We start from the raw sequence: 43,529 nt of genomic DNA, 5'->3' as shown, positions 1-43,529 counted from the left end.
GCATAGGGGTGCGTCGCGTCGATCAGCAGGTCGATAGGCTCTTTCCGCAAATAATCGGCCAGCCCATCGGCACCGCCAAAGCCCCCCGTTCGCACCGGCACGCCTTGCGCGACCGGGCTTTCAGTGCGGCCAGCCAGCGACAGCGTGACCGAGGCGCGCGCCGCCAGTTTTCCGGCCAGTTGCCGGGCTTCGGTGGTGCCGCCGAGGATCAGAATACGGTGGGTCATCATGCCTGCTGAAGGTCCGCGCGGTGCCAAGCTCACCCCAAAATGGCTCACCATCGTCGGCATCGGCGAGGACGGTTTAGCGGGTCTCGGCGACGAGGCCAAGCAGCGGATTGCCGAGGCGGAGATCATCTTCGGCGGCAAGCGGCACCTGGCGCTGGTCGCTTCCTTCGCCAAGGGCGAGGCGCGCGCCTGGCCGGTTCCTTTCGATGCCGAGATGGCTGACGTGCTGGCGCTTGCCGACAGGCGCGTCTGCGTGCTCGCTTCAGGCGATCCGTTCTTCCACGGCGTCGGCGCCACCCTCGCGCGCAAGGTCAAGCAACAGGAGATGCATGTCATCCCCGCACCGTCGGCCGTTTCGCTGGCGGCCGCGCGCCTTGGCTGGGCGCTGCAGGACATCGAGACCGTCTCGCTGCACGGCCGGCCGCTCGACCTGATCCGGCCGCTGCTGCAGCCACGCGCGCGCATTTTGGCACTGACCTCGGATGCCGAAGCCCCCGCTGCAATAGCGCGCCTGCTCACCGAACTCGACTTCGGCGCATCGCGGCTGACGATCCTGGAGGCGTTGGGTGGGCCAAGCGAGGACCACCGCACGATCCGCGCCGATGCCTTCGATCTCGAAAACATCAATCCACTCAACGTTCTGGCGATCGAAATTGAATCCGGTCCGGACGCGCGCGTCCTGCCGCTCACATCAGGCCTTGCCGATCATCTGTTCGACCATGACGGCCAGATCACCAAGCGCGAAGTCCGCGCCATCACACTGTCGGCGCTGGCGCCGCGGCGCGGCGAATTGCTGTGGGACATCGGCGCCGGTTCCGGTTCCATCGGCATCGAATGGATGCTGGCCCACCCTTCCATGCGCACCATTGCCATCGAGGCCGATCCGATCCGCGCCGCCCGCATTGGCCGCAACGCGGCCGTCTGCGGCGTTCCCGGCCTTGTCGTGGTGGAAGGCAGCGCCCCCAAGGCACTTGCCAGGCTGGACACGCCGGACGCGATCTTCATCGGCGGCGGCGGCAGCGATGCCGGCGTCTTGAACGCCGCCATCAAGTCCCTGCGCCCCGGTGGCCGCCTCGTCGCCAATGCGGTGACGCTGGAGATGGAAACCTTGCTTCTCGCCCGCCATGTCTCGCTTGGCGGCGATCTCACCCGCATCGCCATCTCTCGCGCATCGCCGGTCGGCGCGATGCAGGCCTGGCGGCCGGCCATGCCAGTGACCCAATGGAGCTGGGTGAAGCCATGACGGTCGCGGGCATCGGCAGCCGAAAAGGCGTGAGCGTCGAAGACGTGCTTGCCGCGATCGAAACCGCGCTGGAGACTCATGGCCTGACGATGACGGCGCTTTCGGCACTGGCGACTGCCGAGTTCAAGAAGGATGAAGAAGCGATCGCCGCCGCTGGCCGCGTGCTGAGTCTTCCGGTGATCGTCGTCGATGACGCCACGCTTCAGGCCGCCTCGTCGGACACGCTCAGCCATTCCGACCTCTCGCAGGATGTTGCCGGAACCCCATCGGTTTCCGAGGCATCCGCCCTTGCCGTCGTCGGCAAAGGCGCCAGACTGCTTGGCCCGCGCACGGTGCTCGGCCCGGTCACCTGCGCCATCGCCATCAGTGGAGATGCGCCATGACCGTCCATTTCATCGGCGCCGGTCCTGGTGCCGCCGACCTCATCACGCTGCGCGGCGCGAGGCTGCTGGCAAGCTGCCCGGTCTGCCTGCATGCCGGCTCGATCGTCGCGCCCGAATTGCTGCAGCACTGCGCGCCGGGGACAAAGCTGATCGACACCGCGCCGATGTCGCTCGACGAGATCGAGGCCGAGTATGTCGCGGCCCACAAATCGGGCCATGATGTCGCCCGCCTGCATTCCGGCGACCTGTCGGTGTGGAGCGCCGTCGCCGAGCAGATCCGCCGGCTGGAAAAGCATGGCATTCCCTACACGCTGACGCCGGGCGTCCCCTCCTTCGCCGCTGCCGCCGCAGCATTGCGCCGCGAGCTGACCATTCCTGAAGTCGCGCAAAGCCTGGTGCTGACCCGCATCTCAGGGCGCGCGTCAAAAATGCCGCCCGGCGAAACGCTGGCCGGCTTCGGCCGCACCGGCGCCACGCTGGCCATTCATCTGGCCATCCACGCCATCGACCGCGTCGTTGCCGAGCTGACGCCGCACTATGGCGGCGATTGCCCGGTGGCGGTCGTCTTCCGCGCCTCCTGGCCGGACGAGCGTGTGCTGACCGGTACACTGGCGACCATCGAGGCGCTGCTCGCCGCCGATCCGATGGAGCGCACGGCGATCATCTTCGTCGGCCGCTCGCTGGCAGCCGAAGGTTTTGGCGAGAGTTCATTGTACGACGCCCACTACCAGCGGCGTTTTCGCGGACGGGACGGATTGTGAGCGGCAGCACCAAAAACACTACGCTCGAAAAGGCGTTGTCCCAGCTGAATTTCAAGCCGCGCCGGCTTGAGCCGGGTCATGTCTGGCTGGCCGGCGCCGGCCCCAGCGACCCCGGTTGCCTGACCCTCGAAGTGCTGGCGGCTTTGGCCGAGGCGGATGCGCTGGTCTACGACGCGCTGGTCTCATCGGATGTCGTCGCCGTTGCCGAAAATGCCGAGCTTTTCTTTGCCGGCAAGCGCGGCGGCAAACCGTCGATGAAACAGGATGACATCACCGCCCTTTTGGTGCGGCTGGCGCGCGACGGCCGCCGCGTCGTCAGGCTGAAGGGCGGCGATCCCTATATTTTCGGCCGCGGCGGCGAAGAAGCCCTGGCGCTGTCGCATGAAAACATCCCGTTCCGCGTGCTGCCAGGCCTGACCTCGGGCCTCAGCGCTCTGGCCGCGACCGGCATCCCGGCCACCATGCGCGGCATCAACAAGGCGGTGATCCTGGCCACCGGCCACGCCGCCGGCACAGATGACGATCTCGATTGGGCGGCAATCGCCCGCACCGGCCAGCCTGTCGTCGTCTATATGGGCATGGCCAACCTGCCTTTGATCGCGGCGGCACTGCTCGACGGCGGGCTGGCGCCGTCGACACCGGCGGCAGTGATCGTCGCGGCGACCACGCCGCAGGAACGAACCGTCGTCGCCACGCTCGCCACCATTGCCGAGGAAGCCGCGGCCGCCGGTCTTGCCTCGCCGGCGCTGATCGTCGTTGGCGGCATCGTTGCCATGCGCGCGGCACTGGCGGGACAAGCATGACGGCCCGCGCCATCATCGTCGGCGCGCCGCGCTCCGGCTCCGGCAAGACCAGCGTCACCATCGGCATTTTACGCGCGCTCACCCGGCGTGGGCTGAAGGTGCGCGGCGCCAAATCCGGCCCCGACTATATCGACCCCGGCTTCCACACCGCCGCCACGGGACTGTCCGGCGTCAATCTGGACAGCTGGGCGATGCCGCCATCGCTGCTCAACGCACTCGCCGCGCAAGCCGCCGACGACACCGATTTCGTCATCCTCGAAAGCGCCATGGGCCTGTTCGACGGCATTCCGGCCTCGCCGGGGCGCACCGGGTCAGCCGCAGACTTGGCTCGGCTCTACGGCCTGCCGGTATTGCTGGTGCTCGACGTCTCCGGCCAGTCGACCACCGCGGCCGCCGTCGCCAAGGGCTTTGCCACCTACGATCCGGATGTGCGCATGGCCGGTGTAGTGCTCAACCGGTTGGGCAGCGAGCGGCACCGCCGGCTGTCGGGCGACGCCATCGAGGCGATCGGCCTGCCGGTCGTCGGCGCCATCCTGCGCGATCCCACTCTGAACCTGCCCGAACGCCATCTCGGCCTCGTCCAGGCCGGCGAATATGACGACCTGATGGCGCATCTCGACCGGCTGGCCGACATGGCGGAGAAATCGCTCGACCTCGATGCGATCATGGCCCTGGCGACACCCTTCACCCCGGCGTCTGGCGGCTTCACCGACGCACTGGCGCCGCCCGGCCAGCGGATCGCGTTGGCCGAGGATGCCGCCTTCACCTTCCTCTATCCGCATGTCGCCGCCTACTGGCGCAAGGCGGGTGCCGAAATCGTCCCGTTCTCGCCGCTCGCCGATGAAGCGCCCGACGAGGCTTGCGATGTCTGCTGGCTGCCCGGCGGCTATCCCGAGCTACACGCCGGCAAGCTCGCCGCCGCCGCGAATTTCCGCGCCGGGATGGCGCGTTTTGCCACGACAAAGCCCATCCATGGCGAGTGCGGTGGCTTCATGGTGCTGGGCGAAGCGCTGGAGGACGCATCGGGCGACACGCATGCGATGCTCGGCCTGCTCGGCCATTCCACCAGCTTCGCCAAACGCAAGATGAATCTCGGCTACCGCGAGGCGCGGTTGCGCGCCGACTGCCCGCTGGGCTCACAAGGTGCGCTGATCCGAGGCCACGAATTCCACTATGCGCAGATGACGGCCACCGGCAATGACGAGCCGCTCGCCGACCTTGCCGATGGCCAGGGCAATCCGATAGGCGCCTCGGGCTACCGGCGCGGCCATGTCAGCGGCACCTTCTTCCATGCGATTGCGAGGGGCTAGAGCATGAAGTTCAGGAATCTGGCCCTTTCCCCGCGGCAGGTCGTCGACGACATCGCGCTATGCCTGGTCTTCTTCACCCGTCTGCCGCTGCCCGTCTTCGATTTTCGCGGCCGCAGCCTTGCCGCCGCAATCTGGGCAGCCCCCATCGCCGGACTTGTCGTCGGCCTGATCGGCGCTATCGTCTTTGCCACGGCCGAACGGTTTGGCCTGGCCATGGGGCCAGCGGCGGCCCTTGCGCTCGTGGCAACCGTGCTCACCACCGGCTGCCTGCATGAGGACGGGCTATCCGACGTCGCCGACGGCTTTGGCGGCGGCAAATCGCGCGGCCGCAAACTCGAGATCATGCGCGACAGCCGCATCGGCGCCTATGGTGCCATGGCGCTGGGCCTGTCGCTGCTGATCCGCTGGAGCGCGCTGTCGGAGTTCGTCGATCCCACACAGGCCCTGTTTGCCCTCCTGGCTGCACACGCGGCCTCGCGCGGCCTGCTTGGCGCCTTCATGCATCTCTTGCCTCCAGCGCGCGTCGATGGCCTCTCGGCCGATGCCGGCACCGTCTCGCAGGAAACCGCCATGGCCGGAGCCGTGCTCGGCGCGATCCCGCTGCTCCTGCTCGGGCTCGGCGGCGCCGTCTTCGCGCTGATCCTGCTCGGCCTGCTGTTTGCCGCGTTCCGCGCCCTTTGCCTCAACCAGATCGATGGCCAGACCGGCGACACGATCGGAGCCTTGCAGCAGGCAAGCGAGATCGCGGTGCTGCTCGTCGCGTCCGTAGCGCTTTCCTGATCCCTTGGCCTGATTCTCTTGGCCTGATTCCTTTTCGGAGACTTTGCCCCCATGCCCTTCAAATCCCTCAGTGAATTGCGCGCCGCCTGCCTCGACCTGCCGGCCGGCAGCGATGCCGCGGCCAATGCGGTCGCCCGCCGCCAGGACACGCTGACCAAGCCGCAAGGCAGCCTTGGCCGGCTGGAGACGATCGCCGCCTGGCTGGCGCGCTGGCAGGGCCGCGACATGCCAAAACTCGACCGCGTCAAGGTTTTCGTCTTCGCCGGCAACCATGGCGTCACCGCGCAAGGCGTGTCGGCCTATCCTTCCGAGGTCACCGTGCAGATGGTGGCGAATTTCGCCGGCGGCGGTGCCGCCATCAACCAGCTTGCCCGCATGGCCGGCGCCGAACTCGACGTCATCCCGCTCGATCTCGACCATCCGACCGGCGACTTCACACAAGGGCCGGCAATGGACGAAGCGGCCTTTCTGGCGGCGGTCTCGGCCGGCTATGATGCGGTGACGAAGGATCTCGACCTGATCTGCTTCGGCGAAATGGGCATCGGCAACACGACGCCGGCGGCTGCCATCTCAGCAGCCCTGTTCGGCGGTGGTGCGGAAAAATGGACCGGGCGCGGCACCGGCGTCGACGATGCCGGCCTCAAGCGCAAGGTGGTCGCCATCGAAGCCGGCCTGAACAGCGCCATGCCGCCGCCCTTGCCGATCCGCTTGCTATCGCTGCCGCACTCGGCGGCCGCGAACTCGCCGCCATCTTCGGGGCGACGCTGGCCGCCCGGCATCTCGGCATACCCGTACTGCTCGACGGCTTCGTCTGCACCGCCGCCGCGGCCCCGCTGGCAAAGCTGCACCCAACCGGCCTCGCGCACACCATAGCAGCCCATGTCTCGGCGGAATCGGGCCACCGTGGCCTGCTCGAAGCCCTCGGCCTGCCGCCGCTGCTCGATCTCGGCATGCGGCTCGGCGAAGGCTCCGGCGCCTGCCTGGCCGTCAACATCGTCCGCTCGGCGCTGGAGTGCCATGCAAGGATGGCGAGCTTTGCAGAGGCTGGCGTTTCGGAGAAGTAGTTATTCATTCCCCGTATCGGGCCGACAAAGATGCCGTTGTCACGACAAAGGACGCATCTTCCCGTAACGGCGATTCTCAAATAGATTTTTGCAGATGAAGAAATTTCATCCTGCCGCGGCTGCGGTGTTATCGCCGGGGCGGTCGCTGTTGTGTTCCGTCACAGCAGCTATTCAAGTCATGGCCCGATCGACACCGGCATTTTCGTTGTCTTCCTGGTCTTCTTCTGGTGGCTCATCAGCGATTTCTCCGGGGGAAAAGACGGAATTGGCGCCAGCGATGCTGCAGCCGGGGAAAAGAGCCATGCTTTTCGATTCGGCCGGTTTCTGAGCCGCATTTTCCAACGCGGCTGAATCGCCACGGGATCCGGATAGCGCGGTTAAAGAATCACAGTCAGACAGCCTGCCCGAGACGCGCCAAACGCGTCTCGCTTTCAGGGTCTTTCCACCAACTCTTCTAGGAATTTGGTGGGTGCGCACAGGATTGAACTGTGGACCCGCTGATTAAGAGTCAGCTGCTCTACCAACTGAGCTACGCACCCACTCGGCCGGCAAAAACCGGCGTTGGCGGGCATATAGCCGCCACCACCGGTCCTGTCCAGCCCTGCCGGAATCATTTCCCGACAAATCGACCGAGCATGCGTTCGATCAGATGAACAGCTTGCCCTCCGCCACCTTGATCGCGTTGCCGCCAATGCGCGCCGAGGCCAGTTTTCCGCCTTGCACGGTCAGTTCGAGGCGGATGCGCGATGGCCGGCCCATCTCCAGCCCCTGCTCGATCCACAGCTGCGAAATGCCGTCGGTCGGCGCGTCGAAATGCATGATGGCGCCGGCAAAGGCCGCAGCCGCCGAGCCGGTCGCCGGATCCTCATAGGAAGGCGTGCCGGGCACGATCATGCGCACATGGAAGGCGCTTTCGTGGTTCACCGTCTCGCGGCAGTAGACATAGGGGCTGGCGAAGGCCCACTCGCTCTTGCGCGGCGCCAGTTCCGACCAGGCCTGGTTGTCCAGCCTGATCCGGCCCGCCGCTTCGAGATTGGCAACCGGAATGGTGACGTAGGGCACGCCCGCCGACCAGAACGCGACGCGGTGATTCTCGAAGCCGATCTCATGCGGCGTCAGCCCAAGCGCGGCACCGATCGCCTCCGGATGGGCCTCGAGCTTCAGCGGCTCCGGCAGCTTGGCCAGGTCGAACGCGGCAAAAGTGTTGCCGTCATGCTTGCTGACGGCGCACCGCACCGGGCCGATGTTTTCCTCCAGCACGAAGATGCCGGCGCCGCCCTCCTCAGCGAGTTCGGCCAGCGCGATCGCGGCGCCAACGGTCGGATGGCCGGCGAACGGCATTTCATAGTCGGGGGTGAAGATGCGGATGCGGTTTTTGTGCTTGGGATTGTCCGGCGGCAGCACGAACACCGATTCCGACAGGTTGAACTCACGCGCGATGGCCTGCATCGCGGCCGTGTCCAGTCCCTTGCTGTCCAGCACGACGGCCAAAGGATTGCCGGCCAATCGCTCGGTCGTAAACACATCGTAGAGCAAGTAATTCCGGGTTTTCATTCCTGCCTCAATCCCAACATGGGCGAAATTTAATTTGATATTTGAACCAGTAAGCCTGATCTGTGCACAGATAGGGACATTGCGCATTATAGGGGTCCAGCGTGGACCAGATTGTCAATCTGCCAAAGACGGAATCGGATTCCGCCATCGAGACGGCGCTCGGGCTCGACAGAACGGGTCGGCGCAATTCGCGCCGGCGCGGCTGGCTCTATGCGCTGCTGGCGTTGATCGTGCTCGCTGCCGCGCTCGGCGTCTATCAGTGGTATGCAGGCTCGCCGGCCAGGATCGATTACACCACCGTGCCTGCCGCCAAGGCCGACCTCACCGTCGCGGTATCCGCAACCGGCACGCTGCAGCCCCTCACCCAGGTCGACATTTCAAGCGAACTGTCCGGCATCATCCGCTCGGTCTCGGCCGAGGAGAATCAGCAGGTCAAGAAGGGTGACGTGCTGGCGACACTCGACACGGTGAAACTCGAAGTCCAGATCGAGCGCGCCGAAGCTTCGGCCAAGGCCGCTGCCGCCAATGTCGAGGACGCCACGGTTACGCTGGCCGAAAACGAGAAGGCGCTTGTGCGCGGCGCCGAACTGACCAGGCGCGGCATGGCGACCGACCAGTCGCTCGAAGCGGCAACCGCCACGCGCGACCGTTCCAAGGCAGCGCTCGACAGCGCGCAGGCCAACCTCGCCATCGCCCAGGCCGACCTCAAGGCGCAGCAGACCGACCTTGCCAAGAGCACCATCTATGCGCCGATCGACGGCATCGTGCTGACGCGATCGGTCGATCCCGGCCAGACGGTCGCCTCCTCCCTGCAGGCGCCGGTGCTGTTCATCATCGCTGCCGATCTCAGGAACATGGAACTGGTGGCGGCTGTCGACGAGGCCGATATCGGCACCGTCAAGTCAGGCCAGCATGCCCGCTTCACCGTGGATGCCTTCCCCGAGCGGCCGTTCGATGCCGAGATCCGCGACATCTCCTATGCCTCGGTCACCACCGACGGCGTCGTCACCTACAATGCGCGGCTCGAGGTCGACAACAACGAGCTGTTGCTGCGGCCCGGCATGACCGCCACCGTTTCGGTCGTCACAAAACAGGCCAAGGGCGTGCTCACCGTACCCGCCACCGCCTTCCGCTATCGCCCGGCGCAGCAGGCCGCCCGCGGCTGGAGCCTGAGCGACCTGTTCACCGGCCGCATGGGGCGCCCCGGCGGCAATCGCCAGCGCCAGGCCGCCACAGTCCCCACCGACGGCTCGCGCACGCTCTACGTGCTGGAGAACGGGCGTCCGCACCCGGTCAATGTCAAGATCGGCTCCACCGACGGCGAACTGACCGAGATCATCTCTGGCCTGGACGAAGGCGCTCAAATCATCACCGCGTCGCAGCAGCGGAGCTGATGCCGTGGCTGCGGGCGCGACCCTCATTACCTTCGACAAGGTCTGGAAGAGCTATGGCCAGGGCGAGGCCAAGGTGCATGCGCTGGCCGGCGTCGATCTTGCCATCCGGCGTGGCGAATTCGTCGCCATCATGGGTCCGTCCGGCTCCGGCAAGTCGACGGCGATGAACATCATCGGCTGCCTCGACACGCCGACGGCCGGAACCTATTCCTTCATGGGCCTCGACGCCGGCCGGCTCGACCGCAACCGCCGCGCCATGCTGCGCAACCTTTATGTCGGCTTCGTCTTCCAGGGCTACAATCTGCTGGCCCGCACCACGGCAGCCGAAAATGTCGAACTGCCGCTGATCTATCGAGGTGTTGCCGCGCGAGAGCGCCGAGACCTTGCCATGCAGGCGCTGGCGGAGGTCGGCCTTGTCGGCCGCGAGCACCACACGCCGGCCGAGCTGTCCGGCGGCCAGCAGCAGCGCGTGGCGATCGCGCGCGCCATCGTCACGCGTCCGACACTCCTCGTCGCCGACGAGCCGACCGGCAATCTCGACACCGCCCGCACGCACGAGATCATGGAGTTGCTCACCCGGCTCAACACCGAGCTTGACCTGACCATCGCCATGGTCACGCATGAGGCCGACGTCGCCGACTATGCCGAACGCACCATCCGCTTCCTCGACGGCCATGTCGCTTCGGATTCCAGGAAGCTGGGGATCGCACAGCCATGATCTGGGAAACCGTCCGCCTCTCGCTGCGCTCGATCCGCCGCAACGTGCTGCGCTCGTTCCTGACCTTGCTCGGCATCGTCATCGGCGTTGCCGCCGTCATTGCCATGCTCACCATCGGCTCGGGCACCACAGCAAAGGTCAAGGCCGACATCTCCAAGCTCGGCAGCAATCTGCTGGTCGTCCGCTCCGGCCGCCCGGCCGGCCCCGGCGGACCGGGCGGGCTCGACCAGGTGGTGCGTCCGCTGGCGGAAAAGGAACTAGCCGCACTTGTGGCGCATCTCAGCGGTGCCCGCGCGATTTCGCCGGCCTCGCAAAAACAGGTCCGTGTCATCTTCGGCACCGAGAGCCTGACCTCGGGCGTCACCGGCACCGACAGCGCCTATCTCGATGCGCGCGACTGGAAGCTGGTGTCGGGCCGCCCGTTCAGCGATTCCGAAACTCGCTCGGGCACAGGCGTGTGCCTGATCGGCGAGACCGTGCGCCAGCAGTTCTTCGGCGCCGGCGATCCCGAGGGCGAGATCATCCGCGTCAACCGCACCTCCTGCAAGATCATCGGCCTGCTCGAGCCCAAGGGATATACCGGCTTCGGCCAGGACCAGGACAATGTCGTGCTGATGCCGCTGCATGCCTACCAGCGCCGCATCGCCGGCAACCGCGACATCGACAACATCTACATCGCCGCCGACGACCGCACGCCGACCAGCGAACTGCAGCCGCGCGTCGAGGACATCTTGCGCGACGCGCGCCGCATCACGCCCGACCGGGAGAGCGATTTCGCCATCCGCGACATGACCCAGATCGCCGACGCCATGGCCAGCGCCACAACCACCATGACCGGCATGCTGGGCGCCGTCGCTGGCGTCAGCCTGCTGGTCGGCGGCATCGGCATCATGAACATCATGCTGGTGTCGGTCACCGAACGCACCCGCGAGATCGGCATAAGGCTCGCCATCGGCGCGCATGAAAAGCACATCCTCATCCAGTTCCTGGTCGAGGCGACGGTGCTGTCGCTGCTCGGCGGCATTATCGGCATCCTGATCGGGCTGGCGCTGGCCGGCCTCGCCGCGGTGACGCTGACCATCCCGTTCGCGCCGAGCCCGGCGGTGATCCTGCTCGCCGTCGGCTTTTCGGCGCTGATCGGCATGGTGTTCGGCTTCTTCCCGGCGCTGCGCGGCGCCAGGCTCGATCCGATCGACGCGCTAAGGCACGAATAGGGCAACCCGGTCGGAAATGCGGCCAGCGCTCCAACCGGTTTTGCACAGTCTTCGGTGTTTCCACCCTGCCCGCCACTGTCGCCGCGCCGTTCGCGATGCTAGGGCAATTCACCTGGGTGGAGGAATGCGGGATGAGCAAGAAGGCGCGACTGGTCCTGGCGATGGTGGTCATCGAGGCAGGTCTTGCAGGCATCTGGTGGTATCTCGCCCGCTTCGGCATGGCCAATCCCGATCGCGTCACCGCTGACTTCCAGGCAGTCCTCGGCCAGACCATGGGTATGGCGATGGGCGGCTTGCTCGGCATCGGCTTCATCCTGTTCCTCGTCGCCGCCCGCAACGATCGCAACGCGGCGCAGAACAAGACGCGCCCTTAATTCCCGTTTGCGAAATGCCACTCGATCAGCGGCTTCATGTGCGGTGACAGCCCATCCGGCAGGTCGGCGGCATGGCGGATGATCACCGGTCCCTCGATCTCCGGCTCGGTCTCGGTGGCGACGAAGGCTGAGATGCGCCTGGCGATCTCGTCGGCAGGCGCCGCCGCGTGGTAGCGGCGAAAGATCACCGTGCCGCTGCTGGTCGACATGGCATGGTAACGCTTGCCGCGTTCCGCACCTGACAGGTCGAGCCCGGTTTCTTCGCGCACCTCACGGATCATGTTGAAATCGACGTCGACCAGCCCATCGCGAAAATCGATCGGCTCGAACGAGCCGGCGGCGAAATAGACGCGGCCGGCGTTGACTGTGTGAGGACCCATGCGGATCGCCACCAGCGCATTGTCGCCGGCCACCAGCATGGCATGGGCATAGGCATGCTCGGCGCCCGAATTCTCGCGCCGCTTCCGCCACAGCATGAACGTCGAGTAATTGACCGCGTGGCAGCGGCCGACGAGACGGCTGTCGCGGTAGGCAAGTTGCGACAGCAGCACCACCATGCCGTCGAACAGCGCCGGATTGGCGGCGATTTCGTGCTGCCAGTTCTCGGCGATCGCCTCTGCATTGTCCCTTGCGAAAGGGTGCGGACCGGGATCGAGCCGGACGTCGATGTCGTCGACCGGCAGGATGACGTTGCGCGGAAGGTCGAAACTCATGCGTCAGGTCATGTCCAGCGTGATCGCCACTGGGCAATGGTCCGATGCCTTCGGCCGGTCCCAGCCGGCGCGCGGAAACCGGTCGACCTCCTGCCCCGGCGGAAAGATGGTGCGCCAGGGCTGGCCGTTGCGGATGATGTCGGGAACGGCCGTTGCGTTGCTGGCGGCGAGCCCCTTCGACAACAGGATGTAGTCGAGCTGGCACAGATGCCGCTCTTCGGGTCCTCGCGTATGGTAGAAACTCCAGCGGTTCATCTCCGGCCGCCTCTCGACGACATTTTCGCAAAAGCCGCCTGCCGTCAGCACGTTGATGCAGGACAGGGCTTCGTCGACCACCTCGAAGCGGTAGCCGTCGATCGCATCGCCGGCCACCTTCACGCGCTGGCGATAATCATTCATGTCGCCGCATATCGCCCAGCTCTTGTCGGCGGCATAGTCCTTGCCGAAGCGCTCCTCGATGATCCGCCGCACGGCCTGCGCCTCCGCGATGCGCACCGGCATCGTCGCCTCGCGCCCGTCGAGCCCGTTGCGCGGCGAGCCCATCGACTTGAAATGCACGAGATAGAGCGTCAGCGGCACGCCGCCCACGGTGATGTCGATCTCCAGGCAGTCGCGCCGGAAAATGCGCTCATTGGCCTGATTGCCTAGTGCCTCGAGTTCCGGCGTGTGCAGCCCGAACTGCTCGTAGGTGACATAGGCGTGGCTGGTCATGCGCACGAATTCGATCGGCTGGCCCTGCGCGGTTTCGTTGCGCATCATTACGGCCACGTCGATGCCGCGCGAATCATTGCCCGATGTGGTGTATTTCTGCCGGTAGCCCTGCCCCACCATTTTGAACAAATAGCCGTATTCGAACGCCTTTAACGCCTCGATATTGTCGACTTCCTGCATGCAGATGATGTCGGCGCGGGTGGCAGCGATCGCCAGCGCCGTCAGTTGGCGCGTGTCGTCGGACTGGGCGATGGCGCGGGCCTGCTCCAGGATCCTGTATTCCGCCTCGCTCTGGATATCGAACAGCGCCAGTGTTCGATCCTCGTTGAGCTGGTTGCGATAGCCGGAAAAATCGAACCTGTTCATCAGGTTCTCGACATTGAAGGTGGCAAGGCGCAGCGACATGCCATGACCTTTGCCCGCAAGTGCTTCGGAAAACAAGCGCGCAGGACCACCATCTGAGATCGATTGGTCCTGGGTGCGCTCGCGTCATGGTTGACGGAACCTTTCCGTTCATCCGCCGTTCAGATGCAAACATCCATTGTTGCCCCATTCCTCGGGTGGGCGTGGGGCCTGTAACTCTTGGAGAGTGCAATGAGTTCGCTCTTTTCTTCCACGGTCAAATCGGGGCTGATAGCCCTCGGTATCCTTTCCGGCGTCACGGCACCGTCCGCCGCCGGACCGATCATGCAGCCGGATCTGTCGATACCCACCAGCACGGCGGCGCCGAATGTCACGCCTGTCCGCGACAGCTGGGCGGGCGGCAACAACCGTCAGTTCAACAACGACGATTGGAGATGGCGCCGGTCGGGCAACTGGAACGGCGGCCGTCGACACTGGCAGGGCGGCGGCGGTCACTGGAATGGCGGAGACAACTGGCGTTGGCGCCATGGTCGCCATCACTATCGCGGCGGCCGTTATTACGATGATGGCGCGAGTGCCGCGATCCTGGGCCTTGGCCTGGGGCTCGGCCTCGGCAGCATGTACAACAATTACGACTACTACGATCGGCCGGCGCCGCGCCGCTACTACCGCGCGGGACGGCTTTCGAGCGCCCATGTCCAATGGTGCTACAACCGCTACCGGTCGTACCGGGCCTACGACAACACCTTCCAGCCCTACAACGGCCCGCGCCAGCAGTGCTACTCACCCTATTGAGCTGACCTGTAGCTGAGCTGACCGACAGAATGAAAAACGGCGCCACTTGGCGCCGTTTTTGTTCATGGAAGCCGCTGTTTTCGAGCGCTTGTGGATTTCGCTCAGTTCTTGGCCTTGTCGACCAGCTTGTTCTTGGAAATCCAGGGCATCATCGCGCGCAGCTTGGCGCCGACTTCCTCGATCTGGTGGCTGTCATTGTTGCGGCGGATGCCTTTGAAGCGGGACATGCCGGCGCGGTATTCCTGCATCCATTCCGAGGTGAATTTTCCCGTCTGGATGTCCTTCAGCACGCGCTTCATCTCGGCCTTGGTCTCGGCGGTGATGATGCGCGGACCCGAGACATATTCGCCCCATTCGGCGGTGTTCGAGATCGAGTAGTTCATGTTGGCGATGCCGCCTTCATAGATCAGGTCGACGATCAGCTTGACCTCGTGCAGGCACTCGAAATAGGCCATCTCAGGCGCGTAGCCGGCTTCCACCAGCGTCTCGAAACCGGCCCGGATCAGCTCGACCAGGCCGCCGCACAGCACGACCTGCTCGCCGAACAGGTCGGTCTCGCATTCCTCGCGGAAATTGGTCTCGATGATGCCCGAACGGCCGCCGCCGACGCCGCAGGCGTAGGACAGGGCCAGGTCGAGCGCATTGCCCGAGGCGTCCTGGTTGACGGCGACCAGGCACGGCACGCCGCCGCCCTTCTGGTATTCGCCGCGCACCGTGTGGCCGGGACCCTTCGGCGCGATCATGACGACGTCGACCGTCGACTTCGGCTCGATCAGGCCGAAATGCACGTTGAGGCCGTGCGCGAAGGCGATAGCGGCACCATCTCGGATGTTCGGCGCGATCTCGTTCTTGTAGATGTCGGCCTGCAGCTCGTCCGGCGTTGCCATCATCATCAGGTCGGCCCATTTGGCGGCGTCGGCCACGCTCATCACCTTGAGCCCGTCGGCCTCGACCTTGTTGGCGGTCGCCGAGCCGGCCTTGAGACCGATGGCGATTTCCTTGGCGCCGGAATCCTTGAGGTTGAGCGCGTGCGCCCTGCCTTGGCTGCCATAGCCGATGATGGCGACCTTCTTGCCCTTGATCAGATTGAGATCGGCATCACGATCGTAATAGACGCGCATTTTGTCTTCCTTCCCGTTTTATGAATCAGCCTTGCGGCCGGTTGTTGCTCCATGTAGAGCGAGAAACTGCTGCGTCGCGCGCGCGGCATCGCCGCCGATCGCCGCCTCAGTCAATTCCAGCCGGTCGCCAAGCAGCAGACGGATCTGCACGTCGCGGGCGACCAGCCCGAAAAAGGTGCGGAACGCCGTCTCGGCATCCGCGAAATCCAAAAGCCCGGTCCGTCGGCCGGCCTCAAGCACCGGCTTCAACCGTTTGGCCAATGCGAAGCGGCCGTTCTCCAGCACCACGGCGCCGAGATTGTCCTTACCCGAACCGGCATGGCTGACCGCAACCCGGTTGAGCGCGATCGAGGTGTCGCTGGAGATCACCTTAAGCCAGTCCGAGGCAAAGCGTTCGAGGCTTGCGGTCAGCGAGGCAAGATCGAGCCCCTTGCCGTCAACCGGCGCCACCCGCACTTTGGAGGCCTGCCACTGCACCGTCGCCGTCAGCAGCCCGTCACGGTCGCCGAACCATTTGTAGAGCGTTTCCTTGGAGCAGCTGGCGCGGCGCGCCACGGCGGTCATGGTCAGTTGATCGCCCTCTTCGACCAGCAGCCGCAACGCTGCGTCGAGCACGGCCTTCTGTCGCTCTGTCAGCGCTTCGCTGGTGTCGATCTCGGGCACGCTGTGCAACACGCTCTTCTCTCGAAAGGTCGGGCCACCGGTCATTCCGATATGCCGTACCGTACGTTACGGTTCGGCATATTGCGCAATCCGAGGCTGCGCGCAAGAGGGCGGGCGCAAAATATCTGCAAAGCTAATGGGCGTTGGCGCGACAGGCCTTGCTTAGTCGCCGGCTGGCGGATGGCGCAGCCGACCAAGCAGTGTCGAGACCATGGTCAGCTCATCCGCCGACAATTTGGCGCCAACCAGTTCGGCGATCGAGCGTCCGTAGACAGCCCACATCTGGCGGCGTGTCTCTCGCCCCTTGGCCGCGATGCGGATGGTCTGGCCACGGCCGTCATCGGCCACCGGCAGTTTCTCGACGAGCCCATCGGCCTCGAGCCGGACCAGCAGGCGCGAAATGTTGTATTGCGCAAACAGCGTGCGCTCGATGAGCTGGAACGGCCGCAGCCCGCCCTCGCCCGCCTCGGCGAGCTCATGCAGCACGTCGTACCAGGCAAGCGGCGGCAGGCCGGCGGCCTTCAATGCCTCTTCGGCGCTCTCCATCAGCTGGCGCGATACGCGCATCAGGCGAGCCCAGGCCTTGATGGCTTCGGGCGAAGGCGTGGCTTTCTCGGTCATGGCGCACCCTTAGGCGATAGATGCAATTGCATCAAGCTTGACGATAGATGCGTGCGCATCTACATAGATGCAATTGCATTAACTTTGGAAAACCCCATGAACCACAAGCTCATTCTCGTCAGCCATCACCTCTGCCCCTATGTGCAGCGCGCCGCGATTTCGCTGGCCGAAAAGGGCGTGCCGTTCGAGCGCATCGATATCGACCTGGCCAACAAGCCGGACTGGTTCAAGGCGATCTCGCCGCTCGGCAAGGTGCCGCTGCTGCGCGTGCAGCGAAATGGCGAGGAAACGGTCATCTTCGAATCGGCCGTCATCCTCGAATTCCTCGAAGAGACGCAAGCCAATCCCCTCCACCCTGCCGACCCCTATGCCCGCGCCCGTCATCGCGCCTGGATCGAGTTCGGTTCGGCAACCCTCAACGCCATCGGCCGGTTCTATTCAGCCTCGACCGAAGCTGGCTTCCTGGCCGAATCCAGCGCGCTGTCCGCCATGTTCGATCGCCTCGAAGCCGAGCTGGCGGACGAGCCCGGCGGACCCTGGTTCGCCAGCAAGCACTTTTCGCTGGTCGACGCCGTTTACGGTCCGGTCTTCCGCTACCTCGATGTCTTCGACCGCATCGGTGATTTCGGCATTCTGGACGGCAAACCGCTCGTCCGAGCCTGGCGCAAAACGTTGAGTGAGCGCCCGTCGATCAGGCAAGCCGTGGCGCCGGACTATCCGCAGCGCCTGCATGCTTTCCTGCAAGCGAAGGGATCGCACCTTTCAGGGCTCATCCGGCAAAACAATCCGGCCACCGCGCTTCGGCCAGCCCGATCCGCTTGAACGGATCGATCGCGGGCAAGCGTTGGCTCGTGGCCGTCAGTTTTCGAACATGACGAAGGCGGCCCACACCCGAGGGTCCTGCGCGCCTGATATCTCGCCGTCGCGGGCATCGCGACGGGCCTGGCGCAGCGCTTCCGGATAAGTCCGCCCGGCGGCGAGATGGCCGTAGAAGCTCACCATGAAGGCAGCGGTTCCCGCATCGTCCACAGGCCAAAGGGCTAGCAACGAGCGCTTCGCACCGGCAATGTTGATTGCCGTCGGCAGGCCGCGCAAACCGCCGACGAATGTCTCCTGGCCACGGGCCGTCTCGCAGGCGGAGAGCACAAGCAGGTCGAGATTCGACAAATCCCACATCATCAGCTCCATGCCATAGAGCCGGCCGTCATCATCATCGCGCTTCATCGATTGCCGGTTTCCCGACTGGGACAGCACGACCTCACTCTGCCACAGCGCATTCACGGCACCGACGCCGCCCTCTTTCTCGTCGCGGTAGGCACCATGTGTGGCCAGATGCGCGACCGTGGCCTGCTCGATGTCCTTGCGCAGCGCCCGTTCGCCGGCAGTGGTTCCGGTAAGGGTCTCGACCGAATAATGATCGCCGTGCAGGATCGAGGCGATCGCGTCGACCTCCTTGCGGGTACCCGGTAGCGGTTCGGCACCCTTCTCCGCACCCCGTGCGTAATCCAGGCCGCCGGCCAGCAAGCCCTTGCCGGACTTGGGAAAACTCTGATCGACGCCTGCGTTCAACAGCGATTCCGGCCGGGTCAGCATGCGCACCAGGAAGCGATCATCGAGCGACGCGCCCTTGCTGTCCTGCAGCAAGGGGAATGGCACCGAAAACAGCTTGCCGTCCGGCACCACGAAAAGCGTGTCGGCGCCGCCAAGCGACGGCTCCAGAGGTGCGATCAGACCGGCGTAAAGCCCTGTGAATGTCGCGTTCAGATCGACCAGGGTCACAGCGCCACGCTCCTGCGCGGAGCGGGTCGACCTGAGGTTTGCCATGCGGGTTTCCCGGGCGGCTGGGATGAGCCGGCGCGGATCGCCGAGGTCATAGAGCGACGGCTGCTGGTCCTTGCGCGTGACGATCGCGTAGAGCCGTTCGTCTTCCAGCGGATCGGCGCTCTCGCGGTCCGCCCGCCACTTGCGAGTGATGAAATAATCGATCAGCGCCTCGTTGGGCTTCAGCAGCGTGTTGGCCATCGGCAGAGGCTTGTCCACCACGCTTTGGTCGAAGCTGTACTTGGTCGTAACTCTCGTGATCGCCTTTTCGTACGCCGCCTGAGCCTGGTCGGGCTGTACCGCACCTGGATCGTCGGCACTGTCGCCACTGGAAGCAGCCTCCTGGTAGGCCAGGGACAGCCGTATCCCGGCCTGGATCAAATGCCGTGTCTCCATATCGTTCGGATCGATCAAACGCGACAGTCTGCGCAACTGATCCCGTTTGTCGTTTTCGAGTGTCGGCCAGCGACGCACCGCTTCAGCGAATGCCGGCACTGCCGATGCGTTGTTTTTTGCCAGCCGCGCATAGTCGTAGAGCATGTCATCGGCCAAGGCGCGGCTGGCTTCAGCGACGACCGGGTTGGCGGCCGTGCTCACCTGGAACCAATTCCAACGCAACATGTCATGGTTGAGAGCCGCAAAATCGGTGGCTGCAGCCTCGGGATTCGTCTTCGCCTTGAGGTTGGCCATGGCCTGCCGCGCGGCAAAGGTCAGCGGGTGCACCGATCCGTATGTCGATCCGGCGATGCTATAGGCCCGATCGAGTTGGTTCATGCTGTTTTCGGTATCGCCCATGGCGGCGAAATGCGCGGCGAGCAGGTTGGCGATCTTGATTGCCAATATCTCGGGATAACTCGAGTCGTTGGTCAGCGGCAGCAAGCGTGCGAGCGTCGGCGCGTCGAGCGGCTGTGCACCGGAAAGAGCCCTGGTGTAGAGCAGCCACGCATCGGCCTGCTCAATCAAATTGCCTTCCTGCTTGAGAACGACGGCGATATCCCGGTCCTGCTGAAAATAGCGCAAGGCCTCGTCGTACTTGGCGAGGTCGAGATAATCCTGAGCCGTGTTGTTGGCGCTGACCAGAACGTTGAAGTGATTTGGCCCGTAGTAGCCGATGCGTTTCTCGAGCACATTCAGGTCGTACTGTAAGGCGCGTGTCGGTGCCCCGATCTGACGCAGCATGTCGGCCAGATTGTTCTGCAGCTTCCAGGTGAAGCGATCATCCTGGCCAAGCACCCGCTCCGCAATCTCCAGATTGCGCTGGTCGACGTTGATCGCCGCAGCGATTTGACCGAATGCAGCGATCCCTGTCGCCAGCACATCGTTGGCATACATGAGTTCCAGGGATTCCGTGCCTTGGTAGTGGGCGTAGAGATTGGTTGCCGTAGCGCACATGGAAACGAAGCCCTGATAGTCTTTCTCGGCCTGTTTCAGCATTGCGTAATTGAGATAGAAATCGGCACGCTTCGCGACATCCTGCTGCATCGCCCTGGTTTTCAGGCCTTCGGCAAAAATCTCCTCGGCGTTGTCGAGGATCTGGTTGTTGAGAAATGTCGCGCCGGCGTTCGAGTAACTCTCGACCGTAAATTCATAGAGGTCGCTCCTGGCCGCATCGAGCAGCGCTGCCCGCAACTGCACGTAACCGTCGTCGAAACGCGCCACCTCCATCATCAGCTTGTAGGCCGCATCGATCCGAACTTTCAGCGCCTCTTCACTGCCTGCTGGAGCCTGCTGACCGGCTTGGCCCGGCGTCTGAGCTTGCGCCGTCGGCAAGGGCGGCGCCACGACCGAGTGGCCAGGACAGATGCAACGACCTGCATCAGGCTTAGCGATTTTCGGACTATGGACATGACAACGTTCATGCGGATCGGTCTGAGGCGAAAACTCTAGGATGCGGTCGTATCATGACCCGGATTTTGTTCGAAATCCCACCGTGTTTCCTTGAGTCCGATCCGCTTGAAGGGATTGGTCACGGTTCCAGCCACCATCGAGGCAAGGAATTGCGGCGCCGGCGGGATTTTTGCCACCGTCGCCACCAGCCTGTCGCGGATGAAGGGCAGCGCCACCGAATCCGACTGGTAGAACGGCGTGAATGCCAGCGACAGCGCCTGGAAGATGCGGACATGCCAGCGCCGCGCCTTCGCATAGGCCTCCAGTGCTGCCTCGACACTCGTTGTCAGCACCAGCGCATGGCTGAGCGCCGCCGCGTCGAGCAGCGCCATGTTGCCCCCTTGCCCGAGTTGCGGACTGGTGGAATGCGCAGCGTCGCCGATGACGGCCAATCGCCTACCGGCCGGAAGCTTCATCGTGTGGTGGCCGTAGCGGGCCAGCGAGAGCTGGTCGAAACTGTCGATCTGGCTGGTGTATGCCTCGCTCTGCGGCCACAGCCGGACCACCCTCTCCTTCCAGGCGTTCAGGCCGCGAACGCGCACCTCATCGGCATCCGACGGCTTCAGGCTCCAGAAGAAGGCCGCCATCTTTTCAGCGCCCGGCTGCGGCCGGCCGATCGGCAGCACGCCGATCATCACGCTCGCTTTGTCGTAGCGTTGCAGCAGCGCGTGCTCGTCGAAACCATCGCCGCGCCAGCCGAGCGAGGCCCAGAACGCGCCATAGGTGAGTGGCCGCGGCTCGCCTGGAGCGCTTTCGCGGCGCAGTTTCGAGCGCGAACCGCTGGCGTCGACGACCAGATCGAATGGCCCTGCCCTCCGCCCGTTGCCACAGATCAGCGTCGCCCGTTCGCCGGTCTCCAGGGCCTCGATCTCGACGCCGGTCTCGATGGCGATCGCCTCGCTCTGCGCGGCGCGGAAAAGCACGCCGAACAAAGCCGCCCGGTGCACCGCCAGCCCGAAGCGGCCACCGCGTTGCGCATCGTAGCGGACATCGAGCACGGTACGGCCAGTGGAAGCATCGGCGCCATGCAGGCGGTCGATGCGGCTGCCCAGCGCCAGTATGTCGGGAAGCAGGCCAAGATCGGCCAGCACCGTCAGCCCTGTCGGCTGCAGGATCAGCCCGGAGCCGACCGGCTTCGGTTCATCGAAGCGCTCGAAGACCGTGACCCGATGCCCGGCACGCTTGAGATAGAGCGCCACGGCCAGTCCCGCCGGCCCGGCGCCTGCAATTGCGATATCATAGGAAATGCCAGTGCCCCCAAAGCCGGATTGGCCGGACAATCCTTCAGCGGCGGGACGAAATCAAGCCGTCACCAACGGCTTTGCGCCGCAGGTCAGCCCTGGGCGGCATCAAAATCGGCGCGTGCGCCGCGCACCGCATCATGATTGAGCTCGGCCCACAGGATCAGCTGATGCAAGGCGCCGAACATCGAATGCCCGAGATCGGTCAGGCTGTACTCGACGCTCGGCGGCTTGGTCGGGAACACCTCGCGATGCACATAGCCGTCGCGCTGCAAATCGTAGAGCGTCTGCGTCAGCATGCGCTGTGAAATGTCAGGCACCAGCCGCCGCAACTCGCCGAAGCGATAGGGCTGCTCGGCCAAAGCCATCATCAGCAGCGAGCTCCATTTGCCGCTCACGCCCTGTATGACCTCGCGGACCGGACAATTGGAGAAGTTGCCGCCGCCGGAGACCGCCTTGTAGACCTCCAACTTCGATCTCAGATTGACAATCTTGCTGTCCACCGCTGGTTCCCTGCGCGTGCCTACCTCCCGAAAAACTGCCTTCTTTACGGCTCTGGGTCAATTCCTATTTTAGTGCTGGTCTCTTTTTGAGACCACCACTCGAACCGCCTTAGCGGCGCAACGTCAGGATCTTCCATGACCCAAACCCTTCTCGTCACCGGCGCTTCCGGCCAGCTCGGCCGCGGCGTCATCAACCACCTGCTGGACACGTTCAAGGTCCCCGCGGGCCGGATCATCGCCGCCACCCGCAATCCGGACAACCTCGCCGAGTTGGCGGCGCGAGGCGTCATCACAAGGGCGGCTGACTTCGACGACACACTATCGTTGGAGGCTGCTTTCAAGGGCGCCGACAGGGTGCTGATCATCTCGACCGGCGAGATCGACCTGCTACACGGCAAGCGCCTGAGGCAGCACCAGAACGCGGTTGCCGCCGCTAAAAAGGCCGGTGTTTTCCACCTTCTCTACACCTCGATGCCCAACCCGGAACCGGTTTCGCCGGTGCTGTTTGCCAATGATCACTACAGCACCGAGCAGGCGATCAAAGCGAGCGGCATCCCCTACACGATCTTCCGCAACGGCTGGTACCAGGAGAACCTGTTCATGGCCCTGCCGCACGCGATCGCTTCGGGAAAATGGTACACGTCCGCCGGCGACGGCCGCATGGCGCACGGTGCGCGCGACGACATGGCGGCAGCGATCGCCGCCGGCCTCGCTGACGCATCAAGCGAAAGCGAGACCTACACCTTGACCGGCCCGCAGGCCTACACGACGGCCGAGATCGCCGCCCTGGTAAGCGAGGTCACCGTCAAGCCGCTCGATGTCGTCCAGGTTTCGGATGAAGCCTTGACCGAAGGCGTGAAGGCGGCTGGCGTTCCCGAGGACTTTGCCCGCATCATCGTGTCGTTCGACGCCAACACGCGTTCCGGCCGCATCGCCATGGTGACGGACGCGGTCGAGACGCTTTCCGGCCGCAAGTCGAAGACGTTGAAGCAGTTCCTCGAGGCAAACAAGGCCGCGCTGGCCGGCTGAAGCGGAGTGACATGGACTGTGCCGGACGGCACAGTCCATTCGCCGATCCGGCATGGCCTAGATCGCCACCTGCGTGCCGATCTCGACCACGCGCCCGGTCGGGATCTGGAAATACTCCGTCGCGTCGGCCGCAGTGCGGGCCAGGCCGATGAACAGCCGGTCCTGCCACACCGGCATGCCGGAATTGGGCGAGGCCTTGAGCGAACGCCGCGACAGGAAGAATGAGGTCGTCATGATGTCGAACTTCCAGCCCTGCTTGCGGCAGATCGCCAGTGCGCGCGGGATGTTGGGCTGCTCCATGTAGCCGAAGGTCAGCGTCACCCGCATGAACAGCTCGTTGACCGTCTCCATCTTGACCCGGTCGCTGTCGGGCACCACCGGCTGCGGCGCGGTCACCACCGAAAGGATGACGTTCTGCTCATGCAGCACCTTGTAGTGCTTCAGGCTGTGCATCAGCGCGGTTGGCGCGCTTAGCGGATCGCTGGTGAGGAAGACGGCGGTGCCGGAGACCAGCTGCGGCTTCTTCTTCAACAAATTGCCGGCAAGGAAATCGAGCGGGATCTCGTTGCGGCGGGTCTTGTCGAACAGATAGCGGCTGCCGCGCACCCAGGTCCACATGGCCAGCACGACGGTGAAGGCCACGGCCAGCGAGGCCCAGCCGCCCTCGAACACCTTGACGATGTTGGAAGCAAAGAAGCCGACATCGATGAAGCCGAACAGCGCCGTAAGCGAGATTGCCACCCACAGCCGCCATTTCCAGATGCGCGTCATGACGACATAGAGCAGCACCGTCGTCACCAGCATGTTGCCGGTCACCGAAATACCGTAGGCCGACGCCAGCCTGCTGGACTCGCCGAAGCCGACCACCAGCATCATCACCACCAGCGCCAGCAGAAGATTGACGCGCGGCATGTAGATCTGGCCGGACTGTTTCTCCGACGTGTGCAGGATTTCGAGCCGCGGCAGCATGTTGAGCTGCACCGCCTGCCTGGTCAGCGAGAACGCGCCTGATATCACCGCCTGGCTGGCGATGACGGTAGCGGCGGTCGCCAGCACGACCATCGGGATCAGCGTCCAGCCTTCGTTCATCTCGAAGAACGGATGGCCGACGACGCCATTCTTGGCCAGCACGAAGGCACCCTGCCCGGCATAATTGAGCAGCAGGCAGGGAAACACGATCGCCAGCCAGGCCAGCACGATCGGCTTGCGGCCGAAATGGCCGAGATCGGCATAGAGCGCTTCGGCGCCGGTCACGGCGAGAAAGATGGCGCCGATGGTCACGAAGGCGACATCGGGCGAATTGATCAGGAAGGCGACGATATAGTGCGGGCTCACCGCCCACAGGATTTCCGGATCGGCGATGATGTGGTTGAGGCCGGAAAGGCCGATGGCCAGGAACCATACCGCGGTCACCGGGCCGAACACCAATCCCACCCCGCCCGTGCCAAAGCGCTGCACCGCGAACACCATGGCAAGGATGACCAATGTCAGCGGCACGACATAGGGCTGGAAGGTCGGCGTGACGACATTCATGCCCTCAACCGCCGACAGCACCGAAATCGCCGGTGTGATGACGGCGTCACCGAAGAAAAGCGATGCCCCGACGATGCCGATAGCGAGCATCAATGCTGAACGCTTGGGGAAACTGCCGCGCGCCAGCGCCATCAGCGACAGCACGCCGCCCTCGCCGCGGTTGTCGGCGCGCAGCACGAACATGATGTATTTGATGGTGACGATGATCGTCAGCGACCAGATGATCAGCGACAGCACGCCGAGAATATCGCCGCGCTGGGCGACATTGCCGCCCGACGACGCCACCAGCGCCTCGCGAAAGGCGTAGATCGGGCTGGTGCCGATATCCCCATAGACGACACCGAGCGCGCCCAGCATCAGAACCTTGGTGCTGTGCTGTTCGACTTCCGAATGGCTCGATTGTTCGACGGGTTCTGCCTCACTACCAGTGTTGGTAAGGGCCATGGACGACACTCCGATAAGCGCGCGGTGCTCTACGCTTGCTGCGATGCAATATCAAGTGCCGTCGCGTAATGGCTGCCATGCCTGCCGCGCCAGGCTGCCCATCGCTACCATCCGCAGGCCTTGAGGAACCGACCCACCGTGCCGGCCATGCCATACTCCAACGCGTCGGCTGTCAACCCATGTCCGATCGACACTTCGGCCAATGCTGGAATGCGCTTGACCAGCGCCGGCAGATTGCCGACCACCAGATCGTGCCCGGCATTGACCTGCAGCCCGGCGGCAAGCGCCGCGTCAGCGGTTTTTCCCAATCTTTCCAGCTCTTTGGCCGCTTTGGCGGAACCTGTGTGATAGCTGCCATATGGACCAGTATAGAGCTCGATGCGATCGGCACCGGTGTCGCGTGCGGCCGCCACCCAATCGGGATCAGGGTCGGAAAACAGCGACACGCGAAAGCCCCCTTTTTTCAAGCGTTTGACGATCGGTGTAAGGAACGCGGCCTGGGTGGCGAAGTTCCAGCCATGGTCCGATGTCGCCTGGGCCGGATCGTCCGGCACCAAAGTCACCTGTTCAGGCTGATGCTTTTCCACAAGCAACAGGAAATCCTCGGTCGGATAGCCCTCTATGTTGAATTCCGCGCGCGGAAACTCGTCGTCGATCAGCGACCGGATCTCAGGCAGATCGGAGTGTCTTGTGTGCCGCTCGTCGGGGCGCGGATGCACCGTCAGCCCATGCGCCCCGGCCACCAGCGCAATGCGGCCGAGGCCGGTCACGCTTGGCCACGGCAGGTCGCGCCGGTTGCGCAGCATGGCGATGGCATTGAGGTTGACGGAGAGCTTTGCAGGCATGCGGGCGGCCTCGGAAATCATTCGACGCGCCCACCTATAATGCCTTTGACGGGAACAGTAATGCCTTTGGTGGGAACAGACTGGGGGTTTCGGGTGTTCCAAGCCTGATGAACGAGCCGGGAAAGGAAAGCGCCGATGAATTTTCTCGATGAGGTTCCGGCAATTCGCCGTATCGAGACCAGCCGCGACGACCTTTTCGCCATCGATGTCGTCGGGCACGTTTCCGCGGCCGACGGTGAAAATCTTTTCGGGCTGCTGGAGGCAGCCTATGCCCTGCATCCGCGCATCGATGTGCTGGTGCGCCTCGTCGACCACGATGGCGTCGACTGGGCCGACATCGCGGACGAGACCCTGAAGCAGGGCGCCATCCATGCATTGGAACATGTCGGCCGTTGCGCAACCATCGGCGAACCGGACTGGATAGCGGACGCACAACGCTTTCTGCCGTCCCCCCCGCCCGTTGAAATCAGGCACTTCAAAGCGGAGGACGAGGCCGCCGCCTGGCAATGGCTTGCCGCGCAGCCCATCGGGGCAACAGCATCCGGCGCCCCTACCTGACGATCGTCAGCCGCTCGGCCGCCCGCGTGATGGCGGTGTAGAGCCAGCGCTGGCGGGTTTCCTTGAAGGCCCAGCTTTCATCGAACAGCACGATCTCGTTCCATTGCGAGCCCTGCGCCTTGTGCACGGTCAGCGCGTAGCCATAGTCGAAATCGTCGAAGCGCTTCTTCTGCTGCCACGGGATGTCGGCATCGGGATCCTCGAACGCCGCCTTGAGCAGCTTGATCTTGGCGACGCCGCGATCCGGATCGTCCTCTTCCGGCGACACCAGAAGGTTGATGCCGGGCTTCACCGTCTCGCGCGACGAGGTCATCACCTTCCACAGCGAGCCGTTGAGCAGGCCCTTGGCCGGATCGTTGCGCAGGCAGACGAGCTTGTCGCCGGCCTGCGGATAATCGGCGTTGAAGCCCTTGAGCTCGCGCAGCCGCTGATTGTAGCGGCGACGCGTGCGGTTGGTGCCGACCAGCACCTGGTCCGCCTTCAGCACCAGCTCCTGGGTAACGTCTTCCTTGCCGATCACCTGCGCCGTGCCATAGTCGCCACGCATGAATTCACGGCCCTCACGCACATCGAGCGCCAGCCGCAGGATCGGGTTGTCGCGCGCCTGCCGGTGGATTTCGGTCAGCAAAAAATCCGGCTCGTGGTCGGTGAAGAAGCCGCCGCCCGAGATCGGCGGCAGCTGGCCGGGGTCGCCCAGCACCAGGATCGGCGTGCCGAAACTCATCAGGTCGCGGCCGAGCTGCTCGTCGACCATCGAGCATTCGTCGATGACGACCAGTTTCGCCCGCGTAATCGGGCTCTGGCGGTTAAGCGAGAAGGTCGGCGACATCGAGGTCTTGCCGGTGACCTCGTCCGATACCGATTCCTCGCCCTTCGGCCGATAGATCAGCGAATGAATGGTGCGCGCATTGACCGCGCCCTTGGAGCGCAGCACCTGCGCCGCCTTGCCGGTGAAGGCGGCGAACTGCACCTGGCCGTCGACATGTTCGGCGAAATACCGCGCCAAGGTCGTCTTGCCGGTGCCGGCATAGCCGAACAGCCGGAACAGCTGCGGCTGGCCGGTCTTCAGCCATTGGGCGACCGCCTTCAGCGCGTCGTCCTGTTGGGGAGAGAATTCCATCAGCGCGAGAGACCGGATTCGCAAGGGAAAGACAAGACAGCCGCCACCATCATCGATGCGCCGGGACGCTTCAATGCCGCCGACGGGTCAGGCTATCAGGCGCAGACAAGAACGTAAAGGGAACATACAAGCTCACCCCACGCCTTATCGAATCGGCTGGGGATCGTTTTCCAGCAGGATCGGCTTGCCGTGCGGCGTGGCATGCGCGGCGCGCTCCCAGGCTTCAGCCATGGCGTCGACATCCGACTTCGCGGCCAGCCCTTTGGTGGCAAGCAGGCTTTCCAGCGCGGCCAGCCAATGTTCGTAATAGTCATGGCCGTCAGCCGCGGCGCCTGGCTTCTTCACTTCGATCGACAGCGCCTGCGCCCACTCGCTCCACGAAAACAGGCCCTTGTCGTGCAACGCCACCGTCATGGCGAACGCCTCAGCCTGCCACGGCTCGGCAAACACCGGCGCATCGACGCCCGGCGGCAGCTCGGGCAGATCCGTATCACGCCGGCTCAAGATAGCTCTCCCAGGCGTCTATCGAGACGCTCAGCGCCGGGTCGGCGCCCTCGCCCCAGATTTCCGGCCCTTCGAAAACCACGGTGTAGACCCATTGCGGATTTTCGCCGTGTCCATGCGCGTTGCTGTCGGGGAACACGAAACCGTCGTGCACCGTCTCAATCACCCCCTGCTTGGCGCGCGCATAGCGCGGCAGCCGCGTGTGGCCGGTCGGGTTGAGGTTTTTGGTCCGTACGGGGTCGCCGGCCTTGAACCGCGCCGGCCGCGCCACCGGCCGGTCGCAAGGACCACCCTTGGCCAGCACTGCGGGCACGTTTTCCGCCTTCAGCACCCTCTTGGGCGTCGCTGCCGGATCGACTGCCTTGCCCGCTTCGAGATCGCGCTCGCTGACGAAGCCATGGCGGTTCAACAGCACCTCCAGCGCCTTGATCCATATCTGGTAGTAGCTCGATGAATAGTAGACAGCCGGATGCAGCGATTCCCGTGCGTGCCGGCTCTCGTCGATGTTCCACGCGCCCATGGCGCCGGCAGTCAGCGTCACGCCGAGCGCCCGCCTTTCCCAGGCGGCATGGAAATACGGCTCGTCCTTTTCGGGCGCGACGGGGCCGAACCCCATCTGCCCGCCGAGATCGTGCGGCCCGTTCATGCCGGCTGCCCCTCTATTTCAGGTCTTTGGGCCAGGCCGGTCCCGATCATCGCGTCACGGCTGACCAGCTCCGCCAGCCGCTCCTCGCTCCAGCCCTCGGTGCCCTCAGGCCGCATCGGCACGACGAGATAGCGCAGCTCCGCGGTCGAATCCCAGACGCGTATTTTTGTCCCGGCCGGCAGCGTCAGTCCAAATTCTTCCAGCACGCCGCGCGGATCGATCACCGCGCGCGAACGATAGGGCGGCGCCTTGTACCAGACCGGCGGCAGGCCGAGCACCGACCACGGATAGCAGGAGCACAGCGTGCAGACGACGAGATTGTGCGTCTCCTCGGTGTTGAACACCGCCTGCATGTGCTCGCCTTGGCGGCCGGTATAGCCCAGCGATTCGATCGCCGCCGTCGCGTCGAGCTTCAGCCAGTCGGCAAAGCCAGGATCGCTCCAGGCTTTCGCCACCACCCTGGCGCCATTGCGCGGGCCGATCTTCGTCTCGTAGGTGTCGACGATGACGTCGATCGCGGCCGGATCGATCAGCCCCTTCTGAGTGAGGATGGTTTCCAGCGCGCGCACGCGGGCGGCAAACGGATCGAGTTCGTTGTCGTGGTCATGATCGTGTGACATGGCCGCAAACTACGTTTCCAGTGATGCCGCCGCAAGCGCAACGGCTTGGGCCAACGGCACATGGCGCTGGCCCTGTCACATCATTCGGCCGCCGCCTGCTGCGGTTCTGGCAGCATGTCTTCCCTAGGCTTGAACAGCGAGGGCTGATCCCCCGCTTCGACCGGGCCCGGCTCGCCCTTGCGCTTCGACCAGAGCCCGACCAGCCAGCCCGAGAAATTCTCCATGTAGACATAGATCACCGGCGTCACGAACAGGGTCAGTGCCTGCGAGGCAAGCAGGCCGCCGACAACGGCAACGCCCAGCGGCTGGCGCAGTTCGGCGCTGGCCCCGGTGCCGAGCGCAATCGGGAACGTGCCCATCAGCGCCGCCAGCGTCGTCATCATGATCGGCCTGAACCGCATCAGGCAGGCCTTGTGGATCGACTCGGTCGCGGACATGCCTTCTCGTCGCAGTTCAAGCGCGACGTCGACCATCATGATGCCGTTCTTCTTGACGATGCCGATCAGCATCAGGATGCCGATCACCGCGATAACAGACAGATCCATGCCGGCGAAGCGCAGCGCAACGACCGCTCCCAGCACGGCCGATGGCAGGCCGGTAAGGATGGTCAGCGGGTGGATGAAGCTCTCGTAGAGGATGCCGAGCACGATATAGATCGTCAGGATTGCGCCGCCGACCAGAAAACCCTGGTTGGCAAGAGAATCCTGGAAGGTCTTGGCCGTGCCGGCGAAGGTGGTCGAGATCACCGTCGGCATGCCGATCTGCTCCTTGAGCGCATTGATGCGCGTCACGCTGTCGCCCAGTGCCACGCCCTGCGGCAGATTGTAGGAGATGGTCACGGCTGGAAGCTGGCCGAGCTGGTTGACCGTCAGGGCGCCGGCCGTGCGATCGACCCGGGCGAAGGCGCCGAGCGAAACAAGACTGCCGCTCGCCGTCCTCATCTGGATGGCCAGCATCCGCTCGGGCGACCACTCGATCTTGGGATCGAGCTCGGTGATGACTTCGTAGCTGTCGGCCGAACCGAAGATTGTCGAAACCTGGTCGGTGCCGAACCCGCCATAGAGGGCGGAGCGCAACGTGTCGGTGTCGATACCGAGCTGGGCGGCCTTGTCGCGATCCACCACCAGCGTAGCCTGCAGCGCATTGTTCTGCAGGTCGCTGGTGACGTCGGTGAAGTTCGCATGATCGGCGGCCATCGCGTCGTTCAGTTTCTGCGCCCAGATATCGGTCAGGCCGGTATCAAGGCCCTGAACCACGAGCTGGTAGGCGCTGGCCGACGACCGCGAGCCCAGCCTCAAATTCTGCACCGGCTGCATGTAGGTCTCGATGCCCGCCACGCCGGCCAGTTGCTTGCGCAGGTCCGAAAGCACCTTCTCGATATCGGGGCGCTGGTCCTTGCCCTTGAGCTGGACGAAAAGCTGCCCCTGGTTGAGCGCATTGTTGCCGCTGCCCGCCGACCACGCCACATGGTCGACATAGGGCGAATGCGAGAAGACGCTGGCGACCTGTCCTTGCAGCCTGGACATGGCGTCGAAAGAGATGTCCTGGCGTGCGATGGTGGTCACCGATATCTGGCCGATGTCCTCCTGCGGGAAGAAACCCTTCGGCGAAGTCTGGATCAGCCACACCGACGCTGCCGCGGTGCCGACGAAAACGAGGAACACCAGGAAGGTATGCCGCAGGCAGAAGCTCAAGACCTTGTCGTAGCCGCGGGTGACGAGGTCCTGCTTATGGCCGGGGCCATGCTTGTCGCGGTCGGCTTTGGTCACCGACAGCAGCCGCGAGCACAGCATCGGCGTCAGCGTCAGCGACACGAACATCGACGCCAGGATGGCGACCGTCACCACGACGGCGAACTCGTTGAAGATGCGCCCGATGACGCCACCCATCAGCAGCACGGGGATGAACACCGCGACCAGCGAGATCGAGATCGAAATGATGGTGAAGCCGATTTCGCGCGCGCCCTTCAGCGATGCGTCGAAGGCCGACAGCCCGTCCTCCTCCATATGGCGGAAGATGTTTTCAAGCATCACGATGGCGTCGTCGACGACGAGGCCGACCGCCAGCGTCAGGCCCATCAGCGATATGTTGTCGATGGAAAAGCCGAACAGGAACATCGCGCCGAGCGTGGCGATCAGCGAGATCGGCACCGCCACGGCCGGGATGATAGTCGCCGTCACCCGGCGCAGGAACACGAAGATCACCATGACCACCAGCGCGATGGTCAACAGCAGCGTGAACTGGACATCATCGACGGCCTGACGGATCGAACTGGAGCGGTCGTTAAGCAGCTTGATGTCGGCGGCGGCCGGCATCTGGTCCTTGAAGGACGGCAGCATGGCCTTGACCTTGTCGACGACGTCGACAGTGTTGGCGTCGGGCTGGCGCTGCACCGCCATGATGATCGCGCGCGTACCGTCATACCAGCTCGCCGTCGTCGTCGTCTGCACCGAATCGACCACACGGGTCACCTCGCCCAGCCGCACGGGGTGACCGTTTTTGGTGGCGATGATGATGTTGGAGAAGCCGGCGGCGTCAGTCAGCTGCGTGTTGGCGGTGATGGTAAGCTGCTGCTTGTCGTTCTGCAGCACGCCGAGCGGCGTGTTGCTGTTGGCCGAGGCGACCGCCGCCTGCAGTTGATCGATCGAGATGCCGCGCGCGGCAAGCGCGGTCGGGTCGATCTGGATGCGCACCGCGTATTTCTGTTGGCCGAAGATCGAGACCTGCGCCACGCCGTCTATGGTCGACAGCGACGGCGAGATGACATTTTCCGCGAAAGCATCGAGATCGGTCAGCGGAACCGTGTCGCTGACCAGCGACATCAAAAGGATCGGCGCGTCGGCCGGATTGACCTTGCGATAGCTCGGCGGCGCCGTCATCTGCGGCGGCAATGATTTCTGCGTGCGCGCGATCGCCGCCTGCACGTCGGCTGCTGCCGCGTCGATGTCGCGGTTGAGCACGAACTGGATGGCGATCGAGGTCTGGCCAAGCGAGTTCGTCGTCGAAATGGAATCGATGCCGGCGATGGTGGCGAACTGCTTGATCAGTGGCGTCGCCACCGACGTCGCCATGGTTTCCGGCGAGGCGCCGGGCAGCGAAGCCGAGACGTTGACCACCGGGAATTCGGCGCTGGGCAGTGCCGCCACCGGCAGGAACTTGTAGGCGAACAGTCCGCCCAGCACGAGGGCGAACGACATCAGAAGGGTGGCGACAGGCCTGCGTATACAGAATTCGGAGATCATTGGGCTGCCTCGCCGGCTTTGCTCGCCTCGGCCACCTTCGGCGCGGCATCGGCCGTGGCCTTGCCCTCATGCACCGCGGCGCCGTCCTTCAGCCTCGTCTGGCCCTCAGTGACAACTTTCTCGCCGCTTTTCAGCCCCTGGCTGATGGCGCTGTTCTCGCCTTCGGTCAGCGCCACCTGCACCGGCCGCATCTCGACCGTGTTGTCCGGCTTGACGACATAGACGAACGGCCCCTTCTGGCTTGGCTGCACCGCGACCGTGGGAACCGATGTCATCTGCGGCATGATGCCGGCGTCGAGCACGACATTCACATACTGGCCTGGCCATAGCGAAAGGTCCGCATTGGGAATGCTTGCCCGCGTGGCAATCGTGCCCGACGCGGTGTCGACGCTGGAGTCGACGAAATCGAGCGTGCCCTTGCCGATCGGCGTCGGGTCGCCGTCCTTGGTCAGTGTCACCGCGCCCTGCTGCGGGTTGGCGAGCGCCTTGTGCAGCAGGGCCAGGTTACTCTCGGGAAGATTGAAGTTGACCTGCAGCGGGTCCATCTGGGTGATGGTCACCAGCGGGGTCGCCGTACTGCTGTTGCCATTGCTGACGGTGACGAGATCGCCGACGGCGACGCTGACAGCACCCAGCCTGCCGGAAATCGGCGCCGTGATCGTGGCGAAGCCAAGCTGGACATTGTCGGCGTCGATTGTCGCCTTGTCGGCATCGACAGTCGCCGCGGCAGCCTTCTGCGCGGCGACGGCCTGGTCGTAGGTCTGCTGCGTGCCGGCCTGCTTGGCGACCAGATCCTTGGCGCGCTGGAGATCGGACTGCGAGCTGGCGAGCATCGCCTGATCCTTGGCCAGCGCCGCTTGATCCTTGGCCAACTGCGCCTTCAGCGCCCGGTCATCGAGCGAAAACAGCAGATCGCCGGTCTTGACCATCTGCCCGTCCTTGACGTCGATGGACACGATCTGGCTGGACACCCGCGCGTTGATGTTGACGACGGCGGGGGAGGAGACGAAGCCGATCGCATAACGCCGGATCGGGAAATCGGCTGTCGAGGCGACGGCCGAGAGGATCGAGGCCGAGCGCCCAGCATTGTCGGCCTTCTTGTCCGAAGCCGCAGCCTGTTTGTCCGGCGCGGCAACCTGCTTTGCGCCGATGACCTTCTGGACCCTGCCCAGCGCATCAGGCGAAAGATAGAGCCACCCGGCCGCACCTAGGCAGGCGACGGCCAGCAACGAAAGAACGACTTTTCCACGCATGGTCAAAGGCCCTCTCCACCCGACACGTCGTGGTCCGATGGGTTCTATTCCAGCGCGGCCCGTTGCCGCGATTTCGCCGAATAGATAGGACACGCCTTTGTCGGAAAAGGGCCAAAAGGCGGCATTACGAAGATTTAATGTGCACTGCACAATGGATGTGCAACACGTGGCGGCTCCCGATCCGCACGGTCCGCCGAGAGTGCGAATCCCGTCCCCCTACGATCGGATGGTGGCGCCCCACGGCCTATTTAAGCATCGGCCAAAGCGTCGCCGCCAGCAGCACGCCCATGGCGATGTTGAACCATTTCAGCCGCACCGGGTCCGACAGGAAGCCACGCAGCGCCGTGCCGAACCCAGCCCATACCGAGACGCTCGGCAAATTGACGATGGTGAAAGCCACGGCGATCAACACCACCGACAGGAACGGGTGCTCGGCATTGGCATAGACGGCCATGGCGGTGATCGCCATCACCCACGCCTTGGGATTGACCCACTGGAATGCGGCCGCCTCGATGAAGCGCATAGGCCGCGCGTTCGTCTCGCCCTTGCCGGTCAGCGTGCGCGACATGGCGATCTTCCACGCGAGGTACAAAAGATAGGCGCCGCCGGCGATCTTGAGCGCGGTATGCAGCGCCGGAAACGCCGTCAACACAGCGCCGAGGCCAAGACCGACTGCAAGCAGCAGCACGAGGAAACCCATGCTGATGCCCAGCATGTGCGGAACGGTTCTGACGAGGCCGAAATTCACTCCCGATGCCAGAAGCATGAGATTGTTCGGCCCCGGCGTGATCGAGGTCACGAAGGCGTAGACAAGCAGGGCAAGGAATGCGTCGAGCGACATGGATATCCTCCCTGACAAGTCAGCACCGGAAGCCTCACTATGGAAGCTGGCTGGCGCGTTCGGCGCCAGCCCCGCCGAAGTCCTACATCGCCTGCGGGCCGCGGTTCAACGCCGCCACACCGGTGCGGCAGATTTCAACCAGGCCGAGCGGTTTCATGATGGCGATGAACTGGTCGATCTTGGAGCCCTTGCCGGTGATCTCGAAGATGAAATGCTCGGTGTTGGCGTCGATGACGCTGGCGCGGAACGCATCGGCCAGGCGCAACGCCTCGACCCGGGCCTCGCCGGTGCCGGCGACTTTGACCAGCGCCAGTTCGCGCTCCAGCGGCCGCTCCTGACCGGATTCATGCGAACGCACGGTCAGGTCGACGACGCGGTGAACCGGCACGATGCGCTCGAGCTGGTGCTTGATCTGCTCCAGCACATGCGGCGTGCCGCGCGTCACGATGGTTATGCGCGACAAATGCTTCTCATGCTCGGTCTCGGAGACGGTCAGGCTCTCGATGTTGTAGCCACGCCCGGAAAACAGGCCGATGACCCTGGCAAGCACGCCCGGCTCATTGTCGACCAGCACGGAAAGCGTGTGGTTTTCCGGCTTTTCCGTCTCCTTGGCGATGAAATAGGCGGAGCCGGTCGGTTGTAGCTGTGCGTTCATGACATGAATCTCGATTTCAAGCTCTTGAGCTAATTCTTTGTTTGCGCAGGGCTTCTCGCGACAGCCCTGCCTTGGTTCTGCCGGCTACACCAGTTCCCTGCCCTTGGCGTCGATGGCGTTGGCCACCGCCTCGTCGGTCGCCTCGTCGGGCAAGAGCATCTCATTGTGCGCCTTGCCCGATGGGATCATCGGGAAGCAGTTGGCGAGCGTCGCCACGCGGCAGTCGAACAGCACCGGCTTCCTGACCGAGATCATCTCCTTGATCGCGTCGTCCAGTTCGTCCGGCTTCTCGCAGCGAATGCCGTGTCCGCCATAGGCCTCGGCCAGCTTGACGAAGTCGGGCATCGCTTCGGTGTAGGAATGCGACAGCCGGTTGCCGTGCAGCAGCTGCTGCCACTGCCGCACCATGCCCATATACTGGTTGTTCAGGATGAAGATCTTGATCGGCGCATCGTGCTGCACGGCAGCGCTCATCTCCTGCATCGTCATCTGCACCGAAGCGTCGCCGGCGATGTCGATGACCAGCGCGTCGGGATGCGCGATCTGCACGCCGAGCGCCGCCGGCAGGCCGTAACCCATCGTGCCCAGCCCGCCTGACGTCATCCAGCGGTTCGGCTTCTCGAAATGATAGTGCTGCGCCGCCCACATCTGGTGCTGGCCGACCTCGGTGGTGATGTAGGTGTCCATACCCTTGGTCAGTTCGTAGAGCCGCTCGATGGCGTATTGCGGCATGATCACGTCGTTGTTCATCTTGTAGGCGAGCGAGTCGCGCGCACGCCATTTGGCGATCTGCTCCCACCAGGGGTAGAGCGCCTTCTTGTCAGCCTTGGCGCTCGCGCGCCACAGCCGCACCATATCCTCCAGCACCCGGCCGACATCGCCGATGATCGGCACCTCGGTGTGGACATTCTTGTTGATCGACGACGGATCGATGTCGATGTGGATCTTCTTCGAGTTCGGCGAGAACGCGGTCAGCCGGCCGGTGATGCGGTCGTCGAAACGCGCGCCGATGCAGATCATCACGTCGCAGTCATGCATGGCCATGTTGGCTTCATAGGTGCCGTGCATGCCGAGCATGCCCATCCAGTTCTTGCCCGATGCCGGATAAGCACCGAGGCCCATCAGCGTCGAGGTAATCGGGAAACCGGTAAGATCGACCAGTTCGCGCAGCAGATGGCTCGCTTCCGGGCCGGAATTGATGACGCCGCCGCCGCTATAGATGATCGGCTTCTTGGCGCTGGCCATCAGCTCGACCGCCGCCTTGACCTTTTCCAGGTCGCCCTGGACCTTAGGCTGGTAGCTGGTGCGCGGCGCGATCTGCGGCGGGACGTAGAATCCCCTGGCGAACTGCACGTCCTTCGGAATATCGACGACGACCGGACCCGGACGGCCGGTGGTTGCGACATGGAAAGCCTCGTGGATGGTGGCGGCGAGTTCGTTGACGTCCTTCACCAGCCAATTGTGCTTGGTGCAGGGGCGCGTGATGCCGACCGTATCGCATTCCTGAAAAGCGTCGGAGCCGATCAGCGAGGTCGGCACCTGCCCCGTCAGGCAGACCAGCGGGATCGAATCCATCAGCGCGTCCTGCAGCGGCGTCACCGCATTGGTGGCGCCGGGGCCGGAGGTCACCAGCATGACGCCGGCCTTGCCGGTCGAACGCGCATAGCCTTCGGCCGCATGGCCGGCGCCCTGCTCGTGGCGCACCAGTATGTGTTCGACATCGTCCTGCTGGAATATCTCGTCATAGATCGGAAGGACAGCGCCGCCGGGATAGCCGAAGACATGCTTGACGCCATTGTCCTTCAGCGCCTGCACCACCATTTCGGCACCTGTCATCTCGCGCCGCTCGTTCTGTCCGTTGCTCATCGGTCTGGTCCCGTACTGTCGCCATTGGGCGTTTGCTGGTCGTTTAGTCGTGTTTCAGGCAATAAAAAAGGCCCCCGAGGGAGCCTGTGTCTTGCGCATGGGGGGTTTTCGCCCGGCGGTTACACCGCCTTGCCCACGCGCTTTCCTACGAGAATGAGTGCCGTTTTCATGGTGGCGGACACTAAGGGCGGGAAAGGCGGCCTGTCAACGGGAAAAATCGCGCCGGCGCGCGCAGCGTGCCGGCGCGACTGCGGTGTCAGCCCGGCGCCTTGCAGCGGGAAACGCGTGGATCGCATTTGGACGCCTTCCTGGCCTGCATCTTCGGATGGTGGGGTGCCATCCTTGCCGGGGCATGGTGCTGGGGCATGCGCATTGCCAACGCTTGCTGATGCGGCTTTTGTTGCTCGGCTCCGCGTGCAAGACGCTGCCCCGAAACCGGCTTGGGCGAAACCGGCTTGCGCGAAACCGATTTGGGCGAATCCCGATTGAGCGACGGTTTGACAACGATGCGTCCGTCGCCCGCGGTCCTGTCGGCATGCAGCTTGAGCGCATCGGCCTTCGCGCCGTTGCCGGCGGCCATCCGCTTGCTCACCGGCTTCACGACCACCGGATTGCTGGCAGCCACCGCGCCGGGGGAATTGGCCTTGTTGCCGGTCGCAGTCTTGGGACCCGCCAGGATTTGCCCGTTCCCCTTTGTATTGCCGGCAAGCCTCTTGATCTCGGCGCCCCTGGAAACATCGAGCCGTGCACTGGCAAACACGCCTTTGCGAGGCGGAACCAGTTTTGCCGCCTTGATCGATTCGATGACGGGCTTCGGGAGTTGCTGCAGCCGGGGTCCGGCATTGATTGCAACGACCTGATTGCCAAGTCGCACGCGCGGTGCATTGTTGACCACGACCGTCTGGTTGATGATCGTCGTGTTGCGCACGATGACGACGTTCTCCTGCACCGGCCGCACCACCCTGACCAGATCGACCGCGCCGATCGCCGCCACAGGCACGAAACACCACCAGGCGTCGTCGAAGGCGACACCGACGTCGGGCGGCGCTGGAGCCCAGCCGACATCATTGCCGCCCTGACGCCACACCACCCAGGCTGGCGCCCATTGATCGCCGGCGATCCACACCCAGCCGAAATCGGGATCGTAGGCCCAGCGGCCATAGTGATAGACGACATCGCCGAATGGCTCGGTGGACTGCCAGTACCAGCCATCGTCGGTCCAGACCCACCTGCCTTCGGTGTAGGGCCGCCATTCGGTACGGACCGAGGGAACCCAGACATCGCCGTAGCGTGCCGAGGTTCGCCATCCGCCATAGTTCGAAAGCCTTTCGCGGACGGTGACGGCAATTTCCGCCGCATGCGCCTGCGTTCCGGGCAGCACCAGCGGGCCGGTCAGGGTCGCGCTCAAGGCCATGACCGCGGCCATTGCTGCTGCGCGTCCACGCCGGCCGAGGGAGCGACACGAAGACGCTTGGATAAAAGGTGTGATGATCATAACGGGCTCCAGAGTTCCGCATCCAGAAAATCCCGGGAACCGCGCTGTTGCCCGCCACCGCTTCCCGGATTCTCACCGATCGGTTGTCATCGGCCCCGGTGACCGCATTGCGGCATTTGACCATCAATTCTGCGCGACCGGCGCGGCATTCACAAATGGAACGTTCGTTTCCGGCGCCGGAGCGATTCCGAAACCGCCTGGCGATCTCATTTCTAGGATAGACCATTGAAATCGCTGGAAACTATGGTGGGGCGTGACGAGGGCCGCCATCTCTGACGATACTTGATCGTCCGGCGGCAAGCCCGGCGGAGCGACCACCATGACGATCTGGATTTCACGGGAGGAAACCTGATGCTCGACAAGCCCTCTAGCAAGAACACGGCCCCTAGCAAGAAACTGTCCGACCTGCTCGATCAATTCGGCGCCGCGCTTGCTGCCAATGACGTCGAGAAGGCGGTCAATTGCTTTCAAGATGATTGCTACTGGCGCGACCTCGTTACCTTCACCTGGAACATCAAGACCATGGAAGGCCGCGACCAGGTCCGCGACATGCTGAAAAGCCAATTGTCGAACACCAGGCCGTCGCACTTCGCCATCGCCAAGGGCGAGGACGCGACCGAGAGCGGCGAACTGATCGAGGGCTGGATCAGCTTCGAGACGGAGGTGGCACGCGGCTTCGGCCATGTCAGGCTGAAGAACGGCAAGATCTGGACACTGCTGACCACCATGGCCGAACTGAAAGGCCATGAGGAGCCGGCAGGCTTCGCGCGGCCGATGGGCGCCAGGCACGGCTCGGGCAAGAACCGTCCGACATGGAAAGAAGAACGCGAGAGGGAAGCCGCCGAGCTCGGCTTCAAGACCCAGCCCTATACGGTCATCATCGGCGGCGGCCAGGGCGGCATCGCGCTCGGCGCGCGGCTGCGGCAGCTTGGCGTGCCCACCATCATCATCGAGAAGAACGAGCGGGCCGGCGACAGCTGGCGCAAGCGCTACAAGTCGCTCTGCCTGCATGACCCGGTCTGGTACGACCATCTGCCCTATATCGATTTCCCCAAGAACTGGCCGGTCTTCTCGCCCAAGGACAAGATCGGCGACTGGCTGGAAATGTACACCAAGGTGATGGAGCTGAATTACTGGTCCTCGACCGAGGCCAAAAGTGCGTCCTATGACGACAAGACGAAGGAATGGACCGTCGTCGTCCACCGCGACGGCAAGGACATCACGCTGAAGCCCAAACAGCTGGTGCTGGCAACCGGACAGTCCGGCAAGGCCAATCTGCCGAAATTCAAGGGCATGGAGACCTTCAAGGGCGACCAGCACCACTCGTCGAAGCATCCGGGTCCCGACGCCTATGCCGGCAAAAAGGCCGTTGTCATCGGATCCAACAATTCCGCCCATGACATCGCAGCGGCACTTTGGGAAGCCGGCGCCGACGTCACCATGGTGCAGCGCTCGAGTACCCATATCTCCAGGTCCGACACGTTGATGGAAATCGGACTGGGTTCGCTCTATTCGGAGCAGGCGCTGCAGAATGGCATCACCACCGCCAAGGCCGATCTCATCTTCGCTTCGCTGCCCTACAAGATCCTGCACGAGTTCCAGATCCCGGCCTATGCCGAGATGAAGAAACGCGATGCGGCGTTCTACAAGGGATTGGAAAAGGCGGGTTTCATGCTCGACTGGGGCGACGACGAGTCCGGCCTGTTCATGAAGTACCTCAGGCGCGGCTCTGGCTATTACATCGATGTTGGCGCCTCGCAGCTGGTTATCGATGGTTCGATCAAGCTGAAGAGCGGCGTCGACGTCGAAGAGATCAAGCAGCACTCTGTTCTGCTCAGCGACGGGTCGGAACTGCCTGCGGACCTCATCGTCTATGCCACGGGCTACGGCTCGATGAACGGCTGGGCCGCCGATCTGATATCCCGCGAAACCGCGGACAAGGTCGGCAAATGCTGGGGCCTCGGCTCGAACACCACCAAGGATCCCGGCCCCTGGGAAGGTGAGCTGCGCAACATGTGGAAGCCGACGCAACAGGAGGCGCTGTGGTTCCACGGCGGCAATCTGCACCAGTCACGACACTATTCGCAGTTCCTGGCGCTGCAGTTGAAAGCCAGGCAGGCCGGCTTGGCGACGCCGGTCTACGGGCTGCAGCAGGTGCACCACAAGGGATAGGCGAGCGCCATTCCTGCGGAGTAAAAAAGGAAGGAGGCATGGCTTGCACCCTGCCTCCTTCCTTCGAGGGAATTACGCCGGCTTACCCGCGGCGAACTGCGTCACCACCCGCTGCAGCAGCGGCACGTAATCGCGAAACGCCCGTGTCTTCATGTTGGCGATCTTGCCGCTCTCGTCCCAGATGCGGACCCGGACCGCTTCCTCATGGAACGGGTTCTTGCGGAACTCGGCCACTTCATCGGCGCTCATCGGCCCGCCCTGCAGCGACAGCGTATGCACCGAGGCCTGCGACAGCCTGCCGAAATAGGTCGGGTCGGTGGCGCAGAGATAGCGCTTGGCCGCGACATGCAGCCTGACGCATTCGACGATGACCGGCGGAAAGAACGGCGCCAGCACCTCGCCGCCGGCCTCGTCATGATGCTTGTCCTCGACATCCTCGGGCGAATAGGTGCCGAACTCGCTGGTGTAGTGGCCGATGTCGTGCAGCAGCGCCGCCGCCACCAGCTCGTCCGGCGCGCCGTCCTGCTCGGCGAACCAGGCGCCCTGCAGCATGTGCTCCGACATGGTGACGGGTTCGCCGAGATAGGATTCGGCACCCCGGCGCTCGAAGATGTCGGCGATGAACTCGACGATGGTGTCCGCGTTCAAATCCTGGCCGCTCATTCCGCCGCCTCCTTGAACCCATGCTCGATTGCGGCCAGCGTCGACAGCAGACCGTCCTTGTCTGCGTAACAGCCCTGCAGCCAGCGCTTGCCGGTACCGGAAAACGCTTTGCGGGCATGCATGACGCGCGTGTTGTCGACGATGAACGCCTGCCCCGCTTCGAGCTTGAACGTCACCTCGAAGGATGGATCCTCGATCAGTTCCGCAAACCGGCGATAGGCGGCGTAGTACGCTTCCATATCGCTGAACTGCACGTCGACCGTCGGCGCCAGCGAGCGGTTGTTGAAGCGGATGCAAATCAGCTCGCCATCGGGCCCGAGCTCGATCATCGGCCGCTTCGCCTGCAGCCGCACGCCGGAAGAGCCGGCATATTCGAAGCGCGCCGGGCATGAGCTCAACAGGCGGAAGCCTTCGGGGTTCTCAGCCTGCAGCGCAGCCGCGACGGCAAACCCGTCGACGACGCTGGATTCGCCGCCCTCAACCGTATTCTCGATGCAAGACAGGATCTGCAGCGTCGGCACAGGGTCGCGATAGGGATTGTCGGTGTGCGCCTGCAGGCCAAGATTGGTGTAGGCGAGATTGTTCGGATTGACCTCGGCGCGCACTTCGAACCAGCGTCCGTAATTGGTCTCCCTGATGTAGCCGAACAGATCGGACACTTTGCACAGCGCCCCGGATTCGGTCGGCAGATCGTCCATCACCGCGAAGCCATAGGTTTTCACCGCCGACAGCCATTGCCCCAGCACAGCACGATCGCGGCTGGCCGCAACATAGCCGGCGCGCGGTACCGAATTCTGCATCGAGGCCTTGGTCCATCGCACGGTGGCCTCGCCTGTCCAGCCCGGCTGGCGGCCTGCGTCACGATCATAGGCATTGGCGCTCAGCCATGCCGCGGGAAAGCTGACCGTCTTCTGCTCGGGCACGAAGCTGACTTCCAGGGCGCCGCCTTTGATCGACGCGGCGCCGATCCTGGTGTTGGCGGGAATGTCGAGAATGGTGATGAGCCGTTGACCATTGCCGGCGCTGCGCGTCTTGTCGTCCAGCGCATTGTCGCGCAGCCACATGGCGTGAAAACGGCTGCGCGACCCGTCCTGCCAGCCAAGGTCGATTGTTCTGCCTTCGTCGCCGATCAGCGCGTGGGTGAGCATGGAGATCCGTTCCTGTTCATTGCGTCCCCCGCAGCCTGATCCGCAGGGTTTCGATTGCATGTTGATCGCGCGACAGGCATAACTCAAATTATCATTTTTTGGCCAATGACTGCAGAATACTAATGGCTCGTACAAATACACCCGTGCCGCCTCTGGACTGGCTGCGCAGTTTCGAGGCGGCGGCGCGGCTGTCGAATTTCACCGCGGCGGCAGCCGAGCTCGGTCTCACCCAGGCAGCCGTCAGCCAGCACATCCGGTTTCTCGAGGAGCGGCTCAAGACACGTTTGTTTTCGCGGCTGGCGCGGGGCGTCGCACTGTCGCCGGAGGGGGCAGCCTACCTGCCTCACATCCAGTCGGCCTTCGCCACCATCGGCAACAGCACCGCGGAACTGTTCGAGCCGCGCGCCGTCCAGACCGTGACCATCCGGGCGCCGATCTCCTTTGCCTTGCTGATGCTGGTTCCGGCGCTGCCCGATCTGGCAAAGGCATTGCCGCGCATCCAGCTCGATCTGGTGACGATCCATCGCCCTGCCGACTACGATCTGCCGGGCTCGGTGCTCGACATCCGCTTCGGCAACGGATCGTTCCCCGGACGCGAAGCCGACAGGCTGACCGCCGAGCGGCTCGTGCC

At 64.0% G+C, this 43,529-nt stretch carries 39 protein-coding genes, 1 tRNA gene and 3 pseudogenes (2 of these 43 only partly in view); 18 read left to right on the top strand and 25 right to left on the bottom strand.

What is annotated here, in order from left to right; all coding sequences use genetic code 11:
- Window positions 1-227, bottom strand: a pseudogene (locus tag EOB49_RS12460) (cobalt-precorrin-6A reductase) (it extends 554 nt beyond the left edge of the window).
- A 1-nt stretch (window position 228) separates the two neighbouring features.
- Between EOB49_RS12460 and cbiE the strand changes: the two are divergent.
- From cbiE to EOB49_RS12420, 8 genes and pseudogenes are all read left to right on the top strand, one after another.
- A complete protein-coding gene (cbiE, locus tag EOB49_RS12455) occupies window positions 229-1,470 on the top strand; it encodes a precorrin-6y C5,15-methyltransferase (decarboxylating) subunit CbiE (RefSeq protein WP_127381163.1) in 1,242 nt (413 codons plus the stop codon).
- Window positions 1,467-1,853 (top strand): cobalamin biosynthesis protein, encoded by a 387-nt coding sequence (locus EOB49_RS12450; RefSeq protein ID WP_127381162.1) that lies wholly within the window; start codon window positions 1,467-1,469, stop codon window positions 1,851-1,853. The genes cbiE and EOB49_RS12450 overlap by 4 nt, the downstream gene beginning before the upstream one ends.
- The gene (gene cobM, locus EOB49_RS12445; protein ID WP_127381161.1) at window positions 1,850-2,614 is read left to right on the top strand and encodes a precorrin-4 C(11)-methyltransferase; all 765 of its coding nucleotides are present in this window, start codon (window positions 1,850-1,852) and stop codon (window positions 2,612-2,614) included. Before EOB49_RS12450 ends, cobM begins: the two co-directional genes overlap by 4 nt.
- Window positions 2,611-3,417: a uroporphyrinogen-III C-methyltransferase gene (cobA, locus tag EOB49_RS12440; protein ID WP_127381160.1), complete on the top strand. Its 807-nt coding sequence runs from the start codon at window positions 2,611-2,613 to the stop codon at window positions 3,415-3,417. Before cobM ends, cobA begins: the two co-directional genes overlap by 4 nt.
- Window positions 3,414-4,727 carry a cobyrinate a,c-diamide synthase gene (locus EOB49_RS12435; protein ID WP_127381159.1) on the top strand — a complete coding sequence of 438 codons (1,314 nt, stop codon included), beginning with the start codon at window positions 3,414-3,416 and terminating at the stop codon, window positions 4,725-4,727. The genes cobA and EOB49_RS12435 overlap by 4 nt, the downstream gene beginning before the upstream one ends.
- 3 nt (window positions 4,728-4,730) lie before the next feature.
- The gene (gene cobS, locus EOB49_RS12430; protein ID WP_127381158.1) at window positions 4,731-5,507 is read left to right on the top strand and encodes an adenosylcobinamide-GDP ribazoletransferase; all 777 of its coding nucleotides are present in this window, start codon (window positions 4,731-4,733) and stop codon (window positions 5,505-5,507) included.
- 51 nt (window positions 5,508-5,558) lie between these two features.
- Window positions 5,559-6,571, top strand: a pseudogene (cobT, locus tag EOB49_RS12425) (nicotinate-nucleotide--dimethylbenzimidazole phosphoribosyltransferase).
- Window positions 6,572-6,721: 150 nt separating this feature from the next.
- On the top strand, window positions 6,722-6,922 hold the full coding sequence (locus EOB49_RS12420) for a hypothetical protein (protein WP_127381157.1): 201 nt from the start codon (window positions 6,722-6,724) through the stop codon (window positions 6,920-6,922).
- Window positions 6,923-7,034: 112 nt separating this feature from the next.
- Here EOB49_RS12420 and EOB49_RS12415 read toward each other — a convergent pair.
- Window positions 7,035-7,110, bottom strand: a tRNA-Lys gene (locus tag EOB49_RS12415).
- Window positions 7,111-7,216: 106 nt separating this feature from the next.
- Complete coding sequence (locus EOB49_RS12410; protein ID WP_127381156.1) at window positions 7,217-8,125, bottom strand: PhzF family phenazine biosynthesis protein; 909 nt, start codon at window positions 8,123-8,125, stop codon at window positions 7,217-7,219.
- A gap of 101 nt (window positions 8,126-8,226) precedes the next feature.
- On the opposite strand from EOB49_RS12410, the gene EOB49_RS12405 reads away from it, so the two are divergent.
- From EOB49_RS12405 to EOB49_RS12390, 4 genes are all read left to right on the top strand, one after another.
- Window positions 8,227-9,519, top strand: coding sequence for an efflux RND transporter periplasmic adaptor subunit (locus tag EOB49_RS12405; protein WP_127381155.1), 1,293 nt, complete (start codon window positions 8,227-8,229; stop codon window positions 9,517-9,519).
- Between the two features lie 4 nt (window positions 9,520-9,523).
- Window positions 9,524-10,237 (top strand): ABC transporter ATP-binding protein, encoded by a 714-nt coding sequence (locus EOB49_RS12400; RefSeq protein ID WP_127381154.1) that lies wholly within the window; start codon window positions 9,524-9,526, stop codon window positions 10,235-10,237.
- Window positions 10,234-11,451, top strand: coding sequence for an ABC transporter permease (locus EOB49_RS12395; RefSeq protein ID WP_127322724.1), 1,218 nt, complete (start codon window positions 10,234-10,236; stop codon window positions 11,449-11,451). Before EOB49_RS12400 ends, EOB49_RS12395 begins: the two co-directional genes overlap by 4 nt.
- 131 nt (window positions 11,452-11,582) lie before the next feature.
- Window positions 11,583-11,825 carry a hypothetical protein gene (locus tag EOB49_RS12390; RefSeq protein ID WP_127381153.1) on the top strand — a complete coding sequence of 81 codons (243 nt, stop codon included), beginning with the start codon at window positions 11,583-11,585 and terminating at the stop codon, window positions 11,823-11,825.
- Here the strand turns inward: EOB49_RS12390 and EOB49_RS12385 are convergent.
- Together EOB49_RS12385 and EOB49_RS12380 are read right to left on the bottom strand one after the other, a co-directional pair.
- The gene (locus EOB49_RS12385; RefSeq protein ID WP_127381152.1) at window positions 11,822-12,538 is read right to left on the bottom strand and encodes a hypothetical protein; all 717 of its coding nucleotides are present in this window, start codon (window positions 12,536-12,538) and stop codon (window positions 11,822-11,824) included. The genes EOB49_RS12390 and EOB49_RS12385 overlap by 4 nt on opposite strands.
- 3 nt (window positions 12,539-12,541) lie before the next feature.
- Window positions 12,542-13,654 (bottom strand): endonuclease/exonuclease/phosphatase family protein, encoded by a 1,113-nt coding sequence (locus EOB49_RS12380; protein ID WP_127381151.1) that lies wholly within the window; start codon window positions 13,652-13,654, stop codon window positions 12,542-12,544.
- Window positions 13,655-13,843: 189 nt separating this feature from the next.
- On the opposite strand from EOB49_RS12380, the gene EOB49_RS12375 reads away from it, so the two are divergent.
- Window positions 13,844-14,407: a BA14K family protein gene (locus EOB49_RS12375; protein WP_127381150.1), complete on the top strand. Its 564-nt coding sequence runs from the start codon at window positions 13,844-13,846 to the stop codon at window positions 14,405-14,407.
- Between the two features lie 101 nt (window positions 14,408-14,508).
- On the opposite strand, the gene ilvC is transcribed toward EOB49_RS12375, so the two are convergent.
- The 3 genes from ilvC to EOB49_RS12360 all read right to left on the bottom strand — a co-directional run bounded on the left by ilvC (window position 14,509) and on the right by EOB49_RS12360 (window position 16,812).
- Window positions 14,509-15,528 carry a ketol-acid reductoisomerase gene (gene ilvC, locus EOB49_RS12370; RefSeq protein ID WP_127322642.1) on the bottom strand — a complete coding sequence of 340 codons (1,020 nt, stop codon included), beginning with the start codon at window positions 15,526-15,528 and terminating at the stop codon, window positions 14,509-14,511.
- Window positions 15,529-15,546: 18 nt separating this feature from the next.
- Window positions 15,547-16,203: a TetR/AcrR family transcriptional regulator gene (locus tag EOB49_RS12365; protein WP_127322641.1), complete on the bottom strand. Its 657-nt coding sequence runs from the start codon at window positions 16,201-16,203 to the stop codon at window positions 15,547-15,549.
- 150 nt (window positions 16,204-16,353) lie between these two features.
- On the bottom strand, window positions 16,354-16,812 hold the full coding sequence (locus EOB49_RS12360; RefSeq protein ID WP_127381149.1) for a MarR family transcriptional regulator: 459 nt from the start codon (window positions 16,810-16,812) through the stop codon (window positions 16,354-16,356).
- A 96-nt stretch (window positions 16,813-16,908) separates the two neighbouring features.
- On the opposite strand from EOB49_RS12360, the gene EOB49_RS12355 reads away from it, so the two are divergent.
- Window positions 16,909-17,634, top strand: a complete 726-nt coding sequence (locus tag EOB49_RS12355) for a glutathione S-transferase family protein (RefSeq protein WP_127381148.1) — start codon at window positions 16,909-16,911, stop codon at window positions 17,632-17,634.
- A 36-nt stretch (window positions 17,635-17,670) separates the two neighbouring features.
- Here the strand turns inward: EOB49_RS12355 and EOB49_RS12350 are convergent, their stop codons facing one another.
- From EOB49_RS12350 to EOB49_RS12340, 3 genes are all read right to left on the bottom strand, one after another.
- On the bottom strand, window positions 17,671-20,415 hold the full coding sequence (locus EOB49_RS12350) for a CHAT domain-containing tetratricopeptide repeat protein (RefSeq protein ID WP_127381147.1): 2,745 nt from the start codon (window positions 20,413-20,415) through the stop codon (window positions 17,671-17,673).
- 101 nt (window positions 20,416-20,516) lie between these two features.
- The gene (locus tag EOB49_RS12345; protein WP_245472668.1) at window positions 20,517-21,719 is read right to left on the bottom strand and encodes an NAD(P)/FAD-dependent oxidoreductase; all 1,203 of its coding nucleotides are present in this window, start codon (window positions 21,717-21,719) and stop codon (window positions 20,517-20,519) included.
- 134 nt (window positions 21,720-21,853) lie between these two features.
- The gene (locus EOB49_RS12340; RefSeq protein ID WP_127320517.1) at window positions 21,854-22,264 is read right to left on the bottom strand and encodes a helix-turn-helix domain-containing protein; all 411 of its coding nucleotides are present in this window, start codon (window positions 22,262-22,264) and stop codon (window positions 21,854-21,856) included.
- A 135-nt stretch (window positions 22,265-22,399) separates the two neighbouring features.
- Here EOB49_RS12340 and EOB49_RS12335 point away from each other — a divergent pair, with 135 nt between their 5' ends.
- Window positions 22,400-23,293, top strand: coding sequence for an SDR family oxidoreductase (locus EOB49_RS12335; protein ID WP_127381145.1), 894 nt, complete (start codon window positions 22,400-22,402; stop codon window positions 23,291-23,293).
- 57 nt (window positions 23,294-23,350) lie between these two features.
- On the opposite strand, the gene EOB49_RS12330 is transcribed toward EOB49_RS12335, so the two are convergent.
- On the bottom strand, window positions 23,351-25,270 hold the full coding sequence (locus EOB49_RS12330; RefSeq protein WP_127272417.1) for a potassium transporter Kup: 1,920 nt from the start codon (window positions 25,268-25,270) through the stop codon (window positions 23,351-23,353).
- 104 nt (window positions 25,271-25,374) lie between these two features.
- Window positions 25,375-26,115 carry a pyridoxine 5'-phosphate synthase gene (locus EOB49_RS12325; protein ID WP_127381171.1) on the bottom strand — a complete coding sequence of 247 codons (741 nt, stop codon included), beginning with the start codon at window positions 26,113-26,115 and terminating at the stop codon, window positions 25,375-25,377.
- 135 nt (window positions 26,116-26,250) lie between these two features.
- Here EOB49_RS12325 and EOB49_RS12320 point away from each other — a divergent pair, with 135 nt between their 5' ends.
- Window positions 26,251-26,673, top strand: coding sequence for an STAS/SEC14 domain-containing protein (locus tag EOB49_RS12320; RefSeq protein WP_127320514.1), 423 nt, complete (start codon window positions 26,251-26,253; stop codon window positions 26,671-26,673).
- Here the strand turns inward: EOB49_RS12320 and EOB49_RS12315 are convergent.
- From EOB49_RS12315 to EOB49_RS12270, 10 genes are all read right to left on the bottom strand, one after another.
- Entirely contained in the window at window positions 26,666-27,793 is a 1,128-nt protein-coding gene (locus EOB49_RS12315) for an ATP-dependent RecD-like DNA helicase (RefSeq protein WP_027034850.1), read from the bottom strand. The two genes, EOB49_RS12320 and EOB49_RS12315, sit on opposite strands and share 8 nt — an antisense overlap.
- A gap of 144 nt (window positions 27,794-27,937) precedes the next feature.
- On the bottom strand, window positions 27,938-28,297 hold the full coding sequence (locus EOB49_RS12310) for a nitrile hydratase accessory protein (RefSeq protein WP_127381144.1): 360 nt from the start codon (window positions 28,295-28,297) through the stop codon (window positions 27,938-27,940).
- Complete coding sequence (gene nthB, locus EOB49_RS12305; protein WP_127328936.1) at window positions 28,284-28,943, bottom strand: nitrile hydratase subunit beta; 660 nt, start codon at window positions 28,941-28,943, stop codon at window positions 28,284-28,286. The genes EOB49_RS12310 and nthB overlap by 14 nt, the downstream gene beginning before the upstream one ends.
- Window positions 28,940-29,563, bottom strand: a complete 624-nt coding sequence (gene nthA, locus EOB49_RS12300) for a nitrile hydratase subunit alpha (RefSeq protein WP_127381143.1) — start codon at window positions 29,561-29,563, stop codon at window positions 28,940-28,942. The genes nthB and nthA overlap by 4 nt, the downstream gene beginning before the upstream one ends.
- 80 nt (window positions 29,564-29,643) lie before the next feature.
- Window positions 29,644-32,805 (bottom strand): efflux RND transporter permease subunit, encoded by a 3,162-nt coding sequence (locus EOB49_RS12295; RefSeq protein WP_127381142.1) that lies wholly within the window; start codon window positions 32,803-32,805, stop codon window positions 29,644-29,646.
- Window positions 32,802-34,058, bottom strand: a complete 1,257-nt coding sequence (locus tag EOB49_RS12290; RefSeq protein WP_127381170.1) for an efflux RND transporter periplasmic adaptor subunit — start codon at window positions 34,056-34,058, stop codon at window positions 32,802-32,804. Before EOB49_RS12290 ends, EOB49_RS12295 begins: the two co-directional genes overlap by 4 nt.
- 244 nt (window positions 34,059-34,302) lie before the next feature.
- Complete coding sequence (locus tag EOB49_RS12285) at window positions 34,303-34,899, bottom strand: LysE family translocator (RefSeq protein ID WP_127271476.1); 597 nt, start codon at window positions 34,897-34,899, stop codon at window positions 34,303-34,305.
- An 82-nt stretch (window positions 34,900-34,981) separates the two neighbouring features.
- Window positions 34,982-35,554 carry an acetolactate synthase small subunit gene (ilvN, locus tag EOB49_RS12280; RefSeq protein ID WP_023757090.1) on the bottom strand — a complete coding sequence of 191 codons (573 nt, stop codon included), beginning with the start codon at window positions 35,552-35,554 and terminating at the stop codon, window positions 34,982-34,984.
- A gap of 84 nt (window positions 35,555-35,638) precedes the next feature.
- Window positions 35,639-37,420 carry an acetolactate synthase 3 large subunit gene (locus EOB49_RS12275; protein WP_127272402.1) on the bottom strand — a complete coding sequence of 594 codons (1,782 nt, stop codon included), beginning with the start codon at window positions 37,418-37,420 and terminating at the stop codon, window positions 35,639-35,641.
- A 256-nt stretch (window positions 37,421-37,676) separates the two neighbouring features.
- On the bottom strand, window positions 37,677-38,846 hold the full coding sequence (locus EOB49_RS12270) for a DUF6600 domain-containing protein (protein ID WP_127381141.1): 1,170 nt from the start codon (window positions 38,844-38,846) through the stop codon (window positions 37,677-37,679).
- A 420-nt stretch (window positions 38,847-39,266) separates the two neighbouring features.
- Here EOB49_RS12270 and EOB49_RS12265 point away from each other — a divergent pair, with 420 nt between their 5' ends.
- The gene (locus EOB49_RS12265) at window positions 39,267-41,087 is read left to right on the top strand and encodes an NAD(P)/FAD-dependent oxidoreductase (RefSeq protein WP_127381140.1); all 1,821 of its coding nucleotides are present in this window, start codon (window positions 39,267-39,269) and stop codon (window positions 41,085-41,087) included.
- 72 nt (window positions 41,088-41,159) lie between these two features.
- Here EOB49_RS12265 and EOB49_RS12260 read toward each other — a convergent pair whose 3' ends face one another.
- Together EOB49_RS12260 and EOB49_RS12255 are read right to left on the bottom strand one after the other, a co-directional pair.
- Window positions 41,160-41,750: an HD domain-containing protein gene (locus EOB49_RS12260; RefSeq protein ID WP_127268622.1), complete on the bottom strand. Its 591-nt coding sequence runs from the start codon at window positions 41,748-41,750 to the stop codon at window positions 41,160-41,162.
- Complete coding sequence (locus tag EOB49_RS12255; protein ID WP_127381139.1) at window positions 41,747-42,898, bottom strand: gamma-butyrobetaine dioxygenase; 1,152 nt, start codon at window positions 42,896-42,898, stop codon at window positions 41,747-41,749. The genes EOB49_RS12260 and EOB49_RS12255 overlap by 4 nt, the downstream gene beginning before the upstream one ends.
- A gap of 122 nt (window positions 42,899-43,020) precedes the next feature.
- Here EOB49_RS12255 and EOB49_RS12250 point away from each other — a divergent pair.
- Window positions 43,021-43,529 (top strand): annotated as a pseudogene (locus tag EOB49_RS12250) (LysR family transcriptional regulator) (it continues 366 nt past the right edge of the window).

It is taken from the genome of Mesorhizobium sp. M7A.F.Ca.MR.148.00.0.0 (assembly GCF_003997735.1).
Classification (GTDB): Bacteria; Pseudomonadota; Alphaproteobacteria; order Rhizobiales; family Rhizobiaceae; genus Mesorhizobium.
This window is presented reverse-complemented; position numbering and strand designations above follow the sequence as displayed.

Bases quoted from the DNA above. Each gene is read 5' to 3' on its own strand.
- cobM (WP_127381161.1), top strand. From the start codon at position 1,850: ATGACCGTCCATTTCATCGGCGCCGGTCCTGGTGCCGCCGACCTCATC.
- EOB49_RS12450 (WP_127381162.1), top strand. From the start codon at position 1,467: ATGACGGTCGCGGGCATCGGCAGCCGAAAAGGCGTGAGCGTCGAAGAC.
- nthB (WP_127328936.1), bottom strand. From the start codon at position 28,943: ATGAACGGGCCGCACGATCTCGGCGGGCAGATGGGGTTCGGCCCCGTC.
- EOB49_RS12275 (WP_127272402.1), bottom strand. From the start codon at position 37,420: ATGAGCAACGGACAGAACGAGCGGCGCGAGATGACAGGTGCCGAAATG.
- EOB49_RS12315 (WP_027034850.1), bottom strand. From the start codon at position 27,793: ATGGAATTCTCTCCCCAACAGGACGACGCGCTGAAGGCGGTCGCCCAA.
- ilvC (WP_127322642.1), bottom strand. From the start codon at position 15,528: ATGCGCGTCTATTACGATCGTGATGCCGATCTCAATCTGATCAAGGGC.
- EOB49_RS12265 (WP_127381140.1), top strand. From the start codon at position 39,267: ATGCTCGACAAGCCCTCTAGCAAGAACACGGCCCCTAGCAAGAAACTG.
- EOB49_RS12375 (WP_127381150.1), top strand. From the start codon at position 13,844: ATGAGTTCGCTCTTTTCTTCCACGGTCAAATCGGGGCTGATAGCCCTC.
- EOB49_RS12255 (WP_127381139.1), bottom strand. From the start codon at position 42,898: ATGCTCACCCACGCGCTGATCGGCGACGAAGGCAGAACAATCGACCTT.
- EOB49_RS12360 (WP_127381149.1), bottom strand. From the start codon at position 16,812: ATGACCGAGAAAGCCACGCCTTCGCCCGAAGCCATCAAGGCCTGGGCT.
- cobS (WP_127381158.1), top strand. From the start codon at position 4,731: ATGAAGTTCAGGAATCTGGCCCTTTCCCCGCGGCAGGTCGTCGACGAC.
- cbiE (WP_127381163.1), top strand. From the start codon at position 229: ATGCCTGCTGAAGGTCCGCGCGGTGCCAAGCTCACCCCAAAATGGCTC.
- EOB49_RS12330 (WP_127272417.1), bottom strand. From the start codon at position 25,270: ATGGCCCTTACCAACACTGGTAGTGAGGCAGAACCCGTCGAACAATCG.
- EOB49_RS12295 (WP_127381142.1), bottom strand. From the start codon at position 32,805: ATGATCTCCGAATTCTGTATACGCAGGCCTGTCGCCACCCTTCTGATG.
- EOB49_RS12385 (WP_127381152.1), bottom strand. From the start codon at position 12,538: ATGAGTTTCGACCTTCCGCGCAACGTCATCCTGCCGGTCGACGACATC.
- EOB49_RS12270 (WP_127381141.1), bottom strand. From the start codon at position 38,846: ATGGCCGCGGTCATGGCCTTGAGCGCGACCCTGACCGGCCCGCTGGTG.
- EOB49_RS12355 (WP_127381148.1), top strand. From the start codon at position 16,909: ATGAACCACAAGCTCATTCTCGTCAGCCATCACCTCTGCCCCTATGTG.
- EOB49_RS12260 (WP_127268622.1), bottom strand. From the start codon at position 41,750: ATGAGCGGCCAGGATTTGAACGCGGACACCATCGTCGAGTTCATCGCC.
- EOB49_RS12395 (WP_127322724.1), top strand. From the start codon at position 10,234: ATGATCTGGGAAACCGTCCGCCTCTCGCTGCGCTCGATCCGCCGCAAC.
- EOB49_RS12410 (WP_127381156.1), bottom strand. From the start codon at position 8,125: ATGAAAACCCGGAATTACTTGCTCTACGATGTGTTTACGACCGAGCGA.
- EOB49_RS12390 (WP_127381153.1), top strand. From the start codon at position 11,583: ATGAGCAAGAAGGCGCGACTGGTCCTGGCGATGGTGGTCATCGAGGCA.
- EOB49_RS12320 (WP_127320514.1), top strand. From the start codon at position 26,251: ATGAATTTTCTCGATGAGGTTCCGGCAATTCGCCGTATCGAGACCAGC.
- EOB49_RS12435 (WP_127381159.1), top strand. From the start codon at position 3,414: ATGACGGCCCGCGCCATCATCGTCGGCGCGCCGCGCTCCGGCTCCGGC.
- EOB49_RS12285 (WP_127271476.1), bottom strand. From the start codon at position 34,899: ATGTCGCTCGACGCATTCCTTGCCCTGCTTGTCTACGCCTTCGTGACC.
- EOB49_RS12380 (WP_127381151.1), bottom strand. From the start codon at position 13,654: ATGTCGCTGCGCCTTGCCACCTTCAATGTCGAGAACCTGATGAACAGG.
- EOB49_RS12325 (WP_127381171.1), bottom strand. From the start codon at position 26,115: ATGCCTGCAAAGCTCTCCGTCAACCTCAATGCCATCGCCATGCTGCGC.
- EOB49_RS12290 (WP_127381170.1), bottom strand. From the start codon at position 34,058: ATGCGTGGAAAAGTCGTTCTTTCGTTGCTGGCCGTCGCCTGCCTAGGT.
- ilvN (WP_023757090.1), bottom strand. From the start codon at position 35,554: ATGAACGCACAGCTACAACCGACCGGCTCCGCCTATTTCATCGCCAAG.
- EOB49_RS12335 (WP_127381145.1), top strand. From the start codon at position 22,400: ATGACCCAAACCCTTCTCGTCACCGGCGCTTCCGGCCAGCTCGGCCGC.
- nthA (WP_127381143.1), bottom strand. From the start codon at position 29,563: ATGTCACACGATCATGACCACGACAACGAACTCGATCCGTTTGCCGCC.